This is a genomic window from Streptomyces sp. A 4/2 (genome assembly GCF_940670765.1).
Lineage (GTDB): Bacteria > Actinomycetota > Actinomycetes > Streptomycetales > Streptomycetaceae > Streptomyces.
Genome location: NZ_CALNVW010000021.1, coordinates 57,672 through 114,323 on the forward strand (window position 1 = coordinate 57,672; position 56,652 = coordinate 114,323).

Sequence of the window (56,652 nt, forward strand, 5' to 3'; positions counted from 1 at the left end):
CATCACGATGGCCAGCGCGAACCACCGGCGGCGGTCCGCGCTGAGCGCCTTTTGCGCCGTCTGCGCGTTCTGCGCGGTCTGCGGGGGTGTTGAGGTCATGTCTCCAAGCTAAAGGGGATGTAGGTCAGAAAATGTCCCAGTGGGGCGGCATCCTGAGTGACATGACGGACACTCCGGCACGGCTGCTGCAACTGCTCTCGCTGCTCCAGACTCCGCGTGAATGGCCGGGGGGTGAGCTCGCCGACCGCCTGGCGGTCAGCCGGCGCACGATCCGGCGGGACATCGACCGGCTGCGCGACCTCGGCTACCCCGTGCAGGCCACGATGGGCGCCGAGGGCGGATACCGCCTGGTCGCGGGCAAGGCGATGCCCCCGCTGGTCCTCGACGACGAGGAGGCGGTGGCCATCGCGGTCGGCCTGCGCGCCGGGGCGGGGCACGCGGTCGAGGGCATCGAGGAGGCATCCGTACGAGCACTGGCCAAGCTGGAGCAGGTGCTGCCGTCCCGGCTGCGCCACCGCGTCGCCACGCTCCAGGCCGCGACCATCCCGCTGACCAGCGGCGACGGTGCGACGATCGACCCGGCGACCCTGACGGTGATCGCGGGCGCGGCCACCGGGCCCGAGCGGCTGCGCTTCGGCTACCGGGCCGGGGACGGTACGGAGACGAAGCGGCTGGTCGAGCCGCACCGCCTGGTCTCCACCGGGCGGCGCTGGTACCTCGTCGCGTACGACATCGACCGGGAGGACTGGCGTACGTTCCGGGTCGACCGGGTCAGCGAGCCGTTCCCGACCGGAGTGCGGTTCGTTCCGCGGGAGCTGCCTGCGGGCAATGCGGCGGAGTTCGTCAGCCGGTCGCTGTCGCGGCGCCAGCCGGTGGTGGATCTCGACGTCACCTTCGAGGCGCCGGCGGAATTCGTGGCGGCGCGGCTCCCGAACGGGATGGCCACGCCGGAGGCCCTGGGGGAGCGGCGCTGCCGACTGCGGCAGCCGATCGCCGACTCGCTGGAGTACCTGGGGCTGCGCCTCTCGCTGGTGGACGCGGAATTCACCGTCCACCATCCGTCCGAACTGATCGACCACCTGGCCGAGTTGGGGGCTCGGCTGGTCCGGGCAGCGAGTGACGGATGACGGATGACGTGGAAAGGGCGCCGACGCGAGGTCGGCGTGGAACCGGCGCGCGTCGCACGCGGGCGCGTCATCTCACGCGGGCGCGCAGCTCCATCGCGGTCCGGGCGGCGCTCTGCGAGGTGTACACCTCGCACATGTGGCGGCCGTCGGGCGTGGCCGTGTGCTCGACCTCCCAGAGGCTGAACTCCTGGCCGTCGAGCAGCAGGAAGGCGTGCTCGTAGAGGGTGAAGCCGGCGTCCTCCCCGGTCTCGAAGCGGCACTGGGTGCCGAAGGCCTGGCTGATCTGGTGGGCGAACGCGGAACGCAGCAGCCGGGCCACGTCCTCGCCGGGACGGTCCGGGTTCTCCGCGCGACGCAGTACGCGGCGGGCATGGTCGGCCGACCGGTCGGCCGAGTAGGTCCGGGCCACCGGGGCGGGCGGGGTGGACTTCAGGGCGCTCAGGATGCCGAGGTCGTCCTCCGGGTCCTCGTCCGGGAACATCGCGGCGGCATCCGCGCCACGGATACGGGTGACGGCGAGCCGGGCCTCCTCCTGGCCCGTGTACAGCTCGTGCTGCGGGCCCGCACCGGCACCCGTGTCGTACACCAGCTCCCACAGGGTCAGGTCGCTGCCGTCGGCGATGAGGAAGGTGTGCCGGTACGTCTCGCGGTGCAGCCCGGCGCCCGAGCTGTGGTGCGAGGAGTGCAGCGCGCTGTTGTGCGCCAGCGCGCAGTCGAGCCGCTCGATGGTGGCATCGGGCAGCTCGAAGGAGTTCAGCGCGCGGCCGAGGAGTCGCGCGAGGTGCTCCTCGGTCGTCTCATGCGGATCGCTCAAGGTCTCTCCAGGCCGTCGCGGCAAGTCATGGTTCTGGGACTCAACGTAGTCCCTGGGTCTGACAAGGTGGCCTTCGTTCGGCAAAACGTCCAGGGGGCGCGGAAAGTTCCTGTCCTCTCGGCCAACTCGCTTGTCCGGTACGTCAGTAGATGTGCCGTCAGTTCAGTACAGATCACGGTGGGCCGGGAACGTTCCGCCCGGCCCCTCCACCGACTCCGCCGCTCTCACCGCCCGCACCACGGCCCGGCACAGCGCGTCGGCACCTGCGGCCAGCACTTCGTTGAGCACCCCCGGATCGGGGAGCCGACATGTGCCGGTGGCGAGCGTGAACACGGTGTCGCCGTCGTGCAGCAGGTGGACGGGGCGTACGGCGCGCGCGAGTCCGTCGTGCGCCGTACCGGCCAGCTTCTGCGCCTGGGCACGGGTGAGTTCCGCGTCGGTGGCGACCACGGCGATGGTGGTGTTCAGCGGGGGGCGCGCGTGGCGCCCGCGCGCAGCGGCCAGCCGCCTCTGCGCCTCCGCGTGCACGGCGGCATCCGGATACTCGGGCCGGCCGTCGCCGTACTCGCCGTAGAGCACGCCGGTCTGCGGATCGACCGTCGAACCCACCGCGTTGACCACGGCGAGGGCGCCGACGGTGACACCCGAGGCGAGTGTGATGCTCGCCGAGCCCACACCGCCCTTGAGCCCGCCGGCGACCGCTCCCGTACCGGCGCCCACGTTGCCCTGGGCGACCGGGGCGCCGGATTCCGTACGGGCGGCAGCCTCCACCGCCGCGCGTCCGGTCGCGGCGTCCGGCCTGGCCCGCCAGTCACCGCCGCGCCCCAGGTCGAAGATGCACGCGGCGGGGACGACCGGGACGACCTGCGCGGGGTCGGGCCCGACCTGGAAGCCGCGTCCCTGCTCCTCCAGCCAGGCCATCACACCGGACGCGGAGTCCAGCCCGTACGCACTGCCACCGGTCAGTACGACGGCGTCCACCCGCTGCACCAGATTCCGCGGATCGAGCGCGTCCGTCTCGCGGGTGCCGGGTCCGCCCCCGCGCACATCCACCGCGGCGACCGCCCCGCCGGGCGGGGTCAGCACGACGGTGGTGCCGCTCAGCGCCCGGTCGCCGGGCACTCGCGCGTGCCCGACCCGCAGACCGGCCACATCGGTGAGCGAGTCGGTGGGCGAGTCGGTGGGCGAGCCGGTGGCCGCGCCGCGGGCTGCGTCGACCGGCGCCTCCGCCGGCGCCTCCCGTGCGTCTTCCGGTGCGTCTGCTGGTGTCTGGTCCCCTGGTGTCATGACCCCATGGGACCACTGCGCCACTGATCCAGCGGCGTCCGAGCTGAATGTCATCTGCACCGCCGGTGAGCGACCGTACGCGCGTGACCGTCGGCGAGTGGACGGAGGACGGCGGGACGGAGGACGGCGGGACGGAGGACGGCGGGACGGTACCGGCCGGTCGCCGTACCCTTGCCGTATGAGCAGCACCTCCGCCCCCGGCCCGCGTGACGACGAGCAGCCCAGGCCCAGGCCCAAGCCGACGCTGATCTTCGACGACCCGCTGGACCAGCAGTCCCCGGACGACACGGACCGGGGCTGGGGAGAGCGGCCCTCCTCGACCGACGGCGCGGCCGACCTGGCCCGCTTCCTTGACGAGAAGCCGCCTCACCACATCTGACCCACCACGGATCTGATCCACCACGGATCTGATCCACCACGATCCGACCCGCCACGCCGGGGCGCCAGGTGACGTCAGCACATCGTCACCGCCAGTCTTGAGGTCGCGCCGGCGCCCGCCAGCGCGGTCGCTGTGGCGCGTGGGACCGCGAGGACGATCAGTGCCCCATCGTCGACGGGGGAGTCACCCGCGCCCGCCGGTACATCGGCCACCCGGACACCTCTGGCCACCACCCTGGCGGTGCCGGTGCCGGTGCCGGTGTCCGCCGTCGCCGGTCCTGCTGTCGTGTCACCGGCCGCGATGACGTCGACCCGGTCACCCGGCGCCAGCAGCCGGACCGTCGCCGCGTCAGCGATACGCACCGGCGCCGACACCAGATCGGGTGGGGGGTGCCCGGGAACGGCCGGCGAAGCCCGTACACCCGCCCGCTCCTCTGTCCGCTCACGCGCTCGTTCACCCGTCGGTTCGCCGGCCTGCGTACCCGCCCGCTCACCCGCATGTGCGGCTGCCTGCGCGGCAGCGGGCCCGGTGTCGCGCGACGCCCAGAGCGTCGGCGCGACAGCCGCGAGCACCAGCCCCGCCGCCATCGCCCGGCGCCGCCGGTTCAGGGCCTGCCACAGGCGGTGCCGCCCGGAGCGCACCCGCAACGGGGGGAACGACGGTACGCCGCGCGGTTCGGGCGCGGACACGACTGGTGCGGGCATGGGGATCATGACAACCACCGCCTGGTGAGAGGAGCTTGCTCGTGTCGAGTGCTCCCCACCATCCAGCGTTCCGCGCTGTCCCGCTGAGACCTGTGGGCTACCCGTGAGTTGTGGACAACTCACTCACCCCTGAGCACACCCAGCCCCCTGAAACAGCCCCCTGGAGCAGCCCCCTGAAGCAACCTCCTGGAGCAGTCCCCTGGAGCAGTCCCCTGGAGCAGCCGCTGAAGCAGCCCGCTAAGGCAGCTCGATCCCCGTATCGACCCCGTCCAGCGCGTGCGAGCACAGGCACTCCCGCGCGTTCTCCGCAGGCAGCCCGGCCACCGCGTCGAAGAGCACCGTACGCAGCCGGTCCACATTGGCGGCGAAGACCTTCAGCACCTCGTCGTGGGAGACCCCCTCGCCCGCCTCGGCGCCCGCGTCCAGGTCCGTCACCAGCGTCATCGACGCGTAGCAGAGCCCCAGTTCACGGGCGAGAACCGCCTCGGGGTGCCCGGTCATGCCGACCACCGACCAGCCCATCGCCGCATGCCACCGCGACTCGGCCCTGGTCGAGAAGCGCGGTCCCTCGATGACGACCAGCGTCCCGCCGTCCACCGGCTCCCAGTCCCGGCCACGCGCCGCCGCGAGGGCGGCCCTGCGCCCCGCGGGGCAGTAGGGGTCGGCCAGCGAGACGTGCACCACGTTCGGCCTGCTCCCGTCCGGCAGGGCGTGACCGTCGTAGTACGTCTGCGTACGCGCCTTCGTACGGTCCACCATCTGGTCGGGAACGAGCAGCGTGCCCGGTCCGAACTCCGGCCGCAGCCCGCCCACCGCACACGGGCCGAGCACCTGCCGTACGCCCACGGACCGCAGCGCCCAGAGGTTCGCGCGGTAGTTGATGAGGTGCGGCGGCAGATGGTGGCCGCGTCCGTGCCGGGGAAGGAAGGCGACCCGCCGCCCGGCGATCTCGCCGAGGAAGAGGGAGTCGCTGGGCTTCCCGTACGGGGTGTCCACCTCGACCTCGGTCACGTCCTCCAGGAAGGAGTAGAACCCCGAGCCGCCGATGACACCGATCTCTGCATTCGCCGCGTTCGCCATGCCGGTCACACTATCCGGGGCACCGGAAACGCCTAAGGCCCCACCGTCGGTGACGGCAGGGTCCTAGGGAAAGAAGTACTGGCGAGAGCAGTACGGGCAGTACGGGCAGTACGAGGAGCAGTACGGGGACGGCACTTCCCGGACAGGTCCTAGGCGGCCGAGCTGCCGCTCGAAGAGCTGCTCGACGCGGAAGAGGACGACGAAGCCGAGGACGACGCCGACGACGCGGAAGCCGACGACGAGTCGGACGACTTGGCAGCGCCCGCCTTCGAATCGGAACCCGAGGAGCCCGAGGACCCCGACGAGGACGACCCGGCAGGCTTCGCGGAAGCCGCCGTGCTGCTCGACGAGGCTCCGCGGCTGTCATTCCGGTAGAAGCCCGAGCCCTTGAAGACGATGCCCACCGCCGAGAACACCTTCTTCAGGCGTCCTTCGCAGTTCGGGCACACGGTGAGGGAGTCATCGGTGAACTTCTGCACCGCCTCAAGGCCCTCGCCGCACTCGGTGCACTGGTACTGATAGGTCGGCACTTGCTCCTCCTGGCACTCTCACTCAGTGAGTGCTAACGACGTTCTATAGTGACGCATTCCGCTGGATCAGTCCACCGAGACCGGCACGCGGTGACCGATCCCACGCTCCGTCCCGCTCGTCCGTCGTGCTTCCGACGTTCCCGCGGACCCGGCTCCCGCCTCCGCGAACGCCGTGCCCGACACCGGCTCCGCGCCCTTCGGGGTGAGCCGGGAACGCAGTGCCAGCAGTGTGATCAGGGCCAGCACCGTGCCGCCCATCGGCACCAGGAATCCGGTGCTCGCGTTGTACGCGTCGGCCAGCTGCCCGGCCACCGAGACCGCCGCGGCCTGTCCCAGCGCCACCGATCCGGTCAGCCAGGTGAAGGCCTCGGTCCTGGCCGTGGCCGGCACCAGCTTCTCCACCAGCGTGTATCCGCTGATCAGGGCGGGCGCGATGCAGAGTCCCACCAGCAGTCCGAGCCCGGCGATCAGCGGCGCCGTGTGCATCGCCCAGAGCCCGGACGCGGTCAGCGCCAGCGCCGTGTAGGCGATCAGCAAGCGGTTCTTCGGACCGGTCTTCCAGGCGATGGCCCCACAGGCGATCCCCGCGAGCATGTTGCCCGCGGCGAAGATCCCGTACAGCAGACCGTTCATCCCGGGTCGGCCGATCTCCTCGGTGAACGCGGTGAGCGATACCTGCATTCCGCCGAAGACCGCCCCGATCCCCAGGAAGGCGATGGCCAGCGCCCGCACACCCGGTACGGACAGGGCGGAGGCGTGCTTCACGCGCGGCTGGCCCGCGACCCGGGCGCCGACGGCGGGCTGGGTGCGGCGCTGCGCCGCGAAGACCAGACCGCCGACCAGGGTCAGTGCGGCCTCGGTGATCAGACCGGCCGCCGGGTGGATCCCGGTACACAGCGCGGTGGTCAGCACCGGACCTATGACGAAGGTGAACTCGTCCGTCACCGATTCGAAGGCCGCGGCGGTCGACATGAGGGGGGACCCCTCCAGCTTCACCGCCCAGCGGGACCGGACCATCGGGCCGATCTGCGGAATGGACGCACCGGTCGGCACCGCGGCGAGGAACAGCGCCCACAGGGGCGCGCCCGCCAGGGCCAGCACCACCAGGGCGCTCACCGACACCGCGTGGACGATCACGCCGGGGAACAGCACGGCGCGCTGCCCGAACCGGTCCGCGAGCTTGCCGCTCTGCGGTGCGAACAGCGCCATGGAGACACCGCTCACCGCGGCGACCACACCGGCGCTGCCGTACGACCCCGTCGTGTGGTCCACCAGCAGCACGATGCCGATGGTCAGCATGGCGAAGGGCTGCCGCGCGGCGAAGCCGGGCAGCAGGAACGTCCAGGCGCCCGGCGTACGCAACAACTGCCCGTATCCCGGACGGGCCTCGGAGACCGTGGACACCACGGCCTTGCCTTTCTGCCGCCTGGTGGCGCTCCCCTGCGGGTACGGCATGCGGGAGGCAATGCGTACGGGAGCTGCCGAGAGCTGTCCTCTTGCGCGGAACTGCGGTAGATGCCGGGCCGCCTCGGCGGGCAGAACGCATGTCACAGAGAAGCTGGACAACTGCGCGGGACCACGACGAGGGTGCCACGACCGCCATACGGTCGCGCCAGCTCTGCATCAGGCAGAGTTGGTCGATCAAGTCAATCGGTTCATGGTACCGCTGTTCGCCAGCCAACCGGCCAGCTTGCCGCCCTGGCCGATCGCCCGCAGCCGTGCCTCGGCCGCGTCCCGTACCGGGTCCGTCGCCACCACCAGCAGCTCGTCCCCCCGGCGCAGCACGGTCGACGGCAGCGGGACGAAGCTCGTGCCGTCCCGTACGACCAGAGTCACCGCGGCGCCCGCGGGCAGCCGCAGCTCGCCGACCTCCACGCCGTGCATCTTGGACTTCGCCGGGATCGCCACCGAGAGCAGATGGCCGCGCAGCCGTTCCAGCGGCGCCGACTCGATGCCCAGGTCGGAGGCGGTCTCCGCGTCGTCGCCGAGGTTCAGCTTGCGGGCCAGCCAGGGCAGGGTCGGCCCCTGTACCAGGGTGTAGACGACCACCAGCACGAAGACGATGTTGAAGACCCGTGAGCTGCCGTCGATGCCGGACACCATCGGGATGGTGGCCAGGATGATGGGGACGGCGCCGCGCAGCCCGGCCCAGGACATCAGCGTCTGTTCCTGCCAGGGCACCCGGAACGGGGCGAGGCTCAGCAGTACGGAGACCGGCCGCGCCACCATCGTCAGCACCAGGCCCACGATCACCGCGGGCCAGAAGTCGCTGCCCAGTTCGTGCGGGCTCACCAGCAGACCCAGCAGGACGAACATGCCGATCTGGGCGATCCAGCCGAGCCCCTCGGCGAAGCCCCGGGTGGCGGGCCAGTGCGGCAGTTTGGCGTTGCCGAGCAGCATCGCGGCGAGGTAGACGGCGAGGAATCCACTGCCGTGCGCCAGCGCGCCGCCCGCGTACGCCGTGATCGCGATGGCCATCACCGCGATCGGGTAGAGGCCGGACGCGGGCAGCGCCACATGCCGCAGCCCCCACGCACCGAGCCAGCCCACCGCGAGTCCGATGGACGCGCCGATCGCCAGTTCCAGCGCGATCTCGCCCACCAGCACGTACCAGTGCTCCACGGGGCCGACCGTCGAGAAGGCGACCACCAGGATCACCACAGGGGCGTCGTTGAACCCGGACTCGGCCTCCAGCACTCCGGTGATCCGGGAGGGCAGCGGGACCTTGCGCAGGACGGAGAAGACCGCGGCGGCATCCGTCGAGGACACCACGGCGCCGATGATCAGTGCCTGGCGCCAGTCGAGTCCGACCAGGTAGTGCGCACCGGCGGCGGTGATCCCCACGCTCACCGCGACACCGAGTGTCGACAGCACGACCGCCATCGGCAGGACCGGCTTGATCTCTTTCCACTTGGTGCCCAGGCCGCCCTCGGTGAGGATCACGACCAGCGCGGCGTAGCCGATCACCTGCGTCAGTTCGGCGTTGTCGAACTTGACGTTGAAGATGCCGTCCTGGCCTATCGCCATCCCGATGCCGAGGTACAGCAGCAGGCTGGGGAGACCGCTGCGCGACGAGATGCGCACGGCGGCCACGGCGATCAGCAGAACGAGCGAGCAGATCAGCAGGAGCTCGTTGAGATGGTGGACAGTCAGTGGCCGTTCCTTCCCTCGTACGCCTGCAGGTACTTCGTTACCCTACCTAATCCTTGACGTTTCCTTGACGCTTCGCGTGGTTGTGCGAACCCGGCTGTGGGCCTGGCTGTGAAGCCGTTGGCGAACCCGGTGGGGATACCGCGTCCTGACCGCGGCGGCGCTGCGCCTATGGTTGCTCCAGCACTCAGGACCACCCTGCCCCTCGAAGGACAGCGATGCCCGCCGCCACCATCTCCGCCGCCCCTTCCGGCACGAAGTCCCGCAAGAAGAAAGGGCGTCGCGCCCGCCTGCTCGTGATCGTCCTGGTCCTGGCGCTCGTTGCGGGTGTCGGATACGGGACGTACTGGGGCGTAAGCACCGTGCGGGCGTCCCTCCCGCAGACCACCGGGGAGATAAAGCTGCCCGGTCTCTCCGGGAACGTCGACGTGCAGCGCGACAACTACGGCGTCCCGCAGATCTACGCGGACACCGACGACGACCTCTTCCGCGCGCAGGGCTTCGTACAGGCCCAGGACCGCTTCTGGGAGATGGACGTACGCCGTCACATGACCTCGGGCCGTCTCTCCGAGATGTTCGGCTCCGGACAGGTCAAGACCGACTCCTTCCTGCGGACGCTCGGCTGGCGCCGCGTCGCGCAGAAGGAGTACGACACCAAGCTGTCGGCGAAGACCAAGGAGTACCTGCAGGCGTACGCGGCAGGGGTCAACGAGTACCTGAAGGGCAAGGACGGCAAGCAGATCTCCGTCGAGTACGCCGCCCTCGGACTCACCAACGACTACACGCCCGAGAAGTGGACGCCCGTCGACTCGGTGGCCTGGCTCAAGGCCATGGCCTGGGACCTGCGCGGCAACATGCAGGACGAGATCGACCGTTCGCTGATGACCTCGCGGCTCGACACCCAGCAGATCGACGACCTGTACCCGGCGTACCCGTACAGCAGGAACAAGCCGATCGTGCAGCAGGGCGGGATCGACCCGGTCACCGGGAAGTTCGACCCGAACGCGAACCCGGCCGGTTCCGTCGACGGGACGAACACCGCGGGTGACGCGGTCCAGGGCATGCAGTCGCAGCTCTCCTCGCTCTCGGACACCCTGGACGAGATCCCGGCGCTGCTCGGCCCGAGCGGCAGCGGCATCGGCTCCAACTCCTGGGTGGTCTCCGGCAAGTACACGACCACCGGCGAGCCGCTGCTCGCCAACGACCCGCACCTGGCGCCGCAACTGCCCTCGCTCTGGTACCAGATGGGCCTGCACTGCCGGACCGTCTCCAGCAAGTGCGGCTACGACGTCGCGGGCTACACCTTCTCCGGCATGCCGGGCGTGATCATCGGCCACAACCAGGACGTGGCCTGGGGCTTCACCAACCTCGGCGCCGACGTGACCGACCTCTACCTGGAGAAGGTCAGCAGCACCGGCTATCTCTACGACGGCCAGGAGAAGCCCTTCACCACCCGCGACGAGACCATCAAGGTCGCGGGCGGCAGGTCGCGGCAGATCACCGTCCGCGAGACGAACAACGGCCCGCTGGTCTCGGACCGGGACACCGAACTGGCGAAGGTCGGCCAGAAGGCCCCGGTCGCCTCGGCGGCCCCGGACCGCGGCAACGGCTACGCGGTCGCCCTCAAGTGGACCGCGCTGCAGCCCGGCAACTCCATGGACGCGGTCTTCGAGCTCGACAAGGCCAAGGACTGGACGACCTTCCGCGCGGCGGCCAAGGACTTCGAGGTCCCCTCGCAGAACCTGATCTACGCCGACACCAAGGGCCACATCGGCTACCAGGCGCCGGGCACCATCCCGATCCGCGCCAAGGGGTTCGACGGCACGATGCCCGCCCCGGGCTGGGACTCCAAGTACGCCTGGAAGGGCAGCATCGCCTTCGACAAGCTGCCGTACGAGTACGACCCGAAGAGCGGCTACATCGTCACCGCCAACCAGGCCGTGATCGACGCGAAGAAGTACCCCTACCTGCTGACCGAGGACTGGGGGTACGGCGCCCGCAGCCGGCGGATCACCGATCTCATCGAGTCGAAGATCAAGGACGGCGGGAAGATCTCGACCGAGGACATGCAGAAGATGCAGCTCGACAACAGCAGCGAGATCGCCAAGCTGCTGACGCCGCTGCTGCTGAAGCTGAACGTCAAGGACCCGGATGTCCGCCAGGCGCAGAAGCTCCTCGAAGGCTGGGACTACACCCAGGAGCCGGACTCGGCGGCAGCCGCGTACTTCAACTCGGTCTGGCGCAACATCCTCAAGCTCGCCTTCGGCAACAAGCTGCCCAAGGAGCTGCGGGCCGAGGGCGACTGCCTCAACGTGCCGCCCGCCGACAGCTCCTCGGGCCCGGCCGACGAGCAGAAGAAGCTGGTGCGGGAGTGCGGCCAGCGCTCCGCCGACTCGGCCCAGCCGGACGGCGGCGACCGGTGGTACGAGGTCGTGCGCAACCTGCTGAACAAGCCGGACAGCGACTGGTGGAAGACGCCGCAGACCCGGCTGGACGCCGCCACGCACAACCGTGACGAGCTGTTCGGGCGCGCCATGAAGGACGCCCGCTGGGAGCTGACGGCCAAGCTCGGCAAGGACATGGACACCTGGAACTGGGGCCGGCTGCACCAGCTGACCCTGAAGAACCAGACCCTCGGCACCGACGGCCCCGGCGTCCTCAAGTGGATGCTCAACCGCGGCCCGTGGAACCTGGGCGGCGGCGAGGCGGCCGTCGACGCCACCGGCTGGAACGCGGCGGGCGGTTACGGCGTCGTGTGGGTCCCGTCGATGCGGATGGTCGTGAACCTCAAGGATCTCGACAAGTCGCAGTGGATCAACCTGACCGGGGCGTCGGGGCACGCGTACAGCGCGCACTACACCGATCAGACGGACATGTGGGCCAACGGCGACCTGCTCACGTGGTCGTTCAGCAAGAGCGCCGTCGACCACGGCACGGTCGACCACCTGGTGCTGAAGCCGTGACGCTCACCCGGTGAAGTGCTGGACGCCTCCGGGCGTCACCACCGCGTGAACGGGGTGGTCGTGCGGTTCCTCCGGGACCCGGGCGACCACCTCGTTCGCGTAGAGGAGCACCACCAGGGCGGGGGCGGCGCCCTCGCGCGCGAGCCGGGCGAGCACCCGGTCGTAACTGCCGCCGCCGCGTCCCAGCCGCATCCCCCGCCCGTCGACGGCCAGTCCGGGCAGCAGCACGGTGTCGGCGTCGAGCACCGCGCGTACGCCGAGCCGCGCGCCGCCCGGTTCGAGAAGCCCGCGCCCGGCGCGTTCCAGTGCGCCCGCGCCCTCGTACGTACCCCAGTCGAGGTCGTTGTCGGGGAGCAGCACCGGGAGCAGCACCCGGACCCCCCGCGCGCGGAGCGCGTCCAGCAGGACGCGGGTGCCGGGCTCCTTCCCCACCGAGACGTACGCGGCGACCGTCCCGGCCCGCGCCAGCTCGGGAAGGGTGAGGGCCCGCTCGGCGAGAACCGCGGCGGCCGATTCTGCGTCGTTACTGGTCAAGAGCGCTCTTGCGGCGAGCAGTTGGCGGCGCAGGGTTGCTTTGTCCGGTTTTTCGGTGATCATGGGAAGCGCGCAATCCTCTCGTAACCTCAAATATGAGGATCTATTAACCGGAGCATCATCTTCCGCCCCGAGTCACCGGATATGGTGCTTCCCATGACTCAGTCGCGCCCCAGGATCAGCAAGGCTGTCATTCCGGCAGCAGGCCTCGGCACCCGGTTCCTGCCGGCCACCAAGGCCACTCCGAAAGAGATGCTGCCTGTCGTCGACAAGCCGGCCATCCAGTACGTCGTCGAGGAAGCGGTCGCGGCCGGACTCTCCGACGTACTCATGATCACCGGCCGCAACAAGCGCCCGCTGGAAGATCACTTCGACCGCAACTACGAGCTGGAGTCCGCGCTCACCCGCAAGGGCGACGCCGAGAAGCTCGCCCGGGTGCAGGAGTCCAGCGACCTGGCGACCATGCACTACGTCCGCCAGGGCGACCCCAGGGGCCTGGGCCACGCGGTGCTGTGCGCCGCTCCGCACGTCGGTGACCAGCCGTTCGCCGTCCTCCTCGGCGACGACCTGATCGACCCGCGCGACCCGCTGCTCGCGCGCATGGTGGAGATCCAGGAACGGCACGGCGGCAGCGTCATCGCGCTCATGGAGGTCGAGCCGAGCCAGATCCATCTCTACGGCTGTGCGGCGGTGGAACCCGCCGGGGAGTCCGACGTGGTGAAGATCACGGACCTGGTCGAGAAGCCCGCCGTGGCCGACGCCCCGAGCAACCTGGCGATCATCGGCCGCTATGTCCTGGACCCGGCGATCTTCGAGATACTGCGCCGGACCGAGCCCGGCCGCGGCAACGAGATCCAGCTCACGGACGCCCTCCAGCTGCTGGCCCACGACGAGAAGGTCGGCGGCCCGGTGCACGGCGTCGTCTTCAAGGGCCGCCGCTATGACACCGGCGACCGCGGCGACTATCTGCGTGCCATTGTCAGACTCGCGTGCGAACGTGATGACCTGGGCCCCGACTTCAAGGCCTGGCTTCGCCGTTATGTCACCGAGGAGATGTAGCACGTGAGCAACAGCCCGATCTGGTCGGTGGACGAGCACCTGGACGACATCCTCGGCACGGTCCGCCCACTCGAACCGATCGAGTTGCAACTGCCCGACGCCCAGGGCTGCGTCCTCGTCGAGGACGTCACGGTGGAGATCTGGCTGCCACCCTTCGACAACAGCTCGATGGACGGGTACGCGGTCCGTACGGCCGACGTGCAGGGCGCGAGCGAGGAGTTCCCCGCCGTCCTCACCGTGGTCGGGGACGTGGCGGCGGGCGCGGGTGAACTGCCCACCGTGGGACCGGGGGAGGCCGCCCGCATCATGACCGGCGCCCCGCTGCCGCCCGGCGCGGAAGCCGTCGTCCCGGTCGAGTGGACCGACGGCGGTACGGGCGGGGGCGCGGCCACCACCATGCGCGCCGCGAGCGGCGCACCCGAGGACGCGAGCGGTGAGGTCCGGGTGCACCGCCCCGCCGAGGCCGGTGCGCACATCCGCGCGCGCGGCAGCGACGTCCGCCCCGGTGACCCCGCACTCGAAGCCGGTACGGTGCTCGGCCCGCCGCAGATCGGGCTGCTCGCCGCGATCGGCCGGGGCACCGCCAAGGTCCACCCGCGTCCCCGCGTCGTCGTGATGTCGACCGGCAGCGAGCTGATCCAGCCGGGCGAGGTGCTCGCCGACGGCCAGATCTACGACTCCAACAGCTTCGCCCTGACCGCCGCCGCGCGGGACGCGGGCGCCATCTCGTACCGGGTCGGCGCGGTCGCCGACGACGCGGAGACGCTGCGCGCCGCCGTCGAGGACCAGTTGATCCGGGCCGACCTCCTGGTCACCACCGGCGGGGTCAGCGTCGGCGCGTACGACGTCGTCAAGGAGGCGCTCTCCTCCGTCGGCACGGGGGGCGAGGACGACGTGAGCGGCGGTGTCGACTTCCGCAAGCTCGCGATGCAGCCGGGCAAACCGCAGGGCTTCGGCACGATCGGACCCGAGCACACCCCGCTGCTCGCGCTCCCCGGCAACCCGGTCTCCAGCTATGTGTCGTTCGAGCTGTTCGTGCGCCCGGCGATCCGGGCCCTGATGGGGCTGAAGGACGTCCGCCGCCCGACGGTCCGCGCCACGCTGGAGGCCGACAAGGCGCTCACCTCACCGGCCGGACGGCGCCAGTTCCTGCGCGGCAGGTACACCCCGGCCACCGAGACCGCCCCGGCCACCGTCACCCCGGTCGGCGGGGCCGGATCCCACCTGGTCGCGGCCCTCGCGCACGCCGACTGCCTGATCGTCATCCCCGAGGACGACACCGGGGCCGAGCCCGGCGCGGAGCTCGAAGTGGTCCTCCTGGGCTGAACGCGGCGCTGTGGCGGTACCGTGTCTGACCACACAGGCCTGACCGGGAGCGCCACAGCAATGAGTACGCAGCAAGGGCTCACCCACATCGACGAGGTGGGCGCGGCCCGCATGGTCGACGTCTCGGAGAAGGACGTCACCGCGCGCACCGCGACCGCGAGCGGACGGGTCCTCGTCTCGCCGCGCGTCGTCGAACTGCTGCGGGGGGAGGGCGTCCCCAAGGGCGATGCCCTCGCCACCGCCCGTATCGCGGGCATCATGGGCGCCAAACGCACCCCGGATCTGATCCCCCTCTGCCACCCGTTGGCGGTCTCCGGGGTCACCCTGGACCTGGCGGTGGCCGACGACGCGGTCGAGATCACCGCGACGGTGCGGACCACGGACCGTACGGGTGTCGAGATGGAGGCGCTGACGGCCGTCGCGGTCGCCGGGCTCACCGTGATCGACATGGTGAAGGCGGTCGACAAGGGCGCGGTCATCACCGACGTCCGCGTCGAGGCGAAGTCCGGCGGCAAGTCCGGCGACTACCACCGGTCCACGCCGACGGGCCCCGACGCATGACCGCGCCGTACACCGCCCTCGTGGTGACGGCGTCGAACCGCGCCTCCGCCGGTGTCTACGCGGACCGCGGCGGCCCCCTGATCGCCGCCGCGCTCACCGAACTGGGCTTCACCGTCGAAGGTCCGCGGGTCGTCCCCGACGGGGATCCGGTCGAACAGGCCCTGCGCGACGGTGTCGAGGCCGGGTACGACGTCGTCGTCACCACCGGCGGTACGGGCATCTCGCCCACCGACCGCACCCCCGAGGCGACCCGCCGCGTCCTCGACCGCGAGATCCCCGGTATCGCGGAGGCGATCCGGGCCGAGGGGCTGGCCGGGGTCCCGACGGCCGCGCTCTCGCGCGGCGTCGCGGGGCTGGCGGGCACCACGCTGATCGTCAACCTCCCCGGCTCCACCGGAGGGGTGCGCGACGGACTGGCCGTACTGGGGCGGCTGTTGGTCCACGCCGTCGACCAGATCCGGGGCGGCGACCACCCCGGACCCAGCCCCCGGACGCAGTCCGGGAGGACCTCCGGGAGCATGAGCTGAACCTCTCACCGTGGCCCGTGGAACTGGCGGAAGGCCCCGTCGTTCTCCGCCCCATCAAACTGCGGGACCAGAAGATCTGGCGCGAGGTCAACCGGCGCAACCGCGAGTGGCTGCGCCCCTGGGAGGCGACCGTTCCGCCGCCGGCCCCCGGCGGCCCGGTGGCCCAGCGTCCCACCTACCGCCAGATGGTCCGCCATCTGCGCGCGGAGGCCCACGCGGGCCGGATGCTGCCCTTCGTGATCGAGTACCAGGGCCGGCTGGTCGGGCAGTTGACGGTCGCCGGGATCACCTGGGGCTCGATGTGCTCGGGCCATGTCGGGTACTGGGTCGACCGGGAGGTCGCGGGACGCGGCGTCATGCCGACCGCGGTCGCTCTCGCCGTCGACCACTGTTTCCGGCAGGTCGGTATGCACCGCATCGAGGTCTGTATCCGTCCGGAGAACGGGCCCAGCCGCCGCGTCGTGGAGAAACTGGGATTCCGTGCGGAAGGGATGCGTCCGCGCTATCTGCACATCGACGGCGGCTGGCGGGACCATCTGGTCTTCGCGCTGACCGCGGAAGAAGTGCCTGACGGGCTGCTCAACCGGTGGCGTCGGGCCCACCCGGGAACAGCCAGGAACATCCCGTAAATGAAATAAGTGTTCGAAAGCGATCGCGAATGACCAGTCTTCGGATGTGAACACGCCCACAATCGATGACTGTTGATCCGAACAATCATAAAAAAAGTTCGAGATATCAGCCGGATCGTGCGACACACCGGGCCAATTGGCAGATGGCCCCACGTGCACCCCTCTACGGTGTGAGGGTGAGCAGTAGTGGCCTCATCTACGCAGTCATCGTCGGGGCCTGGGCCGCCTACTTGGTGCCGATGTGGCTCCGCAGGCAGGACGAGTTGAACGAGGCTCGTCCGACGGAACGCTTCAGCACTGCCATCCGGCTCCTGTCCGGACGGGCGGGAATGGAGCGCCGGTACGCCAGGGAGCTGCAGGAACGCGCAGCCGGTGAGAGCGGTTCCGACGATGCGGACCCGGATGTCACGACGGAATCCCCGAGTTCTGTCGACGTCCGGTCCTTCGCCATGTCCCCGACGGATCCGCCCACGGCCCGCCAGGAGCGGACCGCCCCGCCGGCGCGCCCGGCGCGGCCCGCTGCCGGTCCTTCCGCCGAGCGAGCCCGCCGCACGAAGGCACTCGCGCGCCGCAGACGCACCACCGTGCTGCTCTTCCTCGCGTTCACCCTCGGCGCGATCGTGGCCGCGGTCGGCGGCCTCGGTTTCCTGTGGGCGCCGGCCGCCCCCGCGCTGCTGCTGAGTACGTACATCGTCTACCTGCGCACGCAGGAGCGGCGGCGCTTCGCCTTCACGATGGACCGGCGCCGGGCCGAGGTGGCGGCTCAGCGGCTGCGGGAGACCCGGTCGCGCCGTCCGGGCGCGGGCGCCGTCGAACAGGACGCCCCCGCCGACGACCGCCGGCACCCGGAACCCGAACCCGCACCCGCGGTCTCCGCGCAGGAGGCCGGCCGCCGCGCCCTGGTCGAGCAGACGGACCACGCGGAGTGGGTCGACCAGCAGCGCGAGCGCGGCCGGGTGCAGGGGGACAGCTGGGAGCCGGTGCCGGTCCCGCTGCCGACGTACGTCACGGCCCCGGTCGCTCCCCGCGCGCCCGGCAGCATCGACCTCGGCGCCCCGGACACCTGGAGCTCGGCCCGCTCGTCCAGCGTCGCCGAACCGGCCTCCGACGAGCCTCCGGCGCCCGCCCCGCGCGACCGGGGAGCGGCGGCCCGCCGCTCCCGCGAGCGCGGGCGTACGCCGCTCTTCGACCAGTACGAGGAAGAGGACCGGCCGCGTGCGGCCAACGAGTGACCGGGCATCCGTGACCAGCGGGGGAGCGGATTTCCGAGCACCCCGATCGAGGTGCTAAAGTTTCACTCGTTGCAAGGGCCTGTGGCGCAGTCTGGTAGCGCACCTCGTTCGCATCGAGGGGGTCTGGGGTTCAAATCCCCACAGGTCCACCGCAATGACTGTTCTTGAGTCCGCTCAGGAATGGTTGACGAAATCCCGTCCGATCGCTTCGATCGGACGGGATTTCGCGTTTTCCGAAGCGGTTTCGCGAAGGGTTCGTGACGCGTTCCACGATGCGTTCCCCCGACGTGTTCCCGATGCGATCCCGATGAGTTTCCTCGAGCCGACAGTCGGCCCCGCCGTTCAGGAGGTCCCCGTGAGCATCACGTACACCGACGTCACCGCCGCCCGCGCCCGCATCGAGGGGCACACGCGGCGGGTGGCGCTCTCCCCGTCGGAGCGTGGCGCGGAGGAGTTCGGCGGTGCGGAAGGGTGTTTCGCCTACGAGTTCGTGCAGCACACCGGGTCCTTCAAGGCCCGGGGTGCGGCCAACTTCGTCGCCGCGCACGCCCAGGCCGGTACCTTGCCGGAGGCGGGCATCGTCATCGCCAGCGGGGGGAACGCCGGACTGGCGTGTGCCTGGGCGGCGGCGCGGCACTCCACTCCGGCCACCGTCTTCGTGCCCGAGACCGCTCCCGCGGTCAAGGTGGCCCGGCTGCGGGCCCTCGGTGCACGGATCCGGCAGGTCGGCAGTGAGTACGCCGAAGCGCTGGAGGCCTCCCGGAAGTACGCGGCCGAGACCGGCGCGCTGGAGAGTCACGCCTACGACCATCCGCTGATCGCCGCCGGGGCCGGCACGCTCCTGGAGGAGATCCGGGACGCGCGCCCCGACGTGGAGACCGTCGTGGTCGCGGTCGGTGGCGGCGGCCTCTTCGCCGGTGTCACCGTCGCGGCCCACGAGCACGGGATCCGGGTCGTCGCCGTCGAGCCGGAGGGGAGCCGCGCCCTGCACGCGGGCCTGGCTGCCGGTGCGCCGGTCGACGTGCCGGTGCAGTCGGTGGCCGCGGACTCACTGGGCGCCCGCCGGGTCACCCCGATGGCGCTGGAGTGGGCGGAGCGCGCCGGAGCGGTCTCCGTGCTCGTCCCCGACGAGGCGATCACCGCGACCCGCGCTGCCCTGTGGGACCGGCGCAGGCTCGCTGTGGAACATGCCGCGGCCACCGCCCTCACCGCGCTGAGCACCGGGGCGTACGTCCCGGCCGCGGGGGAGAAGGTCTGTGTCGTGCTGTGCGGGGCCAACACCGGGCTGGGTGATTTCCCAGCCTCGTGACGGGGGTGGACGGGGCCGGAGCGGGCCCCGTTACGCTGGCCGCGATCCTGGTACGTGTTCCGAGATTCACCATCCGGAGGAGCGATCCCGTGACGGCCGCCAGCGACAAGCCCCTGATCGACACCAGCCGACCCCACCCGGCGCGCGTCTACGACTGGCTCCTGGGTGGCAAGGACAACTACCCGGTCGACCAGCAGGTGGGCGAGAATCTGCCGCCGGAGGCGCGGGGCATCGCGGGGCGGAACCGGGCCTTCATGCAGCGGGCCGCGGCCTGGCTCGCGCGCAGCGGGGTGGATCAGTTCCTGGACATCGGCACCGGCATCCCGACCGCGCCCAATCTGCACCAGATCGTCCAGGCGATCACGCCCGCGGCCCGGGTCGTCTACGCGGACAACGACCCGATCGTGCTGCGGCACGCGGAGGCCCTGCTGGTCAGCAGCCCCGAGGGGGCCACCGACTACATCCACGCGGATGTGCGCGAACCGGAGCTGATCCTCGAACGCGCGCGTCAGCTGCTGGACTTCGACCGGCCCGTCGCCCTGTCGCTCATCGCGCTCATGCACTTCCTGCCGGACGACCAGGACCCGTACGGCATCACCCGCACCCTGGTGGACGCCCTGCCGTCCGGCAGCTATCTGGTCTTCTCGCACGGCACGGCCGATCAGCACCCGGAGCTGGAGGCCGAGACGGAGACCGCGTACAAGAGCGGCTCCATCGCGCTGCGGATGCGTACGCGCGCCGAGGTCGAGCCGTTCTTCGCGGGGCTGGAGCTGGTCGAACCGGGGCTGGTGCCCGCCGTGGAGTGGCACCGGGACGGGCCCGCGCCGAAGAAGGAGCGGAGCGGGTTCTACGTGGGGGTCGGCCGGGTGCGCTGAGCGGGCACCGGCCGCGGCCGTCTCAGCTGTCGGTGAGAGTGCGGCCGTCGGTGGGAGTGAGGCCGTCGGCGAGGGCGGGGCTGTCGGCGGGGACGGATTCGTGGACCGGGGCGGGGCTGTCGGCGGGGGCGAGCTGCTTCTCGAAGCAGCGGCTGGTCTCGTACTCCCGGTAGTGGCCGAACTTCTCGCACAGCGTGTACCCGCTCGACAGGTACAGCGCTATCGCTTCCGGCTGCTTGTCACCGGTCTCCAGCACCATCCGGATCCGTCCGGCCGCGCGGGCGCTCTCCTCCAGGGCGGTGAGGATCCGCCGGGCCAGGCCGAGGCCGCGTGCCTCGGGGATCACGTACATCCGCTTGAGCTCGGCGTCGCCCGGCCGGTACCCGTGGTCGCCCGCCGTGTCCTGGTTGCGCCAGCCGCCGGTGGCCACCGGCTGGTCGTGTGCGTCGTACGCGAGGAGGTAGAGCCCGGACGGCGGGTCGAACATCGTGGCGTCGAGCGGGGTGACGTCCCCTCCGTCGCCGTAGCGCTCGTCGTATTCGAGCTGGACCCGGTCGTTGAGCTTGACGGCGTCGGGGTGGTCGTAACGGATCGGGCGGATATTCATGCGGACCATCGTACTTCTATGCGGGCGGATGCAGGGCTGTCGTGGGCTGTCGGTAAGGTGCCTTGATGCTCACTGTGACAACCGTAAACGTGAACGGACTGCGCGCCGCCGCCAAGAAGGGCTTCGTGGAGTGGCTGGCGCAGACCTCCGCCGATGTGATCTGCCTCCAGGAGGTACGGGCCGAGCCCCAGCAGCTGACCGACGAGGTCCGCGAGCCGGCGGGCTGGTTCACCGTGCACGCCCCCGCCGCAGCCAAGGGGCGCGCCGGTGTCTCGCTGTACGCCCGGCGTGAGCCGGAGCGGGTGCAGATCGGTTTCGGGAGCGAGGAGTTCGACGGGAGCGGGCGGTACGCGGAGATCGACCTGCCCGGTGTCACGGTCGCCAGCCTGTATCTGCCCTCCGGCGAGGTCGGTACGGAACGGCAGGACGAGAAGATCCGGTTCATGGCGGAGTTCCTGCCGTACCTCCAGGGGCTGAAGGAGCGGGCCGCCGCGGACGGCCGCGAGGTCGTGGTGTGCGGTGACTGGAACATCGCCCACCAGGAGGCTGACCTCAAGAACTGGAAGGGCAACAAGAAGAACTCCGGCTTCCTCCCCGAGGAGCGGGAGTGGCTGACCCGGGTCTTCGACGAGGCGGCGTACGTCGATGTGGTGCGGGCGATGCACCCGGACGTCGAGGGCCCGTACTCGTGGTGGTCCTACCGCGGGCGCGCTTTCGACAACGACTCGGGCTGGCGCATCGACTACCAGGTCGCGACCCCCGGACTCGCCGCGCGTGCGGTGAAGTCCTGGGTGGAGCGGGCGGCCACGCACGAGGAGCGGTGGAGCGACCACGCGCCGGTGACGACGGTCTACGAGTCCTGAGTCACCGTGCGGGCAGCGGGCGGTCCCGGTCGAGCCCGTCCTTCTCCGCCCGGACCCGCCGGTCCAGGGACATCGACAGCTCCGCGTCCACCACGCTCTTCGCCAGCGGGCGCACCCGCTCCATCGCCCCGGCGAACTCCTCGTCGGGCAGCTGATCGCGGACCAGCTCGGCGAAGAGTTCGGTGAGGGCCTCCGTGTGCCGGCGGACCTCGTGGCCCGCCGTGAGGACCGCGGCGAGCGGGACGCCCTCGCCGACCAGGGCCGCCGACACGTCCAGCAGCCGGCGGCTGACGTGGATGATCTCGTCGCCGTCCGTCGCGAGATAGCCCAGGCGCAGCGCCGTGGCCAGGTTCTCCGCGGTGACCTCGCCCTCGAAGTAGTCCGCCAGCTGTTCCGGGGTGAGGCGGACCGGTTCCTCCTCGGTCCAGGCGGGGGCCTCGGTGGCGGCCAGGCCCAGGAGCTGGGCCACGTCCCGGCCGCTCTCGAACGCGGTGGCCAGGTCCGCGATGCCGCTGAGCGTGTGGCCGCGCTCCAGCAGGGCCGAAATCGTACGCAGCCGGGCCAGGTGGTGGTCGTCGTACCAGGCGATCCGGCCCTCGCGGCGCGGTGGCGGGATCAGCTTGCGCTCGCGGTAGAAGCGCAGCGTGCGCACCGTGATGCCGGCCATCTCGGCCAGCTCCTCCATGCGGTACTCGCGCCCCGTTGTTTCCTCTGCCACGCGGGCAGCCTATGCCGTGGGGGCGGGAACTTTCCGGCGCTTGCCCCCTACCCATGAGTACGGAGCTGCTCTACTCTCCGAACTGTGCCAGTGATTACTGGCAGGGTTCGGGGCACTGCGGGAGGCGGCAGCATGACCCAGCACGAGCATGTACGCGTGGCGGTGATCGGATCCGGATTCGGTGGCCTGGGCGCCGCCGTCCGGCTGCGCCGCGAGGGGGTGACCGACTTCGTCGTCCTGGAGCGGGCCGCTTCGGTCGGCGGGACCTGGCGTGACAACAGCTATCCGGGGTGCGCCTGCGACGTACCGTCCCACCTGTACTCGTTCTCCTTCGCCCCCAACCCGGACTGGCCGCGCACCTTCTCCGGGCAGCCGCACATCAGGGCGTACCTGGAGAAGGTCGCCGACACCTTCGGGCTGCGCCCGCACATCCGGCTGAACCACGAAGTGCGGCTGATGCGCTGGGACGGCGACGAACTGCGCTGGGAGATCGAGACCGCGCAGGGGACCCTGACCGCCGACGTGGTCGTCTCGGCGACCGGACCGCTCTCGGACCCGAAGGTCCCGGACATACCCGGTCTCGCCGGATTCGACGGCAAGGTGTTCCACTCCGCGCAGTGGGACCACGGCTACGACCTCCGCGGCAAGCGCGTCGCGATGATCGGGACCGGGGCGTCCGCGATCCAGATCGTGCCCGCGATCCAGCCCCAGGCCGGGCGGCTGACGCTCTTCCAGCGCACTCCGCCGTGGGTCATGCCGCGCATGGACCGGGCGATATCCGGTGCCGAGCGGTGGCTGCACGGGAAGCTGCCCTTCACCGGGGCCGCGCGTCGCCGACTGCTGTGGGGCATCCGGGAGTTGCAGGTCAGCGCGTTCACCAAGCACCCCAATGAGCTCGGGCTCATCGAGTCCCTGGGCAAGGCCAATATCGCCCGGTCCGTCAAGGACCCGGCACTGCGCAACAAGCTCACGCCGTCGTACCGGATCGGCTGCAAGCGCATCCTGCTGTCCAGCGCCTACTACCCGGCGCTCGCGCAGCCCAACGTGGACGTCGTGGCCTCCGGCCTCGAGGAGGTCCGGGGCAATACCCTGATCGCCTCCGACGGAACCGAGACCGAGGTGGACGTCATCATCTTCGGCACCGGTTTCCATGTGACGGACATGCCGATCGCCGAGCGGGTGGTGGGCGCCGACGGCATCACCCTCGCCGAGGCGTGGAAGGACGGCATGGAGTCGCTGCGCGGGGCGACCGCGGCCGGGTTCCCCAACTGGATGACGATCATCGGGCCGAACACCGGCCTCGGCAACTCGTCGATGATCCTGATGATCGAGTCCCAGCTGAGCTATCTCGCCGACTACATGCGGCAGTTGAACGTCCTCGGCGGGCGCGTCGCGCTGAACCCGCGGGTCTCCGCGGTGAGCGCCTGGAACACCCGGGTGCAGGAGCGGATGAAGCGCACCGTCTGGAACACCGGCGGCTGCACCAGCTGGTACCTCGACGCCAACGGCCGCAACACCACGATCTGGCCGGGCACCACGAGCGAGTTCCGCCGGGCCACGCGGGCGGTGGACCTGGGCGAGTACGACGTCGTACGGGCGGGTGCGGGTGCGGGTACCGGCGCGGGTGCCGTTGCGGTGGGCGGGGCGGCTGCCGGTGCCGAGGCCAGTGCCGGGACCGTACCGGCCGCGCGCCGGGTCACGGACAAGGAGGCGGTGTGAGCGGCGTGCGTGAACTGACCGCCGTCTCCGCCGACGGTGCGCGGATCCATGTCGAGGTGTACGGGCCCGAAGGCGCCCCCACCGTGCTGCTCTCGCACGGCTGGACGTGCTCGACCCGTTTCTGGGACGCGCAGATCAGGGACCTCTCGGCGGAGTTCCGGGTGGTGGTGTACGACCAGCGCGGGCACGGGCGTACGCCCGGCGCGGACCCGCGCGGCTACTGCACGGACGAGCTGGCCGACGATCTGGAGGCGGTGCTCGCCGCCACGCTCGTGCCTGGTGAACGGGCCGTGCTGGCCGGGCACTCCATGGGCGGGATGACGATGATGGCCGCCTCCCGCCGCCCCGGATTCCGGGAGCACGCGGCGGCGGTGCTGCTCTGCAACACGGGCAGTTCGGACCTGGTGGCCGAGTCGACCGTGCTGCCGCTGCGGAAGGGACGGCTGCGGACCCGGCTGACCCGTGGCGTGCTCGGGGCGCGCGCTCCGCTCGGTCCGGTCACGCCCCTGTCGAAGCGGATCCTCAAGTACGCCACGATGGGCGCGGGTTCGGCCCCCGATCGGGTGGCCGCGTGCGCGCGGATCGTGCACGACTGCCCCCGGACGACGCGGGTGGGCTGGTCGCACGTGCTCGCCGGGCTTGATCTCGACGCGGACGTGAGGGAGTTGACCGTACCCACCGCGGTGATCGCCGGGGCGTCGGACCGGCTGACCCCTGTTGTGCACGCGCGGGCGCTGGCCGCCGCGCTGCCGCACTGCCTCGGCCTCACCGAGCTGGTGGGCGTGGGGCACATGTCGCCGATAGAGGCGCCCGAAGCGGTCGGGGGGCGACTGCGTGAGCTGGTCGAGGCGTACGTACGAGTGGAGAAGGAGGAGGCCGCATGAGCAGGAACAGCCTGGAGGGCCAGGTCGCGGTCGTCACGGGGGCCGCGCGGGGGGTCGGTGAACTGCTGGCCCGCAAGCTCTCGGCACGCGGCGCGAAGGTGGCGCTCGTCGGCCTGGAGCCGGACGAGCTGAAGGCCGTGTCGGAGCGGCTGCACACCGAGAGCGCGCACTGGCACGCGGACGTCACCGACCACGAGGCGATGGCGCGCGTCGCGCAGGAGGTCAAGGCGCACTTCGGCAAGGTCGACATCGTCGTCGCCAACGCGGGGGTGGCGTCCGGGGGACCGTTCGTGGACTCCGACCCCGAGGCGTGGCGGCGGGTCATCGAGGTCAACCTGGTGGGCGGCGCGGTGACCGGGCGGGCGTTCCTGCCGGTCCTGATGGAGAGCCGCGGCTACTTTCTTCAGATCGCCTCGCTCGCCGCGATCACGCCGGCCCCGATGATGTCCGCGTACTGCGCTTCCAAGTCCGGCGTCGAGGCCTTCGCCCACTGCCTGCGGGCCGAAGTCGGTTACAAGGGCGTGCGGGTGGGCGTCGGCTATCTGTCCTGGACGGACACGGACATGGTCCGCGGCGCCGACGAGGACGACGTGATGCGGGAGTTGCGGCAGCGGCTGCCGTGGCCCGCGAACCGTACGTACCCGCTGGGCCCGGCCGTCGACCGGATCGTGGCCGGTATCGAGCGGCGGTCCTCCCACGTGTACGCGCAGTGGTGGCTGCGCGGGATGCAGTCCGTACGGGGATACCTCCCCTCGCTGATCGGTACGGTCGGCCAGCGCGAGATGCGGCGCTTCGAGCCGCGGCTGGCGGGGGTCGGACGGGGGCTCGTCGGTGCGGGCGGGGCGGCGGACGAGAAGGCGCGTACGGAGAGTTACTGATCGAAATGCGTTGAATGTCCGTGCGTGTCAGTCTGGTCGAGGCCGAGAGGCCCCAGGGGGCCGAGGCGCCCCCTACCCCCGTCAGACTTCACATGGGAGTGAAACCACATGGGCATGAAGGACCAGTTCCAGGACAAGGCGCAGGAGCTTTCCGAGCGGGCCAAGAAGCAGATGGCCGGTGCGAAGGACGAGGCATCGGAGCGGTCTTCGCAGGGCCGGGACGCGGCGGACCAGGCGCGGGAGCGGGGCCAGGAGTCGGGGGGCCGGGCGGCCGACCGGGCTCGGGACGAGTTCGACTCCTGAACTTGAGTCGGTGAGGGCGCGTCTTCCCTTCGGGGGAGGCGCGTTCTTTCTTTGGGTGGGTGTGGGTGTGGGGTGCGGGTGCGCGTTCGGGGGCACGGGGGCGCTGCCCCCGGACCCCCGGTCCTCAATCGCCGGACGGGCTTGAGTGGGTCCTCGATCGCCGGACGGGCTTGAGTGGGTCCTCGATCGCCGGACGGGCTTGAGTGGGTCCTCAATCGCCGGACGGGCTTGATTTTGGCCGCTGTTCGTTGGACGGGCTTGGTTTTTGCCGGTGTTCGTCGGGCGGGCTCGATGGGTGGGATGTCTACCGGGGCGGCAGTTCCGGGCGCCTCTTGTCCGGGACCGCGGTGTAGTCCGGTGGGGCCGCCGCCGGGTGGGCGGCCAGGAGGTCGAGTGCCGTCCATACCGCGTCGTCCAGCTGTGCGTGGCGTCCCTCTGCCCAGTCCAGCGGGGTGCGCAGGGCCTCGATGTCCGGTTCCACGCCGTGGTTCTCGACCGACCAGCCGTACGCGTCGAACCAGGCCGCGTTCATCGGCACCGTGATCACCGTGCCGTCGCCGAGCTGGTGGCGGCCGGTCATGCCGACCACGCCGCCCCAGGTGCGCTGGCCCACCACCGGGCCCAGGTTCAGCAGGCGGAAGGCCGCCGTGATCATGTCGCCGTCCGAGGAGGTGGCCTCGTCGGCCAGGGCGACCACCGGGCCGCGCGGTGCGTTCGAGGCGTACGAGACCGGCTGGGCGTCGCGGGTGAGGTCCCAGCCGAGGATCCTGCGGGTGAGCTTCTCGACCACCAGCTCGCTGATGTGTCCGCCCGCGTTGCCGCGTACGTCCACGATCAGTGCGGGCCGGGAGACCTCCAGGCGCAGGTCCCGGTTGAACTGTGCCCAGCCCGAGCCGCCCATGTCGGGGATGTGCAGGTAGCCGCACCGGCCGTCGCTCAACTCCCGTACCACCGCGCGCCGTTTGGCCACCCAGTCCTGGTAGCGCAGCGGGCGTTCGTCGATCAGCGGGACCACCGCGACCCGGCGGGAGCGGCCCTCGCTGCCGGGCGGGCGGAAGGTCAGTTCGACCGTGGTGCCGCCCGCGGCGGCCAGCAGCGGGTAGGGGCCGGCCACCGGGTCCACCGGGCGGCCGTCCACATGGGTGAGCGCGGAGCCCTCGCGGATCCCCGTACCGGCCAGCGGGGAGCGGGCCTTGGAGTCGGAGGAGTCGCCCGGCAGGATCCGCTGGACCAGCCAGGCGCCGTCCCGGCACACCAGGTTCGCGCCGAGCAGGCCCATCGCGCGCTGGTAGTGCGGGGGGCCTTCGTTGCGGCGGGCGGGGGTGACGTACGCGTGCGAGGTGCCCAGTTCGCCCAGCACCTCGCGCAGCAGGTCCGCGAACTCGTCGGGGGACGCGACCCGTTCGACGAGCGGGCGGTACTGCGCCAGGATCTCCGGCCAGTCGATGCCGCACATGTCCGGCTCCCAGAAGTAGGAGCGGATGATGCGGCCCGCCTCGTCGTACGCCTGGCGCCACTCCGCCGGCGGGTCCACCTCGTGCAGGATGCGGCGCAGGTCCAGATAGACCGTGGTGTCGTTGTCGCCGGGCTCGGTGGCGGGGACGGCCCGCAGGTCGCCCTCGTCCACCACGACCAGGCGGCTGCCGTCGCCGCTGATCGCGAACCAGTCGAGATGGCCGACCAGTTCGGCCTTGCGGGCCTTGGCGATGTCGAAGTGTTCGAGCGTGGGGCGCCCCGAGGTGTCGGCCGGGTTGGCGAACGTCTCGCCGAGGGCGCCCGAGATCGGCCAGCGCAGCCAGACGAGGCCGCCTCCGCTGACCGGGCAGAGCGCCGAGTACTTGGACGCGGGCACCGGGAACGGGGTGACCCGGTTCTCCAGGCCCTCGATCTCCACCAGCATCCTGATGCCGTCCCCCACGTCCCCCACGTCCTCGACCGGGTCGAGGCCGCCCGCCGCCGGGCGGCCGTCGGGGGACAGCGCGAAGGGCGAGGGGGTCGTGGAGGAGAGCGGCACCAGATACGGGCGGCAGCCCAGCGGGAAGGACAGGTCCCCGGTGTGGACGTCGTACACCGGGTCGAAGCCCCGCCAGGACAGGAACGCGAGGTAGCGGCCGTCGCTGGTGAAGACCGGGTTCTCGTCCTCGAAGCGGCCGTTGGTGACATCGACGACCGTGGGGGCCATCGGCCCGGCGATCTTCGCCATCTTGATCTGCCGCAGGGAGCGTCCGATGCCCGGGTGGGACCAGGTCAGCCAGGTGCCGTCGGGGGAGAAGGCGAGGTCGCGGACCGGGCCGTTCAGGGAGCGGATGAGTTCGGTGACCTCGCCGGGCGGCGCGGGCACGCCGACGCCGGGCTGCGGCTCCGTCCCGTCGGCAGCCGCGGAGCCGGCAGTCGCGGAGTCGCCAGTCGCAGAGCCGGGAGCGGCGGTGTCGGCAGCCGCGTCGTCGTCCGGCACGGTGAGCAGCAGCAGCCGCCCGTCGTGCGAGGCGATCGCCAGCCGTTCGCCCTCCGGGTCCGAGACCAGCTCCTGGACCCGGCCGAGCCCGCCCGACGCGAGCCTTCTGGGCGGCAGGTCGCCGCTGGCGCGTGGCATGTACGCGAGCTCGATCGCGTCCTCGCCCTCCGCGTCGGTGACGTAGACGACCTGGCCCGCGCTGCCGAGCATCTCGGGGAGGCGGACCCGTACCCCCGGGGTGTCGGCGAGGGTGCGGGCCGGGCCGTCGCGGTGGGTGAGCCAGTACAGGCTGCCGCGTACGACGACGGCGCTCGCCCGGCCCGTCTCGTCGACGGACAGCCCATCGACGTTGCTCGACGCCGGGATCTGGTAGCTGCGGCGGCCCGTGCGCGGTCCGCCGGTCCGGACGTCCAGCTTGCGCGGCACCGCTCCGGGAGACAGGTCGTCGGCCAGCCAGAGGTCGCCCGCGCACTGGTAGACCACCCGGTGGCCGTCGGTGGACGCGTTCCTGGCGTACGAGGTGGCGTGGTCGGTGTGGCGGCGCAGGTCCGTGCCGTCCGGCAGGCAGGAGTAGAGGTTGCCGATGCCCTCGTGGTCGGAGAGGAACGCGACCCGGCCGTCCACCAGCATCGGGCAGGCCAGATGCCCCCCGATGTCGGCGAGCAGCCGCTCCCCGTGCAGCCAGAGGCGGCCCGTCGCACCACCCCGGTAGCGCTTCCAGACGGCCGGTTCGTGCGGTGGCTTCCCGGTGAGCAGGAGCGTGCGGCGCTCACCGCCGATGTCGCCGATCGCGATGTCGTGGACCGGGCCCCAGGGCAGTTTCGAGCCGGGGGAGCCGTCCGTGCCGACGGTGTAGGCCCAGCTGAAGTACGAGAACGGCTGGCTGTTCGAGGTCACGGCCAGGATGTCGCCCTCGGGGGTCCAGCCGCAGACCCGGGTGTCGAGCGAGCCCCAGTAGGTCAGCCGCCGGGACGGGCCGCCCTCTACCGGGGCCAGATGGATCTCCGGGTCGAGGCTGCGCCAGCTCGTGTACGCGAGGTGTCTGCCGTCCGGGGAGAAACGCGGCTGGCCGACCCTGGTCCGGTCGACGGTGATCCGCCGGGCCCGGTCGGGACGCACGCCTTCCGCGACGAGCGGGGCGACCCAGAGGTCGTCCTCGGTCGCGAAGCACAGCAGATCGCCGTGGAGGTGCGGGAAGCGGAGGTACGCGGCATCGCCTGCATCGACTTGGCTCACTCCTCAATGCTTTCCACGCGGAGGGGGCCCGGCAACTTGTGGCGGCATCCGATTGCGGGTGACCGGATGGCGGACGACAGTGCGGCGGTTCGACGACAGGCCCGTGCCACGACAGCACTTCGCGCGCCGACCTGGGAACGGTCGGCGCGCGAAGCGGGGTGGGAACTGTCAGTTGGCCGGCTCGTGGCCGAGGGCCACATCGAAGTCGGCGTGGTCGGCGCCGTTGATCCGCAGCGGTGTGGCGACCGGTGCGTAACCGCTGGCGATCACCGTGTACTCGCCCTGGTCGAGATCGGTGAACCCGAAGGTGCCGTCCGATCCGGTGGTGGCCGTGTGGATCACGTTGCCGGCGACGTCGATCAGGGTGACGTTGGCGTCCTCCAGCGGCCGGCCGCCGGGGGTGCGCACGGTGCCGCTGACCCGGGCTCCGGGCGAGAGCGGCACCTCGTACCAGTTCGAGGCGCCACTGGCGACCTCGACGGGCACGGCGGACGGACGGAACCCGTCCGAGCTGACCGCCAGGGTGTAGCTGCCCGGGACGAGTTCGCGCAGCTCGAAGCCGCCGTCGGCACCGGCCTTGCCGGAAGCGACGACCTCGCCGCGCAGATCGGTGGCCACGACCAGCGCGCCGGGCAGTGCGGCGCCGCCCACCGCGTTCCGGATCACGCCGGAGAGCGTCGCCGCCCCGCTGAGCAGCAGGTCGAAGCGGAGCGGTTCGTTGCCCACGGCCACGGTGGCCGCCTGCGGCTGCCGGGCCCCCGCCGAGCCGATCAGGATGTAGGTCCCGCTGCCGGGCGTACCGAGGGAGTAGCTGCCGTCGTCACCGCTCGACGTGCGGCTGAGCTGTCGGCCGCCGACGTCGATGAGGGTGACCACGGCCTGCGGCACCGTGTCGCCGTCGCTGTCGCGGACCTGGCCGTGCACGGCGGGGCCGGGAAGGCCGGGCCCGTCCGCGGGGAGCGTGTCGGCGCGGCGGTGGTGACCGTGGCCCGTTCCGGCGGCCTCGGCGAGGGCCGTCGGTGCGGCCTCGTGCGTGGGCTCGGCGGCCACCGCGGTTTCGGCGCCGGTGCCCGCGCTCTCGGCGTCCTCCGCCGCGCGGGCCTCAAGACCGGAGACCTGGCGCAGCGGCACCTCCTTGATGAACAGCACCAGCAGGAAGGCCAGCACGATGACGCCCGCACCCAGCAGGAAGACCACGTGCATGGAGTCGGCGAAGCCCTGCTTGAAGGGTTCGGCGAGGCGCGGGTCCAGCTTCTGGATGAACGAGGAGTCGCTGAGGACGCTCGCACCGCCGCCCGCACCCGGGTTCTTCAGCATGTCGAGCACCGGCTTGTTGGCCGGGTTCGACAGGACGGCCGGGTCGTGCAGCGCGGCCTGGAACTGCGGGGTGTGCGCGGCGGACTGGAACGCCGAGGAGATCTTGCCGCCGACATTGCTGAAGAGCACCGACAGGAAGATCGCGGTACCGGCGGTGGCACCCATCTGCCGGAAGAAGGTGGACGACGCGGTCGCCACACCCATGTCCTTCGGCGGTACGGCGTTCTGCACCGCGAGCACCAGGGTCTGCATGCAGCAACCGAGGCCGAGGCCGAAGACCAGCATGTAGATCATGGTCTGCCACAGCGGGGTGTCCCACTGCACGCGGAAGTGGAACAGCAGCATCGCCGCGACCATCAGCACGGTGCCGATGACCGGGAAGATCTTGTACCGGCCGGTCTTCGACGTGACCTGGCCTGCCGCGATCGAGCTGATGATCATGCCCAGCATCAACGGCAGCATTTCCAGGCCGGACTTGGTGGGGCTGGCGCCCTTCACGATCTGGAGGTACTGCGGGATCATCAGCATCCCGCCGAACATGCCCATGCCGATGAGCACGCCGAGCAGGCTGGTCTTGCTGAACGTCCCGTTGCGGAACAGCCGCATCGGGATCAGTGCGTCGTCCCCCATCCAGCGTTCCACGAAGACCCAGGCGATGATGCCGACGACGCCGATCCCGTAACAGGCGAGCGACCGCGTCGAACCCCAGCCCCAGTCCCGGCCCTGCTCCGCGACGAGCAGCAGCGGCACCACGCCGACGGCGATGGTGAGAGCGCCCCACCAGTCGATCCGGCGGTTGCGGCGTACGTGGGGGATGTTCAGCACCTTCGCGACGACGAACAGCGCGAAGATCCCGATCGGGACGTTGACCAGGAAGACCCAGCGCCAGCCCGTGATGCCCAGGATGGAGTGCTGACCGGCCAGGAAGCCGCCGATCAGCGGGCCGGCCACGCTGGAGGTGGCGAAGGTGGCGAGCATGTAGCCCTGATAGCGGGCCCGTTCGCGCGGGGGCACGATGTCACCGATGATCGCCAGCGCGAGCGACATCAGACCACCCGCGCCGATGCCCTGGAAGGCGCGGAAGGCGGCCAGCTCGTTCATCGAGGTGGAGAAGGTGCACAGCGCCGAACCGACGATGAAGATGGTGATCGCGGCGAGGAAGTAGGGCTTGCGGCCGTGGAGGTCGGACAGCTTGCCGTACAGCGGTGTGGTGATCGTCGAGGTGATCAGATAGGCGGTGGTCGCCCAGGCCTGCTGGCTCAGCCCGTGCAGGTCGTCCGCGATCGTTCTGATCGAGGTGCTGACGATCGTCTGGTCCAGAGCGGCCAGGAACATGCCCAGCATCAGACCGCTCAGGATGGTGAGAATCTGCCGGTGGGTGAGCCCGCCCGCCGTGGGTATCGCTTTGGTCCCCTCGGCCGTGGGGGGTGCGGTGCTACTCATTCGTGCTTTCTCCCTGCTGTGCAGCGCTGTCCGAATGCCGTCCGGCCGCGCGCTGCAAAGGTTGATGTTTCACCAAGTCATCGGTCAGGCGGGCCAGCAGCCGCATCAGCTGGTAGCGGTCCTCACCGGGCCAGGCCTGCAGGAACTTGGTGAGTTCGGTGTCTCGTTGACTGCGGTACTGCTCGAACCTCTCGCGTCCTGCCCCGGTCGCGGACAGCAGCGAACCCCGCCGGTCCTCCGCATCGGGGTGGCGCTCCACCAGGCCGCGCTCCACCAGGGAGCGCACCTGTCTGCTGACGGTCGACAGATCGAGGTACGCGGCGGCGGCCAGATCGGTCGCCCGCTGGGGGCCGTCGGTCACCAGCCGGGCGAGCAGCACCCGGTCCGCGGCGCCCGCCTCGGTCTTGGCGCGCTGTTTCCACGCCGCGATCAGCCGGGTCATCCGGACCAGCTCCGTGCCCAGCGCGGCGGCGGCCTCCTCGGCACTTGCCGTGCCTTCGGCCGGAACCTGCCGCGTCGCGGACTCGCTGCTCTCGGTCGTACCGCAGTCCATCGCATTCCAAGTCGTTGCTCGTACACAGGTAGTTGCTTGTACTCAGCAAGTCAGCGTAATGCGTGCCCCAAGCAACTTTCGCCGGTTCGGCTCGACGCGGTGCAAAAACAGTTCAAAATGCTCGCTCTTATGTCGAGCTGACAACCGTGACGGACCCCACAAGCGAAACGTTGCCGTTTCGCTGAGGCGGGGCGTACCGTCGAGCTGTACGAAATCGTTTCGCTCCACCGGACCGGACAGGAGGTCGGGAATGGCCGGCAGACTCACACCTGAGCGTGAGGGTGAGCTGTACGAGGCCGTGCTCGACCTGTTGCGCGAAGTCGGCTACGACGCCCTGACCATGGATGCCGTCGCGCTTCGCACCCGGTCCAGCAAGGCCACCCTCTACCGTCAGTGGGGGAGCAAGCCGGAGCTGATCGTCCGGGCACTGCGGCACAACAAGCCTGTCGGGGCCGACGAGATCGACACCGGCTCGCTGCGCGGTGACTTCCACGCCATGGTGGCCCGCGAGGACGACTGCGAGATGGAGAAGAACTCCGCACTGATGCGGGGCCTGATGCATGCCGTCCATGAGAATCCCGATCTTTTCCAGGCGCTCCGCGAGCTGCTGATCGAGCCCGAGATGACGGGCCTCGAACGGTTGCTGCGGCGGGCCGTGGAGCGCGGCGAGGTCAGTGCCGACAACCCCGCGCTGAATCTTGTTCCGCACATGCTGGTCGGCGCGGTCGTCGCCCGGCAGCTGATCGAGGAAAGGCCTGCCGACCAGGCCTTCCTCACCCGTTATCTGGACGCCGTGGTTCTCCCCGCTCTCGGCATCCAGCCCTGCGAACACACCGCCTGACCCGAGCCCTACCCCTCTCCACCTGACACGCCGCTCTCGTCGTCGGGCTGGTTCCTCATGCCCTTTCGCACCGACCTGACCGGGAGAAGCCCTCGTGGCCACGTACCTCTACAAACTCGGACGGTTCGCCTTCCGGCGCCGCCGTTATGTCGCCCTGGTGTGGGTGGCCCTGCTGGCGCTCGCCGGATTCGGCGCCGCCAGTGCCTCCACCGCGACCTCCAGTTCCTTCTCGATACCGGGTACGGAGGCCCAGAAGGCCTTCGACCTGCTGGAGCAGCGCTTCCCCGGAGGCGGCGCCGACGGCGCCACCGCACGGGTCGTCTTCAAGGCGCCGTCCGGCGAGAAGATGACGTCCGCGGCCAACAAGGCCGAGGTCAAGAAGGTCTCGTCCGAGCTGCGGGCCGGCTCCGACCAGATCATGACCGTGCACGACCCGTTCGCCGAGAACGCCGTCTCCAAGGACGGCAGCACGGTGTACGTGCAGGTCGCCTACAAGGTCAACTCCATGGAGCTGACCGACAAGACCAAGGACTCGCTCCAGCACACCGGGGAGAAGGCGCAGCACGACGGCTACACGGTGGAGATCGGTGGTGACGCGCTCCAGGCCATGCCGGAGACCGGCTCCGGCGAGATCATCGGGGTGGTGCTCGCCGCGATCGTGCTGGTGGTCACCTTCGGCTCGCTGATAGCCGCCGGACTGCCGCTGCTGACCGCGATCATCGGTGTCGGCGTCGGCGTCTCCACGATCACCGCGCTGGCCAACGTGCTGGACCTGGGCAACACCACGTCGATGCTGGCGATGATGATCGGCCTCGCGGTCGGCATCGACTACGCCCTCTTCATCGTCTCGCGCTTCCGGGCGGAACTCGCCGAGGGCCGCAAGCCGGAGGAGGCAGCCGGACGGGCGGTCGGCACAGCCGGGTCCGCGGTCGTCTTCGCGGGGCTCACCGTGGTCATCGCCCTGGTCGGCCTGGCCGTCGTGAACATTCCGATGCTCTCCAAGATGGGCTTCGCCGCCGCCGGTACGGTCGTGATCGCGGTCCTCATCGCGCTCACCCTCATCCCCGCGCTGCTCGGCTTCGTCGGGAAGCGTGTGATCGGCCGCAAGGCCCGTAAGAACCCGCCGGTCAAGGGCGCCGAGGTCAAGGCCAACGGCGGTACCCGCTGGGCCCGCTTCGTGCTGCGCCGTCCGGTGATGGTGCTGCTCGTCGGGGTGATCGGCCTGGGTGCCGTCGCCGTACCGGCCGCCTCGCTGGAGATGGGCCTGCCGGACGACGGCTCCCAGCCCACCAGCACCACGCAGCGCAAGGCGTACGACCTGCTCTCGGACGGTTTCGGGCCCGGCTTCAACGGCCCGCTGCAGATGGTCACCGACGTCAAGGGGGTGGCCGACGGCAAGGCCGCGGTCGACCAGGTGCACCGCAAGGTCGCCGCGCTCGACGGCGTCGTGTCGGCCTCGCAGCCGGTCTACAACAAGGCGCACGACACCGCGATGATCACCGTCGTCCCGAAGGACCGGCCCTCCTCCGTGAAGACGGAGGACCTGGTCCACTCCATCCGGGACGTGGGCGCGCAGGTCAAGTCGGACACCGGGGCGACGGTGCTCGTCACCGGTGCGACAGCGATGAACATCGACTTCTCGCAGAAGATGAACGACGCCCTGGTGCCGTACCTGGCGCTCGTCGTCGGGCTGGCCTTCCTGCTGCTGATGTTGGTCTTCCGCTCGGTCCTGGTCCCGCTGAAGGCGGCGCTCGGCTTCCTGCTCTCGGTGGTCGCCGCACTCGGCGCGGTCGTCGCGGTCTTCCAGTGGGGCTGGCTCGGCTCGCTCCTCGGGGTCCAGCAGACCGGCCCGATCATGTCGATGATGCCGATCTTCATGGTCGGTGTGGTCTTCGGTCTCGCGATGGACTACGAGGTCTTCCTGGTCACCCGCATGCGGGAGGCGTACGTCCACGGGGAGAGCCCCGGCCAGGCCGTCGTCACCGGCTTCAAGCACGGTGCGCGTGTGGTCAGCGCCGCCGCCGTCATCATGATCGCGGTCTTCTCCGGCTTCATCGGAGCCAGCGACTCGATGATCAAGATGATCGGCTTCGGTCTCGCCATCGCGGTCTTCTTCGACGCCTTCGTCGTACGGATGGCGATCGTGCCCGCCGTCCTGGCGCTGCTCGGCAAGCGGGCGTGGTGGCTGCCGCGCTGGCTGGACCGCGCCCTGCCGAACGTGGACGTCGAGGGCGAGGGCCTGAACAAGCACACCGACGCGGACGAGGGCGAGCAGCGGGAGCTGGTCAGCGCCTGACGCTCGGACGTGCCGGACGCTCCGGCCGCAGAGGCTCCTCGTGCCGTACGGCGCGGGGGGCCTCCGCGTATGTCCCGCGCAGGAAGCGCATCAGCGGTGTGTTGTCGAACTGCACCACGGCGACCCCGTCGGCGGAGTGGAACTCCACCACCACCTGGGCCCGCCCGCACGGCCAGATCCCGATGTCGCCGGAGCGCTGGGGGCTGCGCAGTCCGGCTTCGAGGAGTTCCCGCGCGAAGACCCACTCGGTGCCGCCGGGGAAGAAGAACCGGACGATCCCGGGGGCGGCCTCGGCGTCGTACCGGAGCGCGACGTGCACCACCGTCCACTCGCCGGGGACATCCGTCACGACATGGCCACGTACGGGCACATCAAGGGCGGGGGACATCGCCAGCTCCTCACTCGGGGTACTCAGCACCGCTTTACGTCTATTTGTAATCTAATGTCCCATATATTCATCGAGGCTGCCCTGATCAGGGCGTGAAGGGGCAGGGGGGCGCACCTGGGAGGCAGGCGCTCTTGCGAACCATTCGCAACAAGGCTCTATCATCGAACGGTTCACCACCGCCGGTGCACCACCACGAGGAGAGAGTCGCCACATGCATGTCCCCGACGGATTCATCAACGCCCCCGTCTCGGCGGTGACCGGTGTGATCGCCGCGGGAGCCGTGGCCGTCAGCCTCCGGGGTGCCCGCCGGGAGCTGGACGAACGCACCGCGCCGCTCGCCGGTCTCGTCGCCGCGTTCATCTTCTCCGTGCAGATGCTGAACTTCCCCGTCGCCGCCGGGACCAGCGGACACCTGCTGGGCGGGGCGCTGGCCGCGATCCTGGTCGGCCCCTACACGGGTGTGCTCTGTGTGTCCGTCGTCCTGCTGATGCAGGGCATCCTCTTCGCCGACGGCGGCCTCACCGCGCTCGGGGTGAACATCACCGACATGGCGATCGTGACGACCGTCGTCGCGTACGCCGTCTTCCGCGGCCTGGTGAAGGTGCTGCCCCGCCGCCGCAGCTCGGTGACCGCCGCCTCCTTCGTCGCCGCGCTGCTCTCGGTGCCGTGCGCCGCGCTCGCCTTCACCGCGATGTACGCACTCGGCGGGACCACCGACGTCCCCCTCGGCAAGGTGCTCACCGCGATGGTCGGCGTGCACGTCCTCATCGGCATCGGCGAGGCCGCGATCACCGCGCTCACCGTGGGCGCGGTCATCGCCGTACGCCCCGACCTGGTCTACGGCGCCCGCGGGCTGACCGCGCCGCTCAAGCTCCGGGTCGGCGGCGAACTGGTCGACGCGCCCGCCGCGGCCCCGGTCGCCGCCCGCTCGCCCCGCAAGGTCTCCAACCGCAAGGTCTGGGGCATCGGCCTGGTCACCGCCCTGGTGCTGGCCGGGTTCGTCTCCTTCTATGCGTCCTCCAGCCCCGACGGCCTGGAGAAGGTCGCCCACGACAAGGGCATCGACACCAAGACCAAGCCGCACCACACCGAGGACTCCCCGCTCGCCGGGTACGGCGTCAAGGACATCTCCGACGCCCGGATCTCCGGCGGCCTCGCCGGTCTGATCGGTGTCGGCACCACGATCGTGGTGGGCAGCGGCGTCTTCTGGGCGGTCCGCCGCCGCCGTACGGAGACCGCGGCCGGACCGCACGCGGAAGCCGTCTGACATGGGCGCGGGACACGCACACAAGCTCTACCGGGCCGGGCACTCGCCGGTCCACGCCCTGCCACCGCACTGCAAACTCGCCGCCGTCTTCGCCTTCGTGATCGTGGTGGTCTCCACCCCGCGCGAGGCGATGTGGGCGTTCGCGCTGTACGCCGTGCTGCTCGGGGCGGTCACCGCCGTGGCCCGCATCCCCGCCGCGTTCCTGCTCAAGCGGCTGCTGATCGAGGTCCCGTTCGTGGCGTTCGCGGTGCTCATGCCGTTCGTCGTCCCCGGTGAACAGATCCACGTCCTGGGCATGTCGCTGGGCGTGAACGGCCTCTGGGGCGCCTGGAACGTCCTCGCCAAGGGCACCCTCGGCGTCGCCGCCTCGGTACTCCTCGCCTCGACGACCGAACTGCGCTCCCTGCTGCTCGGCCTCCAGCGGCTCAAGCTGCCGCCGATGCTCGTCCAGATCGCGTCCTTCATGATCCGCTACGGAGACGTCATCACCGACGAGATGCGGCGGATGTCGATCGCCCGCCGCTCCCGCGGGTTCGAGGCGCGCGGCGTACGCCAGTGGGGCGTCCTGGGGAAGTCCGCCGGGGCCCTCTTCATCCGCTCCTACGAACGGGGCGAGCGCGTGCACCTGGCCATGGTCAGCCGCGGCTACACCGGCACCATGCCGGTCATCGACGAAGTGACGGCCTCGGGCGCGCAGTGGCGGTCCGCCGCGGCACTCCCCGTCGCGGCGCTCTGCATCTGTCTGCTGGGATGGACCTTGTGATGGACCCTGTGACTACCGCTCCCGCATCCCCCGCACCCTCCCTCGACGTCTCCGGTCTCGCGTACGCCTACCCCGACGGCCACCAGGCCCTCTTCGGTGTGGACCTGACCGTCCGGCGCGGTGAACGGGTCGCCCTGCTCGGCCCCAACGGCGCGGGCAAGACCACCCTCGTCCTGCACCTCAACGGCATCCTGACCGGCGGCGCGGGCTCGGTCACGGTGGCCGGCCTGCCGGTCGCCAAGGAGAACCTCGCGGAGATCCGCCGCCGGGTCGGCATCGTCTTCCAGGACCCGGACGACCAGCTGTTCATGCCGACGGTCCGGGAGGACGTGGCGTTCGGCCCGGCGGCGTCCGGACTGCGCGGCCCGGAACTGGAGGCGCGGGTCGTCGCCGCGCTCACCCGGGTGGGCATGGAGTCGTACGCGGACCGGCCCCCGCACCACCTCTCGTACGGGCAGCGGCGCCGCGTCGCCGTCGCGACGGTCCTGGCGATGGAGCCCGAGATCCTGGTCCTGGACGAACCCTCGTCCAACCTGGACCCGGCGTCCCGCCGCGAACTGGCGGACATCCTGCGGGCGTTGGACGTGACCGTACTGATGGTCACGCACGACCTGCCGTACGCGGCGGAGCTCTGCCCCCGGTCCGTGGTCCTCAGCGGCGGGGTCATCGTGGGCGACGGCGCGACGGCGGACCTGCTCGCGGACGAGGAACTGATGGGCGCGCACCGCCTCGAACTGCCGTTCGGCTTCAACCCGCGGGCGGTCGTCTGACCGTCCGCCGCGGCCCGGTGTTCCGTACGGGGACGGGCGGCCGTCCGACCGGGCGCCCGCCCGTGACTCCGTACGGAAACGGGTGGAGCCGGGGTCAGGCGCGGCCCCGAGCCCGTTCGGCGACCCCGTCGAGGAGGCGGCGCCGCTGCCCCTCGGACGTCGCGGCCTCGACACCGGCCAGCGCCAGCGCGGTCGCACCGTCGAGCACCGCCCGGTCGGCGCCCGGACTCTTCCCGTAACCGGTGAACTCGGGGGTGTGCTGCTTGGCGCCGCCGGTCTCGTAGCCGATGGTGGGGTGGATCGTCGGCAGCTCCCGCGAGACGTTGCCCATGTCCGTCGACGCCAGGGTCTCCCCGTGCCGTGACTCCACCGTGCGGCCCAGCCCGCGGGCCGCGCGGACGTAGGCCTCCGTCAGGAACGGGTCCTGGCGCAGATCGGCGAAGTCCCGTCCGTGCACGCCCAGTTCGAGCTCCGCCCCGGTGGCGAGGGCCCCGGCCTGGAAGCAGGCCCGCACCCGCTGCCGCACCTGGTCCAGCTGCTCCAGTGTCGGGGCGCGGACCTCGTAACGGGCCCTGGTCCGGGCGGGGATGACGTTCACGGCCTGGCCGCCCTCGGTGACGATCCCGTGCACCACGGAGCCGGGCGGCAACTGCTGCCGCAGCAGCCCGACCGCGGTGTGGGCGAGGGTCATGGCGTCCAGCGCGTTGACACCTTCCCAGGGGGCGACCGCCGCGTGCGCGGGCGCCCCGCGGTAGGTGATGTCCCAGGCGCCGATGGCGAGTGACGAGGAGCCGACGGAGTCGTACGGCGCGGCGTGCACCATCATCGCCGCGGCCACGTCGTCGAAGACCCCGGCCTCCAGCAGCAGCACCTTGCCGCCGATGTCCTCCTCGGCGGGGGTGCCGATCAGCTTGACGGTCAGGCCGAGCCGGTCCGCGACGGCGGCCAGCCCGACGGCCGCGCCGACCGATGCCGCGCCGTTGACGTTGTGCCCGCAGGCGTGACCGATGCCGGGCAGCGCGTCGTACTCGGCGCAGAACGCCAGCACCAGATCGCCCGACCCCCGGGTGGCGACCAGCGCGGTGTCCAGGCCGCCGGCCCCGCGCGCGACCGCGAACCCCGCCGCCTCCAGCAGGTCCGCTGTCTTCGCGGCCGAGCGGTGTTCGGCCAGGGCCGTCTCGGGCTCGTCGTGCAGGCTGTGGCTCAGCGCCAGCAGCCGGTCGCCCCAGGACCGTACGGCCGCGGCCACCGCCTGCCGTACGTCGCCGGACCCGCTGCCGTGTTCGCCCGTCATGCGAGCCCACCTTCCTGAGATACGTGACCGGGCTGAGGTCCGGGCCGGGATCCGGGCCGGGATCCGGGCCGGGATCCGGAGTGCTGTACGGGCTCGGTGCCCGCGGCCCCCGGACTGCGGTAGCGCAGCGCCGCCGCCCCGCCCAGCAGCGCGACCACGGCGCACGCGCCCCAGGCCCACCGGAAACCGGACACCTCGATGTGTGTGGTGCCGTGCACCTCGTGCGCCGCGAAGAACGCGCCGATCACCGCGGCGCCGATGGCCGCGCCGAGCGACAGGGCCAGCTCGTTGATGCCGACCGCGAGCGCGGTCTCGTGCTCCTCGACGGCCTCCGCCGACAGGGTCCGGCTGATCGACTCGAAGACTCCGGTCGCCAGCCCCACCACGACCGCGGCGGTCAGGTACTCGGCGAGGGTGTCGTGGAAGAAGATCATCGAGAGGAAGCCCAGCGCGGCGAGCAAACAGCCCGAGGCGAGCACGGCGCGGTCACCGGTCCACCGGGCCAGCCGCGGACTGAGCGTGGAGCCCACGAAACCGGCCAGCACCATGCCCAGGGAGACGGCGGCGATCGTCTGCGAGCCCATCCCCATGCCGTAGCCCGTCTCCGCCGGCGAAGCGCCGAGGAAGAGGGCGTTGGCGCCGAGGAAACCGATGGTGCCGAAGGCGGCGCAGAAGGTGTACCCGCTCACCACCGCCAGCCGGGGGTTGCCCAGCATCCGTACGCTCACCAGCGGATGCGCGGACCGGTACTCGACCGCCGCCCACGCCGCGAGCACCGCGACGGCCGCCACCGCGAGACCCAGGGTCAGCGGCGAGGACCATCCCCACACGCTGCCCTGCGCCAGCACCAGGACGAGCGCGACCAGCCCGGCGGTCAGCAGCGCCGCCGCCCCGAAGTGGAAGCGCCCGCCGCGCGGTACGGCGCTGTCGGGCAGCAGCAGCCCCGCCACCACCGCGAGGACCGCGACCGGAACGGCCGTCCACAGCCCCTTCGCCGCCTGCTGTTCGCTGAGCACGCCCGCCACCAGGCCGCCCACCCCGATCGAGATCAGCAGCACCCCGACGAGCAGCGAGATCCCGGTGCGGTTCCGCTCGGGCGCCCGGGACCGCAGGATGCCCACCAGCAGCGGGAAGAAGCCGACCAGCGCGCCCTGGAGCACCACCCCGACGGCCAGCGTCACCGCCGACGGCCACGCGGCCATCAGCAGCGAACCGCCCGCCACCATCGCCAGCGCCACCCGCAGCAGCTTGCGGTGCCCGTACAGATCGCCCAGCCGCGACAGCAGCGGCGTCATCACCGCGAAGGCCAGCTGGGACAGCAGATAGATGTTGTTCTGGCCGACGCTGCCGATGTGCAGACGGAGACCGAGGCCGGGCAGCAGGGGCGTCAGATAGCCCTGCACGATCCCGCTGAACAGCACGACGACCGCCATCGCGGCGAGCATCCCGGGACCGGAGCTCACCGCCCCCGGCCGGAATTGCGATATGCGAGTGGACACAGCCCCACCTCATCCGATGGCCGGAACCGACAGTGATGGCTACTGTGCGGGTGGAGGTACGAGTGAGCCCGAATATCGTTGGATTCGTACGTACGGGGCAGGCCTGATGCAAGAAACGGTCACCCCGAGCGAGCTGGACCTCGCCCTGGTGAATGCCCTCCAGCTGCGGCCCCGGGCAGCCTGGACCGAGCTGGCACCCCTGCTCGGTGTGGCGGCGAGCACCCTCGCGCGGCGCTGGGACCGGCTGACCGGGGCCGGGCTCGCCTGGGTGTGCGCGGCGCCGGGGCGGGAGTTCTCCCGCGGCCGGGCCACCGCCTTCGTACTCCTCCGCTGCCGCCCCGGCGCACGCTCCCGGCTGGCGGACCGGCTCAGCAAGTTCCCCGAGACCGCCACCGTCGAGGTGACCGGATCCGGCAGCGCCGATCTGCTGCTGGACGTGCTCGCCCCCGATCTGCCCTCGCTCAGCCGCTTCCTGACCGGGACGCTGGACCAACTGCCCGGCGTCACCTCGGTCAGCTCCCTCTTCGCCACGTCGCTGTACGTCGAGGGGAGCCGCTGGCGGCTGCGCTCCCTGGACCAGAGTCAGCTGACCGCGCTCGGCAACTCCGCCTCCACGGCGCCGGAATCGGTGCATACGCGCGAACTCGACCTGGTCGACCACGCCCTGCTCGACGAACTCGTCCGCGACGGGCGGGTCGGCCTGGCCGAGCTCGGCCAACGCACCGGCACCAGCCCGGCCACCGTCCGCCGCCGGCTGCGCCGTCTGACGGACTCCGGCATCCTCACCTTCCGCTGCGACGTCGCCGCCCCGCTCGCCGGGCACCCGGTCCCGGTCTCCCTCCTCGCCCAGGTCCCCGCCCGCGACATCGGCACCGTGCACCGCACCCTGGCCGCCACTCCCGAGTGCCGCCTGGTGGCGGGCGTCACCGGGCCCGCCAACATCTTCGCCACGCTCTGGGTCCACGACATCGGCGACATCCAACGCCGCGAAACGGCCCTCTGCGCCCGCGTCCCCACACTCACCGTCACCGATCGCATCGTCGGCCTGCACACGGTGAAACGCATGGGCCACCTCCTCGACCACGAGGGCCGCCGCACCGGGGTGATACCCATCTCCCCCTGGTAACGGACCCCTTGAGCCCGCGCCGGGCACCCGCGCACTGCCGACGCCCGCGTATTCGGCGGGTCCGGTGTTCGAGGACGACCTGACGTGGCAGACACCCGCGCACTGCCGACGCCCGGGTATTCAGCCGGCCCGGCATTCGAGAACGACCTCACGTCGCAGACCCCGCGCACTGCCGACGCCCGCGTATTCAGCCCGTCCGGCGTTTGAGGACAAGCCCACGCACCCAACACCCGCACAAATCCAGCCCGTCCGGCGATTGAGGACACACCCCAGCCGGTCCGGCGCTTGAGGACACCCCAGCAGCCCCCCCACCCCGCACCCCGCCCCCCTCAACCCCACCCCCCGGCAACCCCCGCCGGAGCCGCCCCCCACCATGGACCTGTACGCCGACCGGGCGTGCGGGGAGACGTGGGAGCACGACGTGGTGGACGTCCAGGGCACAGTGGCGGACGGATTCGAAGCGGTCCGGGACGCGTTCGTACGTAACTTCGACCAGCGCGCGGAACGCGGCGCCGCCGTCACCGTCTACCGCGACGGCCACAAGGTCGTCGACCTCTGGGCCGGTACGAAGGACTTCGACGGCCCCGAACCCTGGGCCCTCGACACCGCGCAGATCGTCCGGTCCGCCACCAAGGGCGTCACCGCCGCCGTCCCCCTCCTCCTGCACCAGCGCGGACAGCTCGACCTCGACGCGCCCGTCTCCACGTACTGGCCCGAGTTCAAGTCGGGCGGCAAGGAACGCGCCCTCGTACGCCACTTCCTCGCGCACCGCACCGGAGTCCCGTTCCTCGACCGGCCGCTCACTCCGGAGCAGGCCATCGACGGGGTCTCCGGCCCGCGCGCCGTCGCCGCGCAGCAGGCCGCCTGGGAGCCCGGCACCGATCACGGCTACCACGCGCAGACCTACAGCTGGCTGCTGAGCGAACTGGTCAAGCGGGTCACCGGCCGCACCATCGGCCGCTGGATCGCCGAGGAGATCGCCCGCCCCCTCGACATCGACTTCTGGGTGGGCCTGCCCGTCGAGGAGGCGCACCGCGTCGGACGGATCGGCAGTGTCGACACCGTCCCGGTGGGCGGCGGGCTGAAGTTGCGGCCCAAGCGTTCCGTGAGCGAGGCCTACCGCGACCCCGAGTCGTTCACCAGCCGCGCGTTCGGGGCCATCGCCCCCTTCCCCGACGAGAACGCCCCCGACTACCGCGCCGCCGAACTCCCCGCGTCCGCAGGCATTTCCACCGCCCGCGCCCTCGCCCGGGTGTACGCGGCGATGATCGGACACGTCGACAACGGCAACCGGCTCTTCGCCCCGGCCACCCTCGCCCTGGCCCGCACCGAGGAGTCCTCGGGGCCCGACCGCGTCCTCGTCGTCAACACCCGCTTCGGCCTCGGCTTCATGCTGCACGGCCCCTCGGCCCCGCTGCTCGGCCCCGGCTCGTTCGGCCACCCCGGCCGTGGCGGCTCGCTCGGTTTCGCCGACCCGGAGTCCGGGATCGCCCTCGGGTACGTCACCAACTCCCTCCAGAAGGGCGTGACGGCCGATCCCCGCGCCCAGGCTCTGGTCAGGGCGGTCCGTTCGGCGACATGATCGCCCCATGGATGGAATGAGGCGGTTCGAGGGTTACTCAGTCCTGATCACCGGCGCGGGCAGGGGAATCGGCGCGGCCACCGCCCGCCGGTTCACCGAGGAAGGCGCCCGCGTCCTGGTCACCGACCTGGACGGCGCACGCGCCGCGAAGACAGCCGCCGAACTGCCCGGCGCGCTGCCGTTCACCTGCGACGTCACGGACCGGGCGGCGGTCGAGGCGGCGGTGGCGTACGCGGTCGAGCAGTTCGGCGCACTCGACGTCCTGGTCAACAACGCGTACGCCTGCTCGCCGGACGCCCCGCTCTTCGAGGACGAGGACGACGAGTCCTGGCACCGCGACCTCGACGCGACCCTGTCCGGAGCCTTCCGGGCCTCCCGGGCCGCGCTTCCGCACCTAGCGGCGGCGGGCGGCCGGGGCGCGATCGTCAGCGTCGGCTCGGTCAACGGCGAACAGGACTTCGGCAACCACGCCTACAGCGCGGCCAAGGCGGGCCTCGCCAGCCTGACCCGCACCCTGGCGGGCCGGGCCGCGCCCAGAGGAGTACGGGTCAATCTGGTCGCCCCCGGGACGGTCGCCACGGACGCCTGGACGCTGCGCCGCCCCGGGGTCGGTTTCGAACGGGCCGCGGAGCACTACCCGTTGGGCCGGGTCGGCCTGCCCGACGACATCGCGGCGGCCATCACCTTCCTCGCCTCCCGCGACGCGTCCTGGATCACCGGGATCACGCTCCCGGTCGACGGCGGCCTGCTCAGCGGAAACATGGGGCTGCGCGGCGCGCTGCAGTAACTGCGCCGTTCCGCACGAACAGTGCGCTCCCGGGCGGCAGTTGTCCTCGGTGCGCGCGGGCTCAGGCCGGCGCGGCCGTGGCTGCCGGAGCCGCGGCCTTCACCGGTGGCGGGCTGATCCGCGCCACGACGACATGGCAGACGACAACGGCGACGATCACCAGGGGCATGACGGTCACCCCGCTCTTCCCCAGGAGCAGCGTCGCGAGCAGCACGGCCGTCATCGGCAGCCTGAGCAGCGCCACCGCCAGCGCGCCCATCCCCATCGCGGCACCCGTCACGAACGGCAGCCCCGGCAGATGGGACAGCGCGATCCCACCGGCGGCCCCGATGTACAGCGCCGGGAAGACCGGCCCGCCCCGGAACGCCGACAGGGACACCCCGTAGGCGAGTCCCTTGCAGGCGATCAGCAGCGTCAGCACCCCAGCGGAGTACGCGCCGCTGTGCAGGAGGAGTCCCGGCAGCGCGCTCTCCCCGGAGAACAGCACGTCGGACGCGTCCTTCCCGCTGCCCTCCGCGTAGGCGATGGCCAGCCCCGCCACGACCAGACCGCAGACCGGGGTCCACACCAGGCGGCGGCGGTTCACTCCCGGCTGGAGGAAGAGCCCCAGGCGGCGGATGCCCGTACCGACGAAGCCCGCCGCGACGCCGATCAGCAGCGCGTAGCCGAACTGGGCGAGGTCGGGGCGGTCGGCCGGAGGAAGGTTCGGGATGATGAGCGTGCCCTTGCCGACGCCCGCCCACGTACCGAGGCCGGTGAACACCAGGGAGCCGATGCCCGAGGCCAGCAGTCCCGGAACGAGCACGATCCCCAGCATCGGCCCGCCAAGACCGGAGACCTCCATCAGCAGGAAGGCGCCGATCAACGGCGAGCCCAGCAAGGCACTGATGGCCGCGAAGCTGCCCGCCGCCGCCACGAGGGCCTGGGAGGAAGCGTCGGCTTCCGGCTTGATCAGCCGGAAGCCGTACAGTGCGATCCCGCCGCCCAGCGCGATCAGCGGGGCCTCTGGACCGACCACGGCGCCGAGGGTGAGGGAGGCGAGAGCCGCGAGCAGGACGCCGGGGAGCTCGGCGGCGGAGACCGTACCCTGGGCCTTGAACCCTTCGGCGGGCTGGTGGCCGCCGTTGCCCGGCAGATACTGAACCGTCGCCGCGACCAGCAGGCCGGCGAGGGCCAGCAGCGGCAGGGGCCACCAGAACGGAGCACCGTCGAAGCCGAGCGCCTTGGGCAGCGAGGTGTAGACGGCCTTCTCGATCTCTTCGACGGCTTGCAGGAAGCCGTACGCCCCGGCCGAGATCACCACCCCGAACAGCGCGGTCAGGGCAAGGAGCATGAGGTAGCCCCGGCTCCGCAGCGGACCGAACGGGTCCGCGCGCAGGGCGGCTTGAGGGTCTCCCACCGGCGCGTCCGCTGGCATCACTGTCTCCTCGGGGCTGTGGGCACTGCTGCCTGCCCGATCATGGCAGTAATGCGCCAATTTCTGAGTATTTGACCAGTGCGGATCCGGAAGAAGAGGGAGCACAACATGACGTCGGAGCCTGAGCCGGAGCGGTTCATCGTCCTCACCGGAGGGCCCGGATCAGGGAAGAGCACCCTGCTCGACTTCCTGGAGACCCAGGGCCACGCCCGGTCCCAGGAGGCGGGGCGCGGGATCATCCAGGACCAGGTCGCCATCGACGGGCGCGCGCTGCCCTGGACCGACCCGGCGCTCTTCGCCGAACTCATGCTCTGCTGGGAACTGCGCTCGTACCGCATCGCGGCAGCGCGGCCGGAACGGGTCTTCTTCGACCGGGGGGTGCCCGACATCGTGGGCTACCTGAGGCTGGAGGGACTGCCGGTACCGGACCACGTCCACGCCGCCGCGAAGAGCTTCCGGTACCACCGTCGCGTGTTCCTCGCCCCTCCCTGGCCGGAGATCTACGCCCAGGACAGCGAGCGCAGACAGTCCTTCGCCGAGGCGGAGCGCACCCAGGGCCTTTCGTTTGGTTCACGCCGGGCTCGCGGGGTCTGGCACTTCCCCAAGGTCTCGGCTTCGCTCGACCAGGGGAGACCCCATTGCTCGCCGCGTTGTCGTCGGTCACCATGGCTCCTTCCCCAAGGCCTTGAGGGCCAGGGGAGACCCCATCTGCCTCCCTCCTCCGCCTTGCGATCGCACGCACCAGACCCCGCTCCCTGATCCGGCCTGATCCAAACGAAAGACCCTACGCGTCGATGGCCGCCACCTACACCGACTACGGCTACGAACTCGTACGGCTGCCCCTCGCACCGGTCGAAGAACGCGCCCGGTTCGTCGAAAGTACGTTGCTCGGGTAACCGCAGGGGTTGAGACTGCCGTCATGCCTTCCCTGGTCGCTCCCGCGATACCCACCGGTTCTCTTGCCGCAACCAGCCAGCCTGTTCTGCCAGTTGCGAGGGACGTGCTGCTGCGTCCCTGGCAGCTCACCGACGCGGAGGCGGTACGGGAGGCGTACCAGGACCCGGAGATTCAGCGCTGGCACGCGCGGTCGATGGACTCCGTGGACGAGGCGCGCGAGTGGATCGCGAACTGCCGGCGCGGCTGGCAGGACGAGACGGGTCTGCACTGGGCAGTGGCCGACGCCGGAAGTGACGTGCTGTTGGGGCGGATCTCGCTGAGGGACCTGGTTCTGGTGGACGGTCAGGCCGAGGTCGCCTACTGGATGGCCCCGGCGGGCCGCGGCCGGGGCGCCTGTACCGCCGCGGTCGTGGAGCTCTCCCGCTGGGCGCTGGAGGAGGGCGGCTTCCACCGGCTCCAGCTCGACCATTCGACCACCAACGAGGCGTCCTGCCGGGTCGCGATCAAGGCGGGGTTCGCGGCGGAGGGCACACGGCGCGGGGCGGTCCTGCACACGGACGGCCACCACGACATGCATCTGCACGCGCGGATCCGGGGGGACGGGCTGGCTGCGGGGGCGTAGGCCGGATGCCTCTGTGGTCGGCGTCCTGTCGGCCACGCGGTCCGCAGGGCATTGTCAGTGGCGGATGCGACGATCGTTCGCATGACTGAAGCAGCCTTCAACTGGCCTTCCTTCCTCCAGCGTTGGAGCGACGAGTGGGCGGATTCCTGGGCGCCCGATGAAGCCCTCGACGAGGCGGACGAGGAGGCCAGGCGCGCCCGCTGGCTCGGCTTCGCGCCCGCGTCAGCCGAGCGGATCGCCGCGCTGGAGGAGCGTCTCGGCTGCCCGCTCCCACCGTCGTACCGCTCGTTCCTTGAGGTCAGCGACGGATGGCGGAACGCAGGCGGTTTCGTCTACGTGCTCGCCGGAACCGAGAGCCACGGCTGGCAGGAGGACGAAGTCGGCATCGGGGAGATGTACCGGGAGGAGCTGGACGAGGACTCCACCGAGGAGGAGATCCGGCTCGTCGAGGACATGTGGGACCGCACGCTATCCCTGGACGTCGAGTCCGATGCCACCTACGTGATGCTGAACCCCGGGGACGTGGGCGCCGACGGTGAGTGGGCGGTCTACTGCTACCGCACCTGGGCCGGTGAGATGCCGGAACGGTACGCATCCTTCAGGGAGTTCATGGCGGAGATGTACCGGGAGTTCCACCACCTGCGGGCCGGTGACCCCGGCAGCGCCACGGAGTTCGTCAACGCCACGACCCGGGAGCTGGACGCTGTGGTCGAGCAGGCACGGTGCGACGCCCTGGCGGGGGAGTACCGGCGGGCCGAGGACGCTCTGGCCGAGGCGGTGGAGTACGGCAGGCCCCGCGCGGCGGCGCTGCGGGACCAGATCCGGTGGCTGCTGGGGGACAGCTACCTCGCCGGTTTCGACGGACTGACGGATGACCCGGTGTACGCACTGGAGATGCTGTCCGTGCTGGCGGTCGGGCATGTGGAGCGAAGCCATGACGACGCGGTGTGGGCGTACACCGTGCGGCCCGCTCCCGACGATCTCCATGAAGCGGCCGACGAGATACGGCGGCAGGTCGGAGCGGGGACCTTCCGCTACGTCACGTCCGGCCCGTTCGGGGACGCACTGGACGAGGCACGGGAGCTGGCGCGCTGGGGCGAAGCGGACGCCGCCTGGCGGACGGTGCTGGCTGCGCTGCCGCAGTGGCGACCGCTGGGCCCCTGCCACCTGGCACCGATCGGCCTGCTGGCCGACGCTCTCCTCGGCCCGCTGCTCACCCCGGAGCGTGGCCGCGAACTGCTCGCCGCCCCTCGGGGCGAGGCGGCAGGCGGTGAGGTGGCGGCCCCTGTCGACCTGGAGCCCGGGGGCCTCGACTGGCTGGCGGCCCCCGGACCGCACCGGACCAGCCGCGAGGCATACCGCTTCATCCTGGTGGAATCGGCGCATCCGGCCGAACTGCCGGACCGTGTGGGCGCCGAAGGAAGTTCCGGGCTGAACACACCGATGACGGCGTGCGAAACACAGACGACGCTGCTGAACCGCGGGGAGACCTCGTCGTACGACGACAAGGCACTGGCCTCGGTCGGGCGTGCCGGATCCGGCTGGAGCTTCGCCTTCGACGGGCAGCCGAGCCCCTTCGACGAGCAGCGCTTCGTCTCCCCTGCCGCAGCCGCCTCCGGGCCCTCCGGCTCCGGCTCGCGAGCGATGGTGGTCTGGAGCGATCCCGGCCTGCCTCACCATGGGTCCCCGGCCCTTTTCCACTTCTCCCTCGCGGAGAACGGCGAGGAGCGGTACGACTTCACGGTCCACGGTTCGACGATCCGGCGCAGCGGCGAGATACCTCCGGCGCTGGACCCGGATCGACTCTTCGGCAACGCCGCCGCGGACACGTCAGCCGATCCGGATGCCGATCCGGATGCCGACTCGAATGCCGACCGGGATGCCGATCCGGCTGCCGCGCGGGCGGAACAGCGCGCGCTGGAGGCGATCGCCACGGAGTTCGGCGTCTCACTCCCGCGCTTCGCGCTGACACACGGGCGCCTGCACACGTTCCAGACATGTTCCTGGACGCGCCCACCGGGGCCGGGCGAGACGTACATGACGGTGACGCTCGGGCAAGTCGACGAGACCATCGCGCGCATGACCGATCTTCAAAGCTGAGCGACGTGAGGGGTGTTCGCGGGTTCGGCAGGTGATGACTCAGCGAATACGCAGGCGCTGATGGCCGTCGAACAACAGTAGCCTCTGGCCATGGCTATGCGACCTGACGAGTTCTACGCCCACGCACGTACCGCTGCGGATGGTGAGCAACGGCTCCCGCTGGCCCGCATGACGGGGTGGGACATCAGTCCGTTCGAGCCGGACGGCCTGCGCGTCGCGCCGCTGCGCCCGCCGGTTCTGCCCGAACCGGCGCGGCACGGCGAGGACCCCTCGGACTGCGACGCGTGCCGCAGCCGGGACGAAGGGATCTGGCTCGACGACCGTTGGCGGCTCACCCGGATCGCGGGAGCCGGCGTGCCGCTGGTGCTGATGCTGCATCCACGCGATCACTTCGACCTGGCGGACCTGCCCGACGAACTGGCCGCCGAACTGGGCGTGCTCACGACCCACATCGCCCGCCACGTGCAAGCACTGCCGCACATCTCGCGGGCCCACGTCTACCGCATCGGAGACGGCGGCGCCCATCTGCACATCTGGTTCTTCGCCCGCCCCGAGGGCCAAGCCCAGCTGTACGGATCGTGGATGGTCATCTGGGACGACCTGCTGCCGGAGTACCCGGCGGACGTGGCCGAGGCGGACGCAGAGATCGTGGCAGACGCGCTGGTCGCCTCCTACGGAGGCCATCGGCCGGATGTCGGCGAACTGCCGCGCACCTGATCTGCCGGAGCGCGACCCCGGGCCCGCACCCTTGGCCAAGCAGGGTGCGGTCCCGGGGCGTTCCCCCCTCCCCGGCGCTGGGATCAGCCGTCGGTCCAGCCGGTCCAGGCCGTCAGCCGACGCTGAACTGCCCGGTGAACGCGGCGTTCCTGACTCCTCCGAAGGGCGCCCCGGCGGTGCACTTGCCCGCTCCGCCGAAGAGTGCGGTGGTGAACTCGCCGCTGAAGCTCTGCTCCTGGAACGGGCCTTGGCGGACGTGGCCGCTGACCGAGGACGTGTTGAGGATGGTGTGGTCGATCCTGAGGTCCACCTGGCTGGAGAGCTTCGTGCCGTCGTCCAGGGTCCACTCGATGATTCCCGATCCGCTGCCTGTACCGAATCCGCCGGCGACACAGCTGATGATCACGTCCCTGAACCCGGCGGAGATCTTCGCCTCCCGGATGCCGACGCCACTGTTGTCCACGCACCCGGAGTTCTTCCCCTCGTAGGCGATCTGTTGGGGCAGAGGGAAGAGCTGGACACCAGGAGAGAAGTGGGTCTCTCCGGCAGCCGTGCACGACACGGAGATGTGGGGATCCGCCTGGGCCGTGGCCGGGGCACTGAGACGTGCGCTGCCCGTAAACCGGTTCTGAGCGGCGCAAATGACTACTGATGAGGTGTGGTGGCGGAAGGAACCAACTGCTGTCGCGCCCGGCTCGCAACCCGAGAGCACCGCACGCTCCGTAACCGCCGGAGCCGCCCCTGAGGGCTGTGTGTCAGCTCGGGAGGGCTTGGGGTGCCGTCTCGACCGTGCGGCGCTTGATCAGCAACACGATGATCAGGGCGACCTGAAGGAGCACGACGAGGGCAATGCCCAGGGATACCTGGGGCTTGTCGCCCACGAGGTTGGAGAGCAGGCTGGTGTCCCAGAGCCCGTGGACGAGCATCGGTAGCAGGATGATGCCGCCGACGCGCAGGCACAGGTAGAAGAAGTAGCCCGAGGTGGAGACGACGAGGGCCTGAATGATGGCCTGTGATCCCTCGCCGAAGGCGTTGCTGATGTGCACGGCGCCGAAGACGAGCGAGGAATAGAGGGCGACCTTGCCCTCGGTGAGTCCGGCCCGGCGGAAGACGTGGACGCCGATGCCCCGGAACATGAGTTCCTCGCCGACGCCGACGAACAGGCCGAGCAGTAGCAGGCAGGCCACGAGGGAGACGCTCTGGTCGGCGAGGTGCCCGTAGTTCAGGCCGATCAGGGCAACGGTGATCATCGAGATCGGTACCCAGCGCACCCAGCGCCGCACGGGGACGCGGTAGTGCAGGATCTCGCGCCACCAGCCGAGCCACGTGACGACGGCGGCGGCGAACACGATGGACGCCCCGATCGGGATCAGTGCGTTGCGCACCAGTGATTCGGTGGTCGGGAACTGACTGTCGGAGTAGCTGGTGTCCACGCCGATCAGCCGGCCCAGGCCCTGGATGATGCCCGCGTACGCGATGACCACCACCAAGAACCATGGCCATGGCAGTCTGCGTCCGGGCCGGCTGTCCGGTATTGCTTCCGCACTGTCGTGCACTGTGTCGCCCATTCGTCGGGCGGCGGGGATCTCCACCCCATGGGGGCGCAGGCCTACGTCGCCGCAGCTCTCCCCCTAGAGTCTCATGCGAAATCAAACGTATGTCGTGGATGATCGCTTGGCCGACAAGATCAGTGAATGTCTGTATTCTTCGGCGCCCCTCCGACAGGATCCGGCGGTGCGCCGAGCAGGCGGACGGCCCCGGTCGGGTTCGGTACCGGGGCCGGTCTCGCGGGTGTCAGGCGGAGAGCCGGCCGCTCTTCACGGCGGCGACGAAGGAGGCCCAGCCGGTGGCGGGGAAGAGCAGCGCCGGGCCGTGGGGGTTCTTGGAGTCGCGTACGGGGACAGCGGCGTATCCGTCTGCCACTTCGAGGCAGTCGTCATTGCCGGGGCCGCTGAAGCTGGACTTGCGCCACTCGCGTATGAACGCCGGGTCGGGAACGATGCGCGCGTTACTGTTCACGTTCGTACTCCTTCGCTACGGCCCTGATCAGGGCCAGTGATTCCTTGTGTGGCAGCGCGTCGCCCAGAGCCAGATCGTAGGCGAGGTGACAGTGGTTCACCATGGCCGGATCGTCGAAGACATGCCCCGTCCCAACGCCCTCTACGTAGGCGATGGATGGAGCTTCGTCGAAGCTCATCAGATACAGCATCCCTGCCAGTAGAGCGTGCGCCCCGACGCCAAATGGCAGGACGTGCAGGCGGATTCGTTGCGCTTCCGCTAGGTCGGCGACCTTGTGCAACTGTTCGGCCATGACCTGTGGGCCACCGATCTTCCGCCGCAGTGCCGCTTCGTCCAGCAACACCCAAAATACGGTATCGGTCGATTCCGTAATGATCGGCGCACGTTGCATGCGGCTGACGACGTGCTCGTCAACAGGTGCCGTCGGGTCGAGCGCGGTGTGCGCGCTGAGTACCTCCCGTGCATACGCGGCCGTCTGGAGAAGGCCAGGGATCAGCGAGGCACCGTAGTGCCGCATCTCCCTGGCCTGTTGCTCGAACTCCGCCACCCGGGCGAAGTGGCTGGCGTACTTCGGATCCAGATCCCGCAGCCAGCGCGCGAAGAACCCGTCCGTCCTCAGTACCCGGTCCAGCCGCTGCGCATCGTCCGGGTTGGGCAGGCGGCGCCCCGCCTCGAAGTGGCTGATCAGCGTCGGGGAGCAGACCACCCCCTCGCTCACCGCCTCCTGGGTCAGACCCGCCGCCATGCGCCGGATCCTCAGCTCCTCGCCGTACTTCTGCCGGATCGAGCGTGGTTGGGGTGCTGCTGCCATGAGACCAACTCCCTCACTTGAATTGCCCGTTGTCAGGGCGAAACCCCTAGAAGCGTAGCGACGCAAGACACACGCTGTGAGTTATTCGTCACAGTGCGAGACGTTCGCACCGGACCCCGGCAGATCTTCTGAGGAGCTTCGCGATGGCACTGAGTTCGGAATCGGACAGCGCGGTGGTGCGCCGCTGGAGCAGGCGTCCGGGCTGCGTGGGGCAGGCGCGGGCGGATCTCCGTACGGCGCTGGCCGGTTGGGGGCTGTCGTACCTGACCGACGCGGCCGTACTGATCCTCTCGGAGCTGCTGACCAACGCCGGGCGGCATGCCGTCGTCTCGCCCGGCCGGGAGATCGAGACCCGGTTCCTGGTCGGCGGGGGTGTGCTCCGTATCGAGGTGCACGACGCGTCGTCCGTGCCGCCACGGATGCCGGTCCCGGACCTGGAGGCGCCGGGCGGGCGGGGGTTGTTGCTCGTGGCCGCGCTGGCCGACGACTGGGGGTTCGGTGCGCGGCTCGGGCCCGGCAAGGTCGTCTGGGCGGAACTGGCGCTGGGTGGCGGCGGTGCTCGACGTGGTACGTGAGGTGTGCGCCGTGCTGGTGCTGCGCGGTGACCTCGTACGGATCCGGGGGTGCTGGCACGAGGTGCGGGGTTCGCGGCTCGACCGGTTCGTCACCGGGGGAGCGGTCGTGGTGCTGACGCTCGCGGACCGGCGGCCGGTGCGGATGCCGGTGTTCCTGCGGGTGACGGTGATTCGGGATCCGGCGCCCCGGGATCCGGCGCCCCGGGCTCCGGTGGCGACTCACCTTCCGGATGGCGATCCGGTCGCCCGATATGCTGTTGAATCTCCTTAAATGCGGCCTGGAAATACGGCAGGCATCGCGTCGTTGTCTCGGCTCCGGGAAGGTGCGTCTTGCCCAGTAGGCCCGTGGTTCACAGGGCGCCCGGCATCCGTGGCGAGTCCATGCAGCGGCTGCTGTTCGGCGGTGTGTACGGCGCCGTGCTCGCCAGCGCGCTCGCGGCGGCGCTGGACCACGACAGCGGCCTCCCGGACCCCGGTTACGACGCGGTGTGGGTGCTGGTCGCGGGGCTCGCGTCGGCTGCGGCGCACGGCTACGCCCACGCCATCTCCCACCGGACGGCTGACGGAACACCGGTCACCGTGCACGTCGTACGGTCCGTGCTGGAGGAATGGCCGCTGGTGGCCGCGGTGCTGCCCACTGTGGCGGTGCTGTCCGCCTCGTACGCGGGGTGGTGGAGCGAGGACACCGCGCTCGAAGTGGCCCTGGCCCTCAACACGGCGGCCCTGTTCGGCTGGGGGCTCTGGGCCGCGCGTGTGACGGGTCAGGGCTGGGCGTCGTCGTGCCGGGTGGGCGGCGCGGACATGCTGCTCGGGCTGTTCATCGTGGCGGCGAACGTACTGAGCAAGTGACGCAGGCGCAGCCGACCGGAGCCGGCCCTGGTGCTGTTTCCGGTCGTCCGGTGGAGGTTTGCCTCCGGCTACTGCGAGTTGTACGCCTGGATACTCACGGCCGGGGCCTCGGGGCTCTGTGGCCGTACTCATCCACCACATCAGACAGCCCACACGCGGACAGCAAGGTCACGCCTAGAGCAACCGCCACGATGGCGGCACCAAGTCTTCGTCGTCCGAACCCCATGATGTGCCCCTCCCCTTGTCTGATGACTGTCGGCCAGACGCTGTCCGAGCGCGATCCCGGTCTGTTCTTCAACTCCGGTCCGCTGCCCGGTGCTTGCCGACGGATGAAATTGAGGTGCGTGCCGTCGGCGCGCTGGCCAGACTCGCGGGCATGACCGAGAAGATCACCCGTATCAACCCCGACCAGTTGCATCACACGCCCGGCTACCACCACGTCACCGTCGTCGAGGCCGGCCGCACGGCCCACCTTGCGGGGCAGTGCCCGCTTGACAGGAACGGTGACCTCGTCGGTCCCGGCTCCTTCGAGGAGCAGACCGACCAGGTTGTGGCGAACGCGTCCGTCGCCCTCGCAGCCGTGAGCGCTCAGCCGCACCATGTGGTGCGGTCGGTGATCTACGTGCGGAGCGACGACAGAGACGTTCTGGGAGCCACGTGGGACCGGCTCACCAACTCCGCCATCGGCGCGGCGTTCACCACCGCCAGCACCTTGCTGGGCGTCACCCAGCTGGGCTTCTCCGGACAACTCGTCGAGCTGGATCTCACCGTGGCGCTGCCCGACTGAGTCCGCCCCGCCGACAGGCCTCGCCGGCCTGGCTAAGCCGTATGCAGCATCAAGCCGATGCCGACCACCATCAGCCCCGCCGCCGCGATCCGCGGCAGCCCGAACTTCTCCTTGAAGAAGATCGCACCGATCGCCGCGCCCACGATGATCGACGACTCGCGCAGCGCCGCGATCGGGGCGAGC

At 70.8% G+C, this 56,652-nt stretch carries 52 protein-coding genes, 1 tRNA gene and 2 pseudogenes (2 of these 55 running past the window's edge); 32 read left to right on the forward strand and 23 right to left on the reverse strand.

Going from position 1 to position 56,652, the window contains the following annotated elements:
• On the reverse strand, positions 1-99 hold the beginning of the coding sequence (locus tag NBY69_RS17080; RefSeq protein WP_250301819.1) for an MFS transporter. The gene continues 1,464 nt to the left of window position 1, outside the view; the window shows 99 of its 1,563 coding nt (coding positions 1-99); its start codon is at positions 97-99; its stop codon lies beyond the left edge, outside the window.
• A gap of 62 nt (positions 100-161) precedes the next feature.
• Between NBY69_RS17080 and NBY69_RS17085 the strand changes: the two genes are divergently transcribed.
• Positions 162-1,127 carry a YafY family protein gene (locus tag NBY69_RS17085; RefSeq protein ID WP_250301820.1) on the forward strand — a complete coding sequence of 322 codons (966 nt, stop codon included), beginning with the start codon at positions 162-164 and terminating at the stop codon, positions 1,125-1,127.
• 67 nt (positions 1,128-1,194) lie between these two features.
• On the opposite strand, the gene NBY69_RS17090 is transcribed toward NBY69_RS17085, so the two are convergent.
• Together NBY69_RS17090 and NBY69_RS17095 are read right to left on the reverse strand one after the other, a co-directional pair.
• Positions 1,195-1,941, reverse strand: coding sequence for a DUF6227 family protein (locus NBY69_RS17090; RefSeq protein WP_250301821.1), 747 nt, complete (start codon positions 1,939-1,941; stop codon positions 1,195-1,197).
• A 162-nt stretch (positions 1,942-2,103) separates the two neighbouring features.
• Positions 2,104-3,228 carry a P1 family peptidase gene (locus NBY69_RS17095; protein WP_250301822.1) on the reverse strand — a complete coding sequence of 375 codons (1,125 nt, stop codon included), beginning with the start codon at positions 3,226-3,228 and terminating at the stop codon, positions 2,104-2,106.
• A 178-nt stretch (positions 3,229-3,406) separates the two neighbouring features.
• Here NBY69_RS17095 and NBY69_RS17100 point away from each other — a divergent pair, with 178 nt between their 5' ends.
• Entirely contained in the window at positions 3,407-3,607 is a 201-nt protein-coding gene (locus NBY69_RS17100) for a hypothetical protein (protein ID WP_250301823.1), read from the forward strand.
• 74 nt (positions 3,608-3,681) lie between these two features.
• On the opposite strand, the gene NBY69_RS17105 is transcribed toward NBY69_RS17100, so the two are convergent.
• From NBY69_RS17105 to NBY69_RS17125, 5 genes are all read right to left on the reverse strand, one after another.
• Positions 3,682-4,311, reverse strand: a complete 630-nt coding sequence (locus tag NBY69_RS17105) for a hypothetical protein (protein WP_250301824.1) — start codon at positions 4,309-4,311, stop codon at positions 3,682-3,684.
• Between the two features lie 237 nt (positions 4,312-4,548).
• Positions 4,549-5,391 (reverse strand): S-methyl-5'-thioadenosine phosphorylase, encoded by an 843-nt coding sequence (locus tag NBY69_RS17110; RefSeq protein ID WP_250301825.1) that lies wholly within the window; start codon positions 5,389-5,391, stop codon positions 4,549-4,551.
• A 149-nt stretch (positions 5,392-5,540) separates the two neighbouring features.
• Positions 5,541-5,921 (reverse strand): FmdB family zinc ribbon protein, encoded by a 381-nt coding sequence (locus NBY69_RS17115; protein WP_250301826.1) that lies wholly within the window; start codon positions 5,919-5,921, stop codon positions 5,541-5,543.
• Between the two features lie 66 nt (positions 5,922-5,987).
• A complete protein-coding gene (locus NBY69_RS17120) occupies positions 5,988-7,325 on the reverse strand; it encodes an MFS transporter (protein ID WP_374211292.1) in 1,338 nt (445 codons plus the stop codon).
• A 237-nt stretch (positions 7,326-7,562) separates the two neighbouring features.
• Positions 7,563-9,074: a potassium/proton antiporter gene (locus NBY69_RS17125; RefSeq protein WP_250301942.1), complete on the reverse strand. Its 1,512-nt coding sequence runs from the start codon at positions 9,072-9,074 to the stop codon at positions 7,563-7,565.
• A 215-nt stretch (positions 9,075-9,289) separates the two neighbouring features.
• Here NBY69_RS17125 and NBY69_RS17130 point away from each other — a divergent pair, with 215 nt between their 5' ends.
• Positions 9,290-12,034 (forward strand): penicillin acylase family protein, encoded by a 2,745-nt coding sequence (locus tag NBY69_RS17130; RefSeq protein WP_250301827.1) that lies wholly within the window; start codon positions 9,290-9,292, stop codon positions 12,032-12,034.
• Positions 12,035-12,037: 3 nt separating this feature from the next.
• On the opposite strand, the gene NBY69_RS17135 is transcribed toward NBY69_RS17130, so the two are convergent.
• The gene (locus NBY69_RS17135; protein WP_250301828.1) at positions 12,038-12,631 is read right to left on the reverse strand and encodes a 5-formyltetrahydrofolate cyclo-ligase; all 594 of its coding nucleotides are present in this window, start codon (positions 12,629-12,631) and stop codon (positions 12,038-12,040) included.
• A gap of 93 nt (positions 12,632-12,724) precedes the next feature.
• Between NBY69_RS17135 and galU the strand changes: the two genes are divergently transcribed.
• From galU to NBY69_RS17180, 9 genes are all read left to right on the forward strand, one after another.
• Positions 12,725-13,627, forward strand: coding sequence for a UTP--glucose-1-phosphate uridylyltransferase GalU (galU, locus tag NBY69_RS17140; RefSeq protein WP_250301829.1), 903 nt, complete (start codon positions 12,725-12,727; stop codon positions 13,625-13,627).
• 3 nt (positions 13,628-13,630) lie between these two features.
• A complete protein-coding gene (gene glp, locus NBY69_RS17145; protein ID WP_250301830.1) occupies positions 13,631-14,953 on the forward strand; it encodes a gephyrin-like molybdotransferase Glp in 1,323 nt (440 codons plus the stop codon).
• Positions 14,954-15,013: 60 nt separating this feature from the next.
• Positions 15,014-15,514 (forward strand): cyclic pyranopterin monophosphate synthase MoaC, encoded by a 501-nt coding sequence (gene moaC / locus NBY69_RS17150; RefSeq protein WP_250301831.1) that lies wholly within the window; start codon positions 15,014-15,016, stop codon positions 15,512-15,514.
• Positions 15,511-16,041 carry a molybdenum cofactor biosynthesis protein B gene (locus tag NBY69_RS17155; RefSeq protein ID WP_250301832.1) on the forward strand — a complete coding sequence of 177 codons (531 nt, stop codon included), beginning with the start codon at positions 15,511-15,513 and terminating at the stop codon, positions 16,039-16,041. Before moaC ends, NBY69_RS17155 begins: the two co-directional genes overlap by 4 nt.
• A gap of 17 nt (positions 16,042-16,058) precedes the next feature.
• Positions 16,059-16,670 (forward strand): GNAT family N-acetyltransferase, encoded by a 612-nt coding sequence (locus NBY69_RS17160; protein WP_250301833.1) that lies wholly within the window; start codon positions 16,059-16,061, stop codon positions 16,668-16,670.
• Positions 16,671-16,846: 176 nt separating this feature from the next.
• Positions 16,847-17,902 (forward strand): hypothetical protein, encoded by a 1,056-nt coding sequence (locus tag NBY69_RS17165; protein ID WP_250301834.1) that lies wholly within the window; start codon positions 16,847-16,849, stop codon positions 17,900-17,902.
• Positions 17,903-17,977: 75 nt separating this feature from the next.
• A tRNA-Ala gene (locus NBY69_RS17170) sits at positions 17,978-18,051 on the forward strand.
• 158 nt (positions 18,052-18,209) lie between these two features.
• Positions 18,210-19,211: a serine/threonine dehydratase gene (locus tag NBY69_RS17175; RefSeq protein WP_250301835.1), complete on the forward strand. Its 1,002-nt coding sequence runs from the start codon at positions 18,210-18,212 to the stop codon at positions 19,209-19,211.
• An 89-nt stretch (positions 19,212-19,300) separates the two neighbouring features.
• The gene (locus NBY69_RS17180) at positions 19,301-20,086 is read left to right on the forward strand and encodes an SAM-dependent methyltransferase (protein ID WP_250301836.1); all 786 of its coding nucleotides are present in this window, start codon (positions 19,301-19,303) and stop codon (positions 20,084-20,086) included.
• 130 nt (positions 20,087-20,216) lie between these two features.
• Here NBY69_RS17180 and NBY69_RS17185 read toward each other — a convergent pair.
• Positions 20,217-20,693: pseudogene (locus NBY69_RS17185) on the reverse strand (GNAT family N-acetyltransferase); the annotation flags it as partial.
• A gap of 65 nt (positions 20,694-20,758) precedes the next feature.
• Between NBY69_RS17185 and NBY69_RS17190 the strand changes: the two are divergent.
• Positions 20,759-21,556: an exodeoxyribonuclease III gene (locus tag NBY69_RS17190; protein WP_250301837.1), complete on the forward strand. Its 798-nt coding sequence runs from the start codon at positions 20,759-20,761 to the stop codon at positions 21,554-21,556.
• A 1-nt stretch (position 21,557) separates the two neighbouring features.
• Here NBY69_RS17190 and NBY69_RS17195 read toward each other — a convergent pair whose 3' ends face one another.
• Complete coding sequence (locus NBY69_RS17195) at positions 21,558-22,241, reverse strand: MerR family transcriptional regulator (protein WP_250301943.1); 684 nt, start codon at positions 22,239-22,241, stop codon at positions 21,558-21,560.
• Between the two features lie 165 nt (positions 22,242-22,406).
• Between NBY69_RS17195 and NBY69_RS17200 the strand changes: the two genes are divergently transcribed.
• The 4 genes from NBY69_RS17200 to NBY69_RS17215 all read left to right on the forward strand — a co-directional run bounded on the left by NBY69_RS17200 (position 22,407) and on the right by NBY69_RS17215 (position 26,058).
• Positions 22,407-23,993 (forward strand): NAD(P)/FAD-dependent oxidoreductase, encoded by a 1,587-nt coding sequence (locus tag NBY69_RS17200; RefSeq protein WP_250301839.1) that lies wholly within the window; start codon positions 22,407-22,409, stop codon positions 23,991-23,993.
• Positions 23,990-24,877, forward strand: coding sequence for an alpha/beta fold hydrolase (locus NBY69_RS17205; protein WP_250301841.1), 888 nt, complete (start codon positions 23,990-23,992; stop codon positions 24,875-24,877). The genes NBY69_RS17200 and NBY69_RS17205 overlap by 4 nt, the downstream gene beginning before the upstream one ends.
• Positions 24,874-25,755: an SDR family oxidoreductase gene (locus NBY69_RS17210; protein ID WP_250301842.1), complete on the forward strand. Its 882-nt coding sequence runs from the start codon at positions 24,874-24,876 to the stop codon at positions 25,753-25,755. The genes NBY69_RS17205 and NBY69_RS17210 overlap by 4 nt, the downstream gene beginning before the upstream one ends.
• A gap of 114 nt (positions 25,756-25,869) precedes the next feature.
• Positions 25,870-26,058: a hypothetical protein gene (locus tag NBY69_RS17215; RefSeq protein ID WP_250301844.1), complete on the forward strand. Its 189-nt coding sequence runs from the start codon at positions 25,870-25,872 to the stop codon at positions 26,056-26,058.
• Between the two features lie 304 nt (positions 26,059-26,362).
• Here the strand turns inward: NBY69_RS17215 and NBY69_RS17220 are convergent, their stop codons facing one another.
• From NBY69_RS17220 to NBY69_RS17230, 3 genes are all read right to left on the reverse strand, one after another.
• A complete protein-coding gene (locus NBY69_RS17220) occupies positions 26,363-29,749 on the reverse strand; it encodes a S41 family peptidase (protein WP_250301846.1) in 3,387 nt (1,128 codons plus the stop codon).
• A gap of 168 nt (positions 29,750-29,917) precedes the next feature.
• On the reverse strand, positions 29,918-32,509 hold the full coding sequence (locus NBY69_RS17225; protein ID WP_250301848.1) for an MFS transporter: 2,592 nt from the start codon (positions 32,507-32,509) through the stop codon (positions 29,918-29,920).
• On the reverse strand, positions 32,502-33,062 hold the full coding sequence (locus NBY69_RS17230) for a MarR family winged helix-turn-helix transcriptional regulator (protein WP_250301849.1): 561 nt from the start codon (positions 33,060-33,062) through the stop codon (positions 32,502-32,504). The genes NBY69_RS17225 and NBY69_RS17230 overlap by 8 nt, the downstream gene beginning before the upstream one ends.
• Positions 33,063-33,312: 250 nt before the next feature.
• Here NBY69_RS17230 and NBY69_RS17235 point away from each other — a divergent pair, with 250 nt between their 5' ends.
• Both NBY69_RS17235 and NBY69_RS17240 read left to right on the forward strand, forming a co-directional pair.
• Positions 33,313-33,903, forward strand: a complete 591-nt coding sequence (locus NBY69_RS17235; RefSeq protein ID WP_250301850.1) for a TetR/AcrR family transcriptional regulator — start codon at positions 33,313-33,315, stop codon at positions 33,901-33,903.
• A 94-nt stretch (positions 33,904-33,997) separates the two neighbouring features.
• On the forward strand, positions 33,998-36,199 hold the full coding sequence (locus NBY69_RS17240) for an MMPL family transporter (protein WP_250301852.1): 2,202 nt from the start codon (positions 33,998-34,000) through the stop codon (positions 36,197-36,199).
• Here NBY69_RS17240 and NBY69_RS17245 read toward each other — a convergent pair.
• On the reverse strand, positions 36,189-36,587 hold the full coding sequence (locus NBY69_RS17245) for an SsgA family sporulation/cell division regulator (protein ID WP_250301863.1): 399 nt from the start codon (positions 36,585-36,587) through the stop codon (positions 36,189-36,191). The two genes, NBY69_RS17240 and NBY69_RS17245, sit on opposite strands and share 11 nt — an antisense overlap.
• Positions 36,588-36,798: 211 nt before the next feature.
• Between NBY69_RS17245 and NBY69_RS17250 the strand changes: the two genes are divergently transcribed.
• The 3 genes from NBY69_RS17250 to NBY69_RS17260 are packed head-to-tail and all read left to right on the forward strand — an operon-like array spanning position 36,799 to position 39,387.
• Entirely contained in the window at positions 36,799-37,854 is a 1,056-nt protein-coding gene (locus NBY69_RS17250; protein WP_250301864.1) for an energy-coupling factor ABC transporter permease, read from the forward strand.
• A gap of 1 nt (position 37,855) precedes the next feature.
• Positions 37,856-38,617 (forward strand): cobalt ECF transporter T component CbiQ, encoded by a 762-nt coding sequence (gene cbiQ, locus NBY69_RS17255; protein ID WP_250301865.1) that lies wholly within the window; start codon positions 37,856-37,858, stop codon positions 38,615-38,617.
• Positions 38,617-39,387 carry an energy-coupling factor ABC transporter ATP-binding protein gene (locus NBY69_RS17260; protein ID WP_250301867.1) on the forward strand — a complete coding sequence of 257 codons (771 nt, stop codon included), beginning with the start codon at positions 38,617-38,619 and terminating at the stop codon, positions 39,385-39,387. The genes cbiQ and NBY69_RS17260 overlap by 1 nt, the downstream gene beginning before the upstream one ends.
• Before the next feature lie 94 nt (positions 39,388-39,481).
• Here NBY69_RS17260 and NBY69_RS17265 read toward each other — a convergent pair whose 3' ends face one another.
• Both NBY69_RS17265 and NBY69_RS17270 read right to left on the reverse strand, forming a co-directional pair.
• A complete protein-coding gene (locus NBY69_RS17265) occupies positions 39,482-40,681 on the reverse strand; it encodes an amidohydrolase (protein ID WP_250301868.1) in 1,200 nt (399 codons plus the stop codon).
• Positions 40,678-42,180: an MFS transporter gene (locus NBY69_RS17270; protein WP_250301869.1), complete on the reverse strand. Its 1,503-nt coding sequence runs from the start codon at positions 42,178-42,180 to the stop codon at positions 40,678-40,680. The genes NBY69_RS17265 and NBY69_RS17270 overlap by 4 nt, the downstream gene beginning before the upstream one ends.
• A gap of 106 nt (positions 42,181-42,286) precedes the next feature.
• Here NBY69_RS17270 and NBY69_RS17275 point away from each other — a divergent pair, with 106 nt between their 5' ends.
• From NBY69_RS17275 to NBY69_RS17285, 3 genes are all read left to right on the forward strand, one after another.
• Complete coding sequence (locus NBY69_RS17275) at positions 42,287-43,306, forward strand: Lrp/AsnC family transcriptional regulator (RefSeq protein WP_250301871.1); 1,020 nt, start codon at positions 42,287-42,289, stop codon at positions 43,304-43,306.
• A 424-nt stretch (positions 43,307-43,730) separates the two neighbouring features.
• Positions 43,731-44,888, forward strand: coding sequence for a serine hydrolase domain-containing protein (locus NBY69_RS17280; RefSeq protein ID WP_374211293.1), 1,158 nt, complete (start codon positions 43,731-43,733; stop codon positions 44,886-44,888).
• A gap of 16 nt (positions 44,889-44,904) precedes the next feature.
• Entirely contained in the window at positions 44,905-45,675 is a 771-nt protein-coding gene (locus NBY69_RS17285) for an SDR family NAD(P)-dependent oxidoreductase (protein ID WP_250301944.1), read from the forward strand.
• A 61-nt stretch (positions 45,676-45,736) separates the two neighbouring features.
• On the opposite strand, the pseudogene NBY69_RS17290 reads toward NBY69_RS17285, so the two are convergent.
• Positions 45,737-46,783: pseudogene (locus NBY69_RS17290) on the reverse strand (chloride channel protein); the annotation flags it as partial.
• A 417-nt stretch (positions 46,784-47,200) separates the two neighbouring features.
• Here NBY69_RS17290 and NBY69_RS17295 point away from each other — a divergent pair.
• The 4 genes from NBY69_RS17295 to NBY69_RS17310 all read left to right on the forward strand — a co-directional run bounded on the left by NBY69_RS17295 (position 47,201) and on the right by NBY69_RS17310 (position 51,428).
• Complete coding sequence (locus tag NBY69_RS17295; RefSeq protein WP_250301875.1) at positions 47,201-47,851, forward strand: AAA family ATPase; 651 nt, start codon at positions 47,201-47,203, stop codon at positions 47,849-47,851.
• Positions 47,852-48,011: 160 nt separating this feature from the next.
• Positions 48,012-48,611, forward strand: a complete 600-nt coding sequence (locus NBY69_RS17300; protein WP_250301876.1) for a GNAT family N-acetyltransferase — start codon at positions 48,012-48,014, stop codon at positions 48,609-48,611.
• An 81-nt stretch (positions 48,612-48,692) separates the two neighbouring features.
• Positions 48,693-50,711, forward strand: coding sequence for an SMI1/KNR4 family protein (locus tag NBY69_RS17305; protein ID WP_250301877.1), 2,019 nt, complete (start codon positions 48,693-48,695; stop codon positions 50,709-50,711).
• Positions 50,712-50,801: 90 nt separating this feature from the next.
• Positions 50,802-51,428 carry a hypothetical protein gene (locus tag NBY69_RS17310; protein WP_250301879.1) on the forward strand — a complete coding sequence of 209 codons (627 nt, stop codon included), beginning with the start codon at positions 50,802-50,804 and terminating at the stop codon, positions 51,426-51,428.
• 112 nt (positions 51,429-51,540) lie between these two features.
• Here the strand turns inward: NBY69_RS17310 and NBY69_RS17315 are convergent, their stop codons facing one another.
• The 4 genes from NBY69_RS17315 to NBY69_RS17330 all read right to left on the reverse strand — a co-directional run bounded on the left by NBY69_RS17315 (position 51,541) and on the right by NBY69_RS17330 (position 54,258).
• Complete coding sequence (locus tag NBY69_RS17315; RefSeq protein WP_250301880.1) at positions 51,541-51,990, reverse strand: hypothetical protein; 450 nt, start codon at positions 51,988-51,990, stop codon at positions 51,541-51,543.
• 193 nt (positions 51,991-52,183) lie between these two features.
• Positions 52,184-52,912: a CPBP family intramembrane glutamic endopeptidase gene (locus tag NBY69_RS17320; RefSeq protein ID WP_250301881.1), complete on the reverse strand. Its 729-nt coding sequence runs from the start codon at positions 52,910-52,912 to the stop codon at positions 52,184-52,186.
• Between the two features lie 310 nt (positions 52,913-53,222).
• Entirely contained in the window at positions 53,223-53,447 is a 225-nt protein-coding gene (locus NBY69_RS17325; protein WP_250301882.1) for a DUF397 domain-containing protein, read from the reverse strand.
• Positions 53,437-54,258, reverse strand: coding sequence for a helix-turn-helix transcriptional regulator (locus NBY69_RS17330; protein WP_250301883.1), 822 nt, complete (start codon positions 54,256-54,258; stop codon positions 53,437-53,439). Before NBY69_RS17330 ends, NBY69_RS17325 begins: the two co-directional genes overlap by 11 nt.
• Before the next feature lie 143 nt (positions 54,259-54,401).
• Between NBY69_RS17330 and NBY69_RS17335 the strand changes: the two genes are divergently transcribed.
• The 3 genes from NBY69_RS17335 to NBY69_RS17345 all read left to right on the forward strand — a co-directional run bounded on the left by NBY69_RS17335 (position 54,402) and on the right by NBY69_RS17345 (position 56,469).
• Complete coding sequence (locus NBY69_RS17335; RefSeq protein WP_250301884.1) at positions 54,402-54,833, forward strand: ATP-binding protein; 432 nt, start codon at positions 54,402-54,404, stop codon at positions 54,831-54,833.
• Between the two features lie 345 nt (positions 54,834-55,178).
• On the forward strand, positions 55,179-55,682 hold the full coding sequence (locus NBY69_RS17340) for a hypothetical protein (protein WP_250301885.1): 504 nt from the start codon (positions 55,179-55,181) through the stop codon (positions 55,680-55,682).
• A gap of 376 nt (positions 55,683-56,058) precedes the next feature.
• On the forward strand, positions 56,059-56,469 hold the full coding sequence (locus NBY69_RS17345; protein WP_250301886.1) for a RidA family protein: 411 nt from the start codon (positions 56,059-56,061) through the stop codon (positions 56,467-56,469).
• Positions 56,470-56,501: 32 nt separating this feature from the next.
• On the opposite strand, the gene NBY69_RS17350 is transcribed toward NBY69_RS17345, so the two are convergent.
• Positions 56,502-56,652: the final stretch of a DMT family transporter gene (locus tag NBY69_RS17350; RefSeq protein WP_250301887.1), read on the reverse strand. It continues 695 nt past the right edge of the window; the window shows 151 of its 846 coding nt (coding positions 696-846); its start codon lies off the right edge, out of view — the gene reads right to left on this strand; the stop codon is at positions 56,502-56,504.

Excerpts from the sequence above, each read along its gene's own strand:
- NBY69_RS17130 (WP_250301827.1), top strand. The coding sequence starts at position 9,290 with ATGCCCGCCGCCACCATCTCCGCCGCCCCTTCCGGCACGAAGTCCCGC.
- NBY69_RS17190 (WP_250301837.1), top strand. The coding sequence starts at position 20,759 with ATGCTCACTGTGACAACCGTAAACGTGAACGGACTGCGCGCCGCCGCC.
- NBY69_RS17225 (WP_250301848.1), bottom strand. The coding sequence starts at position 32,509 with ATGAGTAGCACCGCACCCCCCACGGCCGAGGGGACCAAAGCGATACCC.
- NBY69_RS17295 (WP_250301875.1), top strand. The coding sequence starts at position 47,201 with ATGACGTCGGAGCCTGAGCCGGAGCGGTTCATCGTCCTCACCGGAGGG.
- NBY69_RS17100 (WP_250301823.1), top strand. The coding sequence starts at position 3,407 with ATGAGCAGCACCTCCGCCCCCGGCCCGCGTGACGACGAGCAGCCCAGG.
- NBY69_RS17195 (WP_250301943.1), bottom strand. The coding sequence starts at position 22,241 with ATGGAGGAGCTGGCCGAGATGGCCGGCATCACGGTGCGCACGCTGCGC.
- NBY69_RS17285 (WP_250301944.1), top strand. The coding sequence starts at position 44,905 with ATGAGGCGGTTCGAGGGTTACTCAGTCCTGATCACCGGCGCGGGCAGG.
- NBY69_RS17275 (WP_250301871.1), top strand. The coding sequence starts at position 42,287 with ATGCAAGAAACGGTCACCCCGAGCGAGCTGGACCTCGCCCTGGTGAAT.
- NBY69_RS17085 (WP_250301820.1), top strand. The coding sequence starts at position 162 with ATGACGGACACTCCGGCACGGCTGCTGCAACTGCTCTCGCTGCTCCAG.
- NBY69_RS17245 (WP_250301863.1), bottom strand. The coding sequence starts at position 36,587 with ATGTCCCCCGCCCTTGATGTGCCCGTACGTGGCCATGTCGTGACGGAT.
- NBY69_RS17330 (WP_250301883.1), bottom strand. The coding sequence starts at position 54,258 with ATGGCAGCAGCACCCCAACCACGCTCGATCCGGCAGAAGTACGGCGAG.
- moaC (WP_250301831.1), top strand. The coding sequence starts at position 15,014 with ATGAGTACGCAGCAAGGGCTCACCCACATCGACGAGGTGGGCGCGGCC.
- NBY69_RS17265 (WP_250301868.1), bottom strand. The coding sequence starts at position 40,681 with ATGACGGGCGAACACGGCAGCGGGTCCGGCGACGTACGGCAGGCGGTG.
- NBY69_RS17095 (WP_250301822.1), bottom strand. The coding sequence starts at position 3,228 with ATGACACCAGGGGACCAGACACCAGCAGACGCACCGGAAGACGCACGG.
- NBY69_RS17230 (WP_250301849.1), bottom strand. The coding sequence starts at position 33,062 with ATGGACTGCGGTACGACCGAGAGCAGCGAGTCCGCGACGCGGCAGGTT.
- NBY69_RS17210 (WP_250301842.1), top strand. The coding sequence starts at position 24,874 with ATGAGCAGGAACAGCCTGGAGGGCCAGGTCGCGGTCGTCACGGGGGCC.
- NBY69_RS17215 (WP_250301844.1), top strand. The coding sequence starts at position 25,870 with ATGAAGGACCAGTTCCAGGACAAGGCGCAGGAGCTTTCCGAGCGGGCC.
- NBY69_RS17260 (WP_250301867.1), top strand. The coding sequence starts at position 38,617 with ATGGACCCTGTGACTACCGCTCCCGCATCCCCCGCACCCTCCCTCGAC.
- cbiQ (WP_250301865.1), top strand. The coding sequence starts at position 37,856 with ATGGGCGCGGGACACGCACACAAGCTCTACCGGGCCGGGCACTCGCCG.
- NBY69_RS17335 (WP_250301884.1), top strand. The coding sequence starts at position 54,402 with ATGGCACTGAGTTCGGAATCGGACAGCGCGGTGGTGCGCCGCTGGAGC.
- NBY69_RS17135 (WP_250301828.1), bottom strand. The coding sequence starts at position 12,631 with ATGATCACCGAAAAACCGGACAAAGCAACCCTGCGCCGCCAACTGCTC.
- NBY69_RS17200 (WP_250301839.1), top strand. The coding sequence starts at position 22,407 with ATGACCCAGCACGAGCATGTACGCGTGGCGGTGATCGGATCCGGATTC.
- galU (WP_250301829.1), top strand. The coding sequence starts at position 12,725 with ATGACTCAGTCGCGCCCCAGGATCAGCAAGGCTGTCATTCCGGCAGCA.
- NBY69_RS17310 (WP_250301879.1), top strand. The coding sequence starts at position 50,802 with ATGGCTATGCGACCTGACGAGTTCTACGCCCACGCACGTACCGCTGCG.
- NBY69_RS17235 (WP_250301850.1), top strand. The coding sequence starts at position 33,313 with ATGGCCGGCAGACTCACACCTGAGCGTGAGGGTGAGCTGTACGAGGCC.
- NBY69_RS17155 (WP_250301832.1), top strand. The coding sequence starts at position 15,511 with ATGACCGCGCCGTACACCGCCCTCGTGGTGACGGCGTCGAACCGCGCC.
- NBY69_RS17305 (WP_250301877.1), top strand. The coding sequence starts at position 48,693 with ATGACTGAAGCAGCCTTCAACTGGCCTTCCTTCCTCCAGCGTTGGAGC.
- NBY69_RS17250 (WP_250301864.1), top strand. The coding sequence starts at position 36,799 with ATGCATGTCCCCGACGGATTCATCAACGCCCCCGTCTCGGCGGTGACC.
- NBY69_RS17175 (WP_250301835.1), top strand. The coding sequence starts at position 18,210 with ATGAGTTTCCTCGAGCCGACAGTCGGCCCCGCCGTTCAGGAGGTCCCC.
- NBY69_RS17105 (WP_250301824.1), bottom strand. The coding sequence starts at position 4,311 with ATGCCCGCACCAGTCGTGTCCGCGCCCGAACCGCGCGGCGTACCGTCG.
- NBY69_RS17300 (WP_250301876.1), top strand. The coding sequence starts at position 48,012 with ATGCCTTCCCTGGTCGCTCCCGCGATACCCACCGGTTCTCTTGCCGCA.
- NBY69_RS17345 (WP_250301886.1), top strand. The coding sequence starts at position 56,059 with ATGACCGAGAAGATCACCCGTATCAACCCCGACCAGTTGCATCACACG.
- NBY69_RS17110 (WP_250301825.1), bottom strand. The coding sequence starts at position 5,391 with ATGGCGAACGCGGCGAATGCAGAGATCGGTGTCATCGGCGGCTCGGGG.